Annotated in this window: 14 protein-coding genes and 2 pseudogenes (1 of these 16 only partly in view); 13 read left to right on the forward strand and 3 right to left on the reverse strand. The window is 74.6% G+C overall.

Features of this window, described 5'->3' with window-relative positions:
* From ACZ7D7_RS10395 to ACZ7D7_RS10450, 12 genes and pseudogenes are all read left to right on the forward strand, one after another.
* Positions 1-623, forward strand: the 3' portion of a protein-coding gene (locus tag ACZ7D7_RS10395; protein WP_470823589.1) for an alpha/beta fold hydrolase. 175 nt of this gene lie to the left of the window's left edge; only the last 623 of its 798 coding nucleotides appear in the window; its start codon lies off the left edge, out of view; it ends in the stop codon at positions 621-623.
* Positions 624-871: 248 nt separating this feature from the next.
* Complete coding sequence (locus ACZ7D7_RS10400; protein ID WP_470823590.1) at positions 872-1237, forward strand: nuclear transport factor 2 family protein; 366 nt, start codon at positions 872-874, stop codon at positions 1235-1237.
* Positions 1238-1707: 470 nt separating this feature from the next.
* Positions 1708-2262 (forward strand): NuoB/complex I 20 kDa subunit family protein, encoded by a 555-nt coding sequence (locus ACZ7D7_RS10405; protein ID WP_470822235.1) that lies wholly within the window; start codon positions 1708-1710, stop codon positions 2260-2262.
* A 112-nt stretch (positions 2263-2374) separates the two neighbouring features.
* Positions 2375-3715, forward strand: coding sequence for an NADH-quinone oxidoreductase subunit D (locus ACZ7D7_RS10410; protein WP_470823591.1), 1341 nt, complete (start codon positions 2375-2377; stop codon positions 3713-3715).
* A 459-nt stretch (positions 3716-4174) separates the two neighbouring features.
* Positions 4175-5473: a cytochrome P450 gene (locus ACZ7D7_RS10415; RefSeq protein WP_470823592.1), complete on the forward strand. Its 1299-nt coding sequence runs from the start codon at positions 4175-4177 to the stop codon at positions 5471-5473.
* 345 nt (positions 5474-5818) lie between these two features.
* Entirely contained in the window at positions 5819-18742 is a 12924-nt protein-coding gene (locus ACZ7D7_RS10420; protein ID WP_470823593.1) for an SDR family NAD(P)-dependent oxidoreductase, read from the forward strand.
* A 13-nt stretch (positions 18743-18755) separates the two neighbouring features.
* Positions 18756-29153 (forward strand): SDR family NAD(P)-dependent oxidoreductase, encoded by a 10398-nt coding sequence (locus ACZ7D7_RS10425; protein ID WP_470823594.1) that lies wholly within the window; start codon positions 18756-18758, stop codon positions 29151-29153.
* 39 nt (positions 29154-29192) lie between these two features.
* Positions 29193-45182: pseudogene (locus tag ACZ7D7_RS10430) on the forward strand (type I polyketide synthase); the annotation flags it as partial.
* A gap of 2 nt (positions 45183-45184) precedes the next feature.
* Positions 45185-50581, forward strand: a pseudogene (locus tag ACZ7D7_RS10435) (type I polyketide synthase); the annotation flags it as partial.
* Positions 50582-50604: 23 nt separating this feature from the next.
* Positions 50605-52095 (forward strand): FAD-dependent oxidoreductase, encoded by a 1491-nt coding sequence (locus tag ACZ7D7_RS10440; protein WP_470823595.1) that lies wholly within the window; start codon positions 50605-50607, stop codon positions 52093-52095.
* 49 nt (positions 52096-52144) lie between these two features.
* Positions 52145-53380 (forward strand): cytochrome P450 family protein, encoded by a 1236-nt coding sequence (locus ACZ7D7_RS10445; protein WP_470823596.1) that lies wholly within the window; start codon positions 52145-52147, stop codon positions 53378-53380.
* 107 nt (positions 53381-53487) lie between these two features.
* Positions 53488-54720 (forward strand): cytochrome P450, encoded by a 1233-nt coding sequence (locus tag ACZ7D7_RS10450; protein WP_470823597.1) that lies wholly within the window; start codon positions 53488-53490, stop codon positions 54718-54720.
* Between the two features lie 206 nt (positions 54721-54926).
* Here ACZ7D7_RS10450 and ACZ7D7_RS10455 read toward each other — a convergent pair whose 3' ends face one another.
* From ACZ7D7_RS10455 to ACZ7D7_RS10465, 3 genes are all read right to left on the reverse strand, one after another.
* On the reverse strand, positions 54927-55808 hold the full coding sequence (locus ACZ7D7_RS10455) for an alpha/beta fold hydrolase (RefSeq protein ID WP_470823598.1): 882 nt from the start codon (positions 55806-55808) through the stop codon (positions 54927-54929).
* 170 nt (positions 55809-55978) lie between these two features.
* Positions 55979-56620, reverse strand: a complete 642-nt coding sequence (locus ACZ7D7_RS10460) for a PAS and ANTAR domain-containing protein (RefSeq protein WP_470823599.1) — start codon at positions 56618-56620, stop codon at positions 55979-55981.
* A gap of 198 nt (positions 56621-56818) precedes the next feature.
* Positions 56819-56995, reverse strand: coding sequence for a hypothetical protein (locus ACZ7D7_RS10465; RefSeq protein WP_470823600.1), 177 nt, complete (start codon positions 56993-56995; stop codon positions 56819-56821).
* Positions 56996-57196: 201 nt separating this feature from the next.
* Between ACZ7D7_RS10465 and ACZ7D7_RS10470 the strand changes: the two genes are divergently transcribed.
* Positions 57197-57550, forward strand: coding sequence for an SCO0607 family lipoprotein (locus ACZ7D7_RS10470; protein WP_470823601.1), 354 nt, complete (start codon positions 57197-57199; stop codon positions 57548-57550).
* The last annotated feature ends 121 nt before the right edge of the window (positions 57551-57671 follow it).

Below are 57671 nucleotides of genomic sequence, written 5' to 3' on the forward strand. Positions count from 1 at the left end.
GTCCCGCGGACAGCGGGCCGACACGGCTGGAGGGCATCGCCGACCGGGTCCACCGCCTGCTGCGGTCACTGGACGTCGACAAGCCGGTCGTCGTGGGTCACTCGGCGTCCGCCGGGATCGCCTGCCTGTACGCGGCCACATATCCGGCGCGCGGCGTCGTCATGGTCGACCAGACGACGGAGATCCTGCCGGTCGCGCAGATGGTGCACCAGATGGCGCCGATGCTGCGCGGCCCGTCGTTCGACCAGGTGTGGCCGAGGATCGAGTCGAGCCTCGGGCTCGACCTCGTCCCGGAACCCACCCGCACCCTGGTCCTGGACACGCACAGGGTCGAGCAGGACGTGGTACTCGACTACTGGGACCAGGTGTTGAGCACGGACCCGGCCGAACTGCAGGCGTGGATCGACGCGAGGGCGGCGGCCGTCGACGTGCCCTGCCTGGCGGTTCTCGGGCGGCCGGCCACCGACGGGGAGCGGGACGGCTTCCGCCGGATGCGGGACGTGCAGCTCGAACAGTGGGTGGGCGACGGGCACTTCGTGCACCTCGTCGACCCCGAACGGTTCGCGGCCAGGCTCCGCGCCTTCCTCCAGTACTGCACCGCGCACCGGGAACGGCGGGCCTGACAACGGCAGTTCGGCGCGGCGGGCGCCGTTGGTAGATTCACACGTCATGCGATCCCGCGAGTTCGACCGCGACTTCCGTGACCGGGCCACCCGGACCCGGAACCGGGGCATCGGCCTCCTGGCCGTGGCCGGGCCGTCCTCTTCACGAGCGGCACCCTCAGCCGGCGGATGAGTGCCCACGGCGAGGCGATGCGCGAACTGGACCGCATCGCCGACGAACGCGAAGGATCACGGTGAGGGAGATCGGCATGGCAGGCGAGGTCGAGTCGGCCGTCCGGGCGGCCGTCGACGCGGAGTTGCGGCTGCTCGACCCAGAGGTACGTGCCTCGCCGGACCGGGTCCGGGAGCTGCTGCACCCGGAGTTCACCGAGATCGGAGCCTCCGGACGCCGGTGGGACGCGGAGTCGATCCTCACCGTGACGAGCGGCGGCGCCGTCTCCGCGGAGGCCCCGGTCGAGGTGAGCGACATGTCCGGCGTCCTCCTCGCGCCCGGCCTCGTGCACCTGACGTACTTCACCGACCACCAGGGCCGCCACGCATGGCGCAGCTCCCTGTGGCGGCTGACGGACACGGGCTGGCGGCTGTACTTCCACCAGGGCACCCTGGCCCCGTGAACCAGCCCTGATCACCGAGGCCCGCTGCGTATGAACTGGGCTTTTTCTCCGCTTACATGATCCATTTTCGCGTGGCGAAGATCACAAACTGGCTGCTGTATCGTATGTCGCAGATCACAGATCCTCGGGCATAGGATGCACCCAGTCGCGCATGTGAGCCGATTCACATACTCGCGATCCTTGCGGGCGCCTGTGCGTGCGATCCATCGGTCGAGGACGACTGGAAGGAGCTGAGGGGCGTGAACACCTACGCACCCGTGCTCGTGCTCGGCGCCCGCGGGCGGCGATCGCCGTCCTCCCCGTGCGCGTCCCCGCGCACGTCGCGCCGAACAGCCCGACCAGGCAGAACGTAGCGCCCACGAGCACGGCACCGAGCGCTTCTCCCCGAACCCCGATCCCGGGCCCGGTGCCGCCGAGCCAGTGGGAGACCGGAACGGGACCAGAGGACTACGAGGGCTGAGGGGCACCCAATGGGACTCGAAGAAAAGCTGCCGAGCGGCTTCCTGCTGACCACCGTCGAACAGGCCGCGGGCTGGGTGCGCAAGGCGTCCGTCTTCCCCGCGACCTTCGGCCTCGCCTGCTGCGCCTTCGAGATGATGACGGCGGGCGCCGGCCGGTACGACCTCGCGCGCTTCGGCATGGAGGTCTTCCGCGGCTCACCCCGCCAGGCGGACCTGATGATCGTCGCGGGCCGGGTGAGCCAGAAGATGGCCCCGGTCGTGCGGCAGGTCTACGACCAGATGCCCAACCCCAAGTGGGTCATCTCCATGGGCGTTTGCGCCTCCTCGGGCGGCATGTTCAACAACTACGCGATCGTCCAGGGCGTCGACCACATCGTCCCGGTCGACATCTACCTGCCCGGCTGCCCGCCGCGCCCCGAGATGCTGATGGACGCCATCCTCAAGCTCCACGAGAAGATCCGGACCTCCAAGCTCGGGGTCAACGCCGAGGAAGCGGCCCGCGAGGCGGAGGAAGCGGCACTCAAGGCGCTGCCCACGATCGAGATGAAGGGGCTTCTGCGATGAGCGGCGACGACACACTCCCCGCCGCGCGGGAGGCGGCCGGTTCCCGGCCGCACGCCGGCACCCACACAATCACCCGGATTCCGGCTTCGGACCAGCGGAGGTCGTACAGCTGATGACTGCTCCCCACGTGCACGCCACGCCCCCGTCCGGTCCTCGCGAGACGACCGAGGGCACCGTCTACACGGTCACCGGCGGGGACTGGGACGAGGTCGTCCAGTCCGCGTCCCGCGCCGACGACGAGCGCATCGTCGTCAACATGGGCCCCCAGCACCCCTCCACCCACGGCGTGCTCCGGCTGATCCTGGAGATCGACGGCGAGACCGTCACCGAGGCCCGCTGCGGCATCGGCTACCTCCACACCGGCATCGAGAAGAGCGCCGAGTACCGGACGTGGACCCAGGGCACCACCCTGGTGACGCGGATGGACTACCTGTCGTCGTTCTTCAACGAGGCGGTGTACTGCCTCGGCGTGGAGAAGCTGCTGGGCATCGAGGACGACGTCCCCGACCGGGCCTCCGTCATCCGGGTCCTGCTCATGGAGCTCAACCGCATCTCCTCCCACCTCGTGGCCATCGCCACCGGCGGCATGGAGCTCGGCGCGACAACCGTCATGATCTACGGCTTCCGCGACCGCGAAATGATCCTGGACGCCTTCGAGCTGATCACCGGCCTGCGGATGAACCATGCCTTCATCCGGCCCGGCGGACTCGCCCAGGACCTCCCGGCCGGCGCCGTCGACCAGCTGCGCGACCTGGTCAAGACGCTCAAGAAGAACTTCCCGGAGTACGACAAACTCGCCACCGGCAACCCGATCTTCAAGGGCCGCATGCAGGACATCGGCTACCTCGACCTCGCCGGCTGCATGGCCCTCGGCGTCACGGGCCCCATCCTGCGCTCCACCGGCCTGCCCTTCGACCTGCGCAAGAGCGACCCGTACTGCGGCTACGAGACGTACGACTTCGACATCGCGACCGTCGACACCTGCGACGCCTACGGCCGCTTCCTGATCCGGCTGGAGGAGATGCGCCAGTCGCTGCGGATCATCGAGCAGTGCCTCGACCGGCTGGAGCCCGGGCCCGTGATGGTCGGCGACAAGAAGATCGCCTGGCCCGCTCAGCTCGCCCTGGGGCCCGACGGACTCGGCAACTCCCTCGACCACATCAGGGAGATCATGGGCACCTCGATGGAGTCCCTGATCCACCACTTCAAGCTGGTCACCGAGGGCTTCCGGGTCCCGCCGGGGCAGGCGTACACGACGGTCGAGTCGCCCAAGGGCGAACTCGGCGCGCACATCGTCTCCGACGGCGGCACCCGCCCCTACCGGGTCCACTTCCGTGACCCGTCCTTCACCAACTTGCAGGCCCTCGCGGCGATGTGCGAAGGCGGCCAGCTGGCCGACGTCATCGTCGTCGTCGCGTCCATCGACCCCGTACTGGGTGGCGTCGACCGATAACGACCGGATCCTGACGCGCGAGAGGCCGGCCGGCCCGGGCACACCGGGCCGGCCGGCCTCTTTTCGTGCCCCGATCCCCTCGCACCGCCCGTCTTTGCATGTTGCTGCACGGGGCGAGATTTGGCCGGATGTTGTTCCTACAGTCCTGACCTGTCGGGCTGAATCCAAGCAACCCCCACACCCTATTTGGCGTCCTCTCCTTCGTAGAGCGGTGGAAATCCGGAGTTCATCCGGCACGGCCTCCCGCCGTGTCGGGCGGCTGCGGTCAACTGGCGTGAAATGGGCGGAAGTTGGCGCCGTGAGGGCTTCGGTGGTCAGCACTGCCCGGGGCAACATCGGGTATCGGGTTCGGGCGTTGAATCGGCCAGGCAATCGCTTGACGGGTTTTCCGCGGTCGGGCGACACTACTGCTGTTCTTGGCGTCCTCGGTGCGTCGTTGCAAAAAGGAGAGATATGTCGTTGGAGCAACCAGCCGTCCCGACATTGCGAAGCGCCGCCGAGGTTTCCCCAAGCGACCTGCCCGACGTTCTCGGCGGGTTCGACCTCAGTGATCAGGACCGGTTCGGCGACGGATTCCCGCACGAGGTCTTCGCCAGACTCCGGAAGGAAGCGCCCGTCCTGCTGCACCCCCCGGGCCGCACCCGCGACGGCGAGAACTTCTGGGTGCTCTCCCGCTACGCCGACGTGCTGGAGGCCGCGGCCCACCCGCTGCTGTCCTCCCAGGGCGGCGGCGACCGCGAGGGCGGCGGCACCCACCTCGACGATCTGCCCGCCGGCACCTACTCCGGCGCGATGCTCAACATGATGGACGACCCGCGGCACCGCCTGCTGAAGGAACTGGTCACCCCCTCGGTCACCGGTCCGGTCCTCCAGGCGCTGACCCCGACCATCACCGAGCGGGCCGAGGCGATCGTGTCCGAGGTCGTGGAGCGGGGCTCCTGCGACTTCCAGAACGAGGTCGCCGGCCGCTTCTCCGTCGAGGTCGTGGCCGCGCTGATGGGCGTTCCGCGCGAGGACTGGCCCCAGTTCGTCGACTGGACCGAAGTGGTCATGGGCTACGAGGACCGCGAGTCCGGCGAGACGTCCTCGCGCAGCCAGGAAGCGCTGCTGGCCATGTACCAGTACGGAGTGAAACTCCTCGCCGAGAAGCGGGCCGACCCGGCGCAGGACTTCCTCTCCGTCATCGCCACCAGCGACCTGCCCGAGGGCCACGGTGTGGCCCCGCTGCGCGAGTACGAGCGCGAGGTGTTCGTCAACCTGCTGTCCCTGGCCGGCAGCGAACCCACCCGCAACGTCATCGCCGTGGGCCTGCTCGCCCTGGCCGAGCGGCCGGACCAGTGGCAGGCGCTGCGCGCCGACCGGTCCCTGCTGGACAGCGCCATCGAGGAAATGATGCGCTGGTCCACGCCGACGCCGTACAACCGGCGCACCGCCACCGAGGACTTCACGTTCCGGGACACCCAGTTCCGCCGCGGCGACAAGGTGACGCTGTGGTGGGCGTCCGCCAACCGGGACGAGAGCGTCTTCCCGGACGCCATGTCCTTCGACGTGCGCCGCGACCCCAACCCGCACCTCGCCTTCGGCTCGGGGCCGCACAGCTGCCTAGCCGTGGACCTGGCACGCGTCGAACTGCGCGCCCTGTTCAGCGCGTTGCTCGACCGGGTGGCCGAGGTGCGGCTGACCGGGCCCGTGCCGTGGGCCAACAACAGCAAGCACACGGTCGCGCTGAAGGTGCCGGTGGAGTTCGTCCGGGCCTGAACCGGCCCGGTGCGCCGCCGTTCGCGGCGGACGCCGTGCACACGACCGCCGTACGGGGTTCGAGGGACGGCGGTCACCGGGGGGTCGGTGGTCATGGGCAGTGACCACAACAAGCCGCGGTGGGCGGGGTGTTCGCGGGCCGACGCGTGACCGGCCCGCAATCCGCTCCGCCCCCCGGATCTCAGGGCGGGCCGGTGGCGTGCGCCGTCGGCCGGACACGTCGGGTGCGCGCGAGGGCGCGCCCGGCGTCCTGCCCTCGACGGCGCGTGAATCGTCCGTCCGGAGTGCCGGACGGACAGACCTGACGTGCCCTCACCAGTGGGGCGACGTGGAGGGGGAATCCAAGTGGGCAACGCTGCCAACCATGAGCCGGTCGCGGTCGTCGGCCTGGCGTGCCGCCTGCCGGGGGCGGCGAACCCGGCCGCGTACTGGCAGTTGCTCCGCGACGGACGGGACGCCCTGGGCGAACCCGGACCGCGGCGCTGCCACCCCGAAGGCCCCACCGTGCCCCTGCTGCCCTCGGGCGAGCCGGTGCGCGCGGGCTTCCTCGACCAGGTCGACTCGTTCGACGCCGGGTTCTTCGGCATCTCACCGGGCGAGGCCGCCGTACTCGACCCGCAGCAGCGACTGGTGCTCGAACTGGCCTGGGAGGCCTTCGAGGACGCCGGAATCGTCCCGGGCGACGGCCAGGACGGCACCGGACCCGGCACCGGCGTATACGTCGGCGCCACCTACGACGACTACGCCGCGCTGCGCGGCACACGACTGAGCCCGCACACGGCCACCGGCCGCAACCGCGCCATGATCGCCAACCGCGTGTCCTACACCCTGGGCCTGCGCGGACCGAGCCTCGTGGTGGACACCGCCCAGTCCTCCGCGCTGGTCGCCGTGCACCTGGCCTGCCGGGCGCTGGCGGCGGGGGAGTGCACCGTGGCGCTCGCCGGCGGCGTCAACCTGAACCTCACCCAGGACGGCTACGACATCACGCGGGCGCTCGGCGCGATCTCACCCGACGGCCGCTGCCACACCTTCGACGCGCGGGCCAACGGGTTCGTGCGCGGCGAGGGCGGCGCCGTGCTGGTCCTCAAGCCGCTGTCCGCCGCGCTGGCCGACGGCGACACGGTGCACGCCGTGATCCGCGGCACCGCCACCAACAACGACGGCGGCGGCGACTCCCTGACCGCACCCCGCCAGGAGGCGCAGCAGGAGGTGCTGCGGCTGGCCTGCGAGGCGGCCGGCGTCTCCCCGGCCGACCTGAGCTATGTCGAACTGCACGGCACCGGAACGCCGTTGGGCGACCCCGTCGAAGCCGCGGCGCTCGGCGCGGTGGCCCGGCGCGAACGGCCGCTGCTGGTCGGCTCCGTGAAGACGAACATCGGACACCTGGAGGGCGCGGCCGGGATCGCCGGCCTCATGAAGACCGTGCTGTGCCTGTCCCGCCGGGAACTGGTGCCCAGCCTGAACTTCACCACCCCCAATCCGCGCATCCCGCTGGACGAGCTGGGACTGCGCGTCGTCACCGAGAGCGGCCCGTGGCCCGCCGTGGACGGCCCGCTGCTGGCCGGGGTGAGCTCCTTCGGCATGGGCGGCGCCAACTGCCACGTCGTCCTCGCCGAACCCCCCGCCCCCGTGGACGCGTCCGCGCCCGCCGTCGTGGCGGCGGCGGACGGTGAGGCCGGGCAGTACGACGGACCGGTGCTGGTGCCGCTGTCCGCACGCGCCCCGAAGGCACTGACCGAACTGGCGGCCCTGCTGGGCGAGTCGATGGCCTCACCGGTGGACCTCGCCCACTCCCTGGCCACCACGCGCAGCCCCCTGGAACGCCGGGCGGTCCTGGTCGCCGACCACGCCGACGAGGTGCCGGGCCTGCTGGAGGCACTGGCCGCGGACGCGCCGAACGCGCGCGTGGTGCGCGGCACGGCCGTCGAGGGACGCACGGTGTTCCTGTTCGCCGGCCAGGGCAACCAACGGCCGGGCATGGGGCGCGAGATCTACCGCCGCCACCCGGTGTACGCCGCGGCGCTCGACGAGATCGCCGAGGAGATGCGGGCGCACCTGCCGCGGCCCCTCCTGGACGTGATGTTCGCCGAGGAGGGCTCGGCGGACGCGGCACTGCTCGACGACTCGGCGTACACGCAGCCCGCGCTGTTCGCCGTCCAGGTCGCGCTGTTCCGGCTCGTGGAGAGCTGGGGCATCACCCCGGACGCGGTGCTCGGCCACTCCTTCGGCGAACTGGCCGCCCTGCACGTCGCCGGGGCGATGCCGCTCGCCGACGCCTGCGCCCTGGTCGCCACCCGCGGCCGCCTCATGAGCGACCTCCCGCCCGGCGGGGCGATGGTGGTCGTCGAGGCGTCCGAGGCGGAACTGCTGCCGGACGTCGAGGCGTCCGGCGGCCTCGTGTCGATCGCCGCCCTCAACGGCCCCACCACCACGGTGCTTTCCGGAGACGTCGACGCCACGCAGGCGCTCGCCGCCCGCTGGGCCGAACAGGGCCGGCGCACCCGGCACATGCCGATCCCGCTGGCCGCGCACTCGTCGTACGTGGACGGCATCCTGAACGGGATGCGGGAGGCCGCCGACCGGGTCGACTGGCAGCAGCCGCACCTGCCGGTCCTGTCCTCGCTGACCGGCGCCGAACTGGAGTTCCCCGGTCTCGACTGGCCCGGGTTCTGGGCCCGGCACACGCGCGAGACGGTGCGCTTCGCCGACGCGATCGCCACGGCCTGCGCGCACGGCGCGCGCACCTTCCTGGAACTGGGACCCGACGGGACCCTGTCCGCCATGGGCCCGGGCAACGCACCCGAGGACGTGGCGTTCGTCCCCGCCATGACCGGCGGGGAACGCCCGGACCTGCGGTCCCTGCTCACCGCTGTGGCCCGCGTCCACGTGCGGGGCGTCCCCGTGGACTGGACACGGTTCCACGCCGGATCCGGGGCGCGGCGCGTCCCGCTGCCCACCTACCCGTTCCAGCGGCGGCGGCACTGGATCGCCGGGGTGACCGCCACCGGCGCCGCGACACCCGCCGTGGCCGACGCGCCGACGACCGAACTGCCGGCGGGCCCGGAACCGAAGCTCGCCGGGCTGCCCGCCGCCGAGCGTGAGCAGGCGGTGCGCGCACTGGTGCGCGCCGAGGTGGCCGCCGCCCTGGAACTGGACTCGCCCGACGAACTGGACGCGCGCCGCCCCTTCAAGGACCTGGGCTTCCGCTCGCTGATGGCGGTGGAACTGGGGCAGCGGCTCGCCGAGGCGACCGGGCTGCGCCTGCCCGCCACCGTCGTGCTGGACCACCCGACCCCCGAACGGCTCACCGAGCACCTCGTCGGCCGGCTGGCCACCGGCACCCCCACGGCCTCCGCGGCCACGACGGCGGCGCCCACCGCCGAACCGATCGCCATCGTCGGCATGGCCTGCCGGTTCCCCGGCGGCGTCGGCTCGCCCGAAGACCTCTGGGACCTCGTGGCGTCCGGCGGCGACGCCATCGGCGCGTTCCCCACCGACCGCGGCTGGGACCTGGACCGGCTCTTCGACGCGGACCCCGACCGGCCCGGCCGCAGCTACGCGCGCACCGGCGGCTTCCTGTACGGGGCCGCGGAGTTCGACGCCGGGCTGTTCGGCATCTCGCCCCGCGAGGCGACGGCCATGGACCCGCAGCAGCGGCTGCTGCTGGAGACCTCGTGGGAAGCCCTGGAGCGGGCCGGCATCGACCCGCTGTCCCTGCGGAACACCAGGACCGGAGTGTTCGCCGGGGTCATGGCACAGGACTACGGCCCCCGCATGCACGAGGGCGCCCCCGGCCTCGACGGGTACGTGCTGACCGGCACCACGGCCAGCGTCGCCTCCGGCCGCATCGCCTACAGCCTGGGACTGCGGGGACCCGCGGTCACCGTGGACACGGCGTGCTCCTCGTCGCTCGTGGCGCTGCACCTGGCGGCGCAGGCGCTGCGCGCGGGGGAGTGCTCCCTCGCGCTGGCCGGCGGCGTGACGGTGATGTCCACGCCCGGCATCTTCGTGGAGTTCTCCCGGCAGCGCGGGCTGTCGCCCGACGGGCGGTGCAAGTCGTTCGCCGCCGCGGCCGACGGCACCGGCTGGGCGGAGGGCGCCGCACAACTCGTCCTGGAGCGGCTGTCCGACGCGCGCGCCAACGGCCATCCGGTGCTCGCTGTGCTGCGCGGCTCGGCGGTGAACCAGGACGGCGCCTCCAACGGCCTCACCGCGCCCAACGGACCCTCCCAGGAAGAGGTCATCCGCACCGCGCTCACCGCCGCCGGCCTGACCACCTCCGACGTCGACCTCGTCGAGGCCCACGGCACCGGCACCACGCTCGGCGACCCCATCGAGGCCGAGGCCCTGCTGGCCACCTACGGCCGCGACCGCGCCGGCGAACCCGTGTGGCTGGGGTCCCTCAAGTCCAACATCGGCCACACCCAGGCGGCGGCCGGCGTCGCCGGCGTGATCAAGGTGGTGCAGGCACTGCGGCACGGGGAACTGCCGCGCACCCTGCACGTGGACGAACCCTCGCCCTACGTGGACTGGTCGGCGGGCGGGGTACGGCTGCTCACCGAGGCCCGGCCCTGGCCGGACGCCGGACGCCCGCGCCGCGCGGCGGTGTCCTCCTTCGGCATCAGCGGCACCAACGCGCACGTCGTCGTAGAACAGGCACCCGAACCGGCCGAAGCCGCGGGCGAAGCGGTGACCGTGCCCGCCGAGACCACGGGCGAGCCGGCGACGGAGCCGGACGTGGCGGACACCGGCCGCTCCTTCCGCTCCGGGCCGGTACACGTGCCGGTGCCGGTCGTGGTGTCCGGGCACTCCCCGGCCGCGCTGCGCGCGCAGGCGGAGCGCCTGGCCGCGCACCTGGAGAGGCAGCCCGCGACACCCCTGGCGGACATCGCCCGCGCGACCGCCACCACCCGTGCCGCGCTGGCACACCGCGCCGTCCTCACCGCCACGGACCACGCGGACCTCGTCCGGGGCCTGCGCACCCTGGCCGCCGACGACGAGACACCCGGCCTGGTCCGCGGCGTGGCCGATGTGGACGGCCGCACGGTGTTCGTGTTCCCCGGCCAGGGCGCGCAGTGGGCGGGCATGGCGGTGGAACTGCTCGATTCCTCGCCGGTGTTCGCGGCCCGCATGGGCGAATGCGCGGACGCGCTGGGCGAGTTCGTGGACTGGTCGCTGCTGGGTGTGCTGCGGGGTGAGGCGGGTCAGCCGTCTCTGGACCGTGTGGATGTGGTGCAGCCGGTGTCGTTCGCGGTGATGGTGTCGCTGGCGGCGCTGTGGCGGTCGTTCGGTGTCGAACCCGACGCGGTCGTCGGTCACTCGCAGGGCGAGATCGCCGCGGCGTGTGTCGCGGGGGCGCTGACCCTGCGCGACGCGGCCAAGGTGAGCGCGCTGCGCAGCGCCGCGCTGAGCGCGTTGTCCGGCGGCGGCGGAATGCTGTCGGTCGCCCTGCCCGTCACCGAACTCCGGCCGCGACTGGCCGACGTGGACGGGCAGGTGTCCGTGGCCGCCGTCAACGGGCCGGCCGCCGTGGTGCTCTCCGGCGAACCCGGACCGCTCCGGGACCTCGCCGACGAGCTGACCGCCGACGGCGTCCGCGCCCGGCTCGTCCCGGTCGACTACGCCTCGCACTCCCCGCAGGTGGAACGGATCCGCACCGACCTCCTGGACCGGCTCGCGGGCCTGCAACCCCGCACCGCCGGGATCCCGTTCTACTCCACCGTCACCGGCGAGCGGCTGGACACCGCCGTCATGGACGCCGAGTACTGGTACCGGAACCTGCGCGACACCGTCCGGTTCGAGGAGACCGTGCGCGAGTTGGACCGCGCCGGACACCGCGTGTACGTGGAGGCGAGCCCGCACCCGATCCTCACCGCCGCCGTGCAGGACACCGTCGAGTCGGCCGGCAGCACGGCCGTCGTGGTCGGCTCACTGCGCCGCGACCAGGGCGGCCCCGAACGGTTCCTGCTGTCGCTGGCCGAGGCCCACGTGCGCGGCGTCGCCGTGGACTGGACCGCCGCGCTCGGCGCCGCCGGACAGCGGGCGGAACTGCCCACCTACGCCTTCCAGCGCGAGCGCTACTGGCTGTCCACCCCCGAGGCCGGCTCGGACCCGGCCGGGCTCGGGCTCGACGCCACCGCGCACCCCCTCCTGGGCGCCGCCGCACCCGTGGCCTCCACCGGCGAACTCCTGCTGACCGGAGAGCTGTCCCGGCAGCGCCAGCCCTGGCTGGCCGACCACGCCGTCTTCGGCACCGCCGTACTGCCCGGCGCCGCCTTCGTCGAACTGGCGGTGCGCGCCGGCGACGAGGCCGGCTGCGCGGCACTGGAGGAACTCACCCTGCACGCACCGCTGTTGCTGCCCGAGCGCGGCGGCGTCGCGGTACAGGTGGTGCTCGGTGCGCCGGGCGAGGACGGCGGCCGGACCGTGGACGTGTACTCACGGCAGGGCGGCGGCAGCCCTGACTGGACGCACCACGCCACGGGAAGGCTCGGCGCGACCTCCGCGCCCGCCCCCGCGCCCGGCCCCTGGCTGCCGAGGGGCGCCGTCCCGGTCGAGCCCGCCGACCGCTACCCGGCGCTGGCCCGCCTCGGCTACGACTACGGGCCGGTGTTCCAGGGCCTCGGCCGGCTCTGGCGGCACGGCGAGGACCTGTTCGCCGAAGTCGCCCTGCCCGAACCGGCGGCGGAACAGGCGGCGGCCTTCGGCCTGCACCCGGCGCTCCTGGACGCCGCGCTGCACGCCGTCGTCCCCACCGACCCGGCCGACACGACCGTACTGCCGTTCGCCTTCAGCGGCGTCCGGCTGTACCGCTCCGGAGCAGCCGCCGCCCGCGTGCGCCTGCGCCCGGCGGCCGGTGGGGCCGTGTCGATCACCATGACCGACAGCGAGGACCAGCCCGTCCTGGTGATCGACTCGCTGGCCTTCCGCCCGGTCACCGCCGAGCACCTCGCCGCCGGCCGCCGGGACCACCTCTACCGCACCGACTGGATCCCGTCGGCGGCCCCCACGCAGGACGGCGCGTGGACCCTGCTCGCGGGCCCGGACGCCCTGGCAGGGCCGGCCGGACCGGCCGATCAGGTGCCCGCCGCGGTCGGCGTCGAGGTCGCCGGGGTGTACGACGCCCTGACGGTGGCCCAACGCTGGCTGGCCGACGAGCGGTTCGCCGACTCCACGCTGGTGGTGCTCACCCGGGGCGCGGTCGCCACCGGGCCGGAGGAGCAGCCCCCGGTGGACCCGGACGCCGCGGCCGTGTGGGGCCTCGTGCGCAGCGCGCAGACGGAGAACCCGGACCGCTTCGTGCTGGCGGACACGGACGGGCACCCGGCGTCCGAGGCACTGCTGCCCCGCCTGGCCGCGACCGGTGAGCCGCAAGTGGCCCTGCGGGCGGGCAAGGTGCTCGTGCCCCGGTTGGTGCGGGTGACGGACGCGGTGGGGGAGACGCCCTGGTCGGCTGAGGACCGGGTGCTGGTCACCGGGGCGAGTGGTGCGCTGGGTCAATTGGTGGCGCGGCACTTGGTGGAGCGTCACGGGGTGGGTGGCCTGGTGCTGGCGTCCCGTCGTGGTGACGAGGCGCCCGGTATGGCCGAGTTGGCGGGTGTGCTGCGTGAGCGGGGCGCCGAGGTGGCGGTCGTGGCGTGCGACGTGGCCGACCGGGAGGCCGTGGCCGCGCTGCTGGCCGCGCATCCCGTGACGGCCGTGGTGCACGCGGCCGGCATCCTCGACGACGGCGTGCTCGCCGCGCTCACCCCCGAACGGGTCGCCGAGGTGCTCCGCGCGAAGGCGGACGGCGCGCGCTGGCTCGACGAGCTGACCCGCGAGCGGGACCTCACCGCGTTCGTGCTGTTCTCCTCGGTGGCCGGAACCCTCGGCAACGCCGGGCAGGCCGCATACGCGGCGGCCAACGCGGCGCTCGACGCCCTGGCCGTGCGGCGCCGCTCCGACGGGCTGCCCGCCACCTCCATTGCCTGGGGCCTGTGGGCCGAGAGCAGCGGCATGACCGAGCAGATGGCCGACACCGACCGGGCCCGGCTGGCCCGCGCGGGCGTGCTGCCGCTGGACTCCGGCACCGGCCTCGACCTGCTCGACGCGGCCACCGCCCTCGACGACCCCACTCCGCTGGCCGCCCGGCTCGATCCGGCGGCGCTGCGCGAGCGGGCCGCCGAGGGCGTGCTGTCGCCGGTGCTGCGCGCACTGGTGCCGGTGGTGCGCCGCGCCGCCGCCGCGGACGGCCCGGCGACGGACGGCGCCGACGGGCTGCGCCGACGGCTGACCGAGCAGGAACCCCTGCGCGTCCTCCAGGAGTTGGTGCTCGCCCAGGCGGCCGTCGTGCTCGGCCACTCCGACCCGGGCGGGCTGTCGCCCAACCGGCCGTTCAAGGACATCGGCTTCGACTCGCTGACCGCCGTGGAACTGCGCAACCGGCTGAGCCGGGCCACCGGGGTCCGACTCCCCGCGACGCTCGTGTTCGACCACCCCACCCCGGCCGCGCTGGCCGCGTACCTGCGCGGCGAACTCGTCGGCGACACGGCCCCCGCGACCCCGGCCGCCACCCCGGCGGTCGCCTCGACCGGCGACGAACCGATCGCGATCGTCGGCATGGCCTGCCGCTTCCCGGGCGGGGTCGCCTCACCCGAGGACCTGTGGGACCTGGTGGCCTCCGGCGGCGACGCCATCGGCGGCTTCCCCACCGACCGCGGCTGGGACGTGACCGGCCTGTACGACCCCGACCCGGACCGGGCCGGCCGCTCGTACACCCGGCACGGCGGCTTCCTCTACGACGCGGGCCGGTTCGACGCCGGGCTGTTCGGGATCTCGCCCCGTGAGGCGCTCGCCATGGACCCGCAGCAGCGGCTGCTGCTGGAGACCGCCTGGGAAACATTGGAGCGGGCGGGCATCGACCCGACGTCCTTGCGCGGCAGCCAGACCGGCGTGTTCACCGGTGTGATGTACCACGACTACGCCACCACCCTGCGCGAACTGCCCGAGGGCGTCGAGGGACACCTCCTCACCGGCACCGCGGCGAGCGTCGCCTCCGGCCGGGTCGCCTACACCCTCGGTCTCCAGGGCCCCGCGGTCACGGTGGACACGGCCTGCTCCTCCTCGCTCGTGGCACTGCACCTCGCGGCGCAGGCGCTGCGCTCCGGCGAGTGCTCGCTGGCGCTGGCCGGCGGCGTGACGGTGATGGCCGAGCCGACGACGTTCACCGCGTTCTCCCGGCAGCGCGGACTCGCCCCCGACGGGCGCTGCAAGTCCTTCGCCGAGGGCGCCGACGGCACCGGCTGGGCCGAGGGCGTCGGCCTGCTGCTCCTCGAACCACTCTCCGCCGCGCGCGCCAACGGCCACCGCGTCCTCGCCGTGCTGCGCGGCTCGGCGGTCAACCAGGACGGCGCGTCCAACGGCCTGACCGCGCCCAACGGCCCCTCGCAGGAACGCGTCATCCGCTCCGCGCTGGCCGCCGCCGGGCTCTCCCCGCGTGACGTCGACGCGGTCGAGGGCCACGGCACCGGCACCCCGCTCGGCGACCCGATCGAGGCGCAGGCGCTCCTGGCCACCTACGGCCGCGACCGCGACGGCGACCCGCTGTGGCTCGGGTCGGTCAAGTCCAACATCGGGCACGCGCAGGCCGCCGCGGGCGTGGCCGGCCTGATCAAGATGGTGCAGGCCCTGCGGCACGGAACGCTGCCCCGCACCCTGCACGCCACGGAGCCGTCGACCCACGTGGACTGGGCGTCCGGCGAGGTGCGGCTCCTCACCGAGGCCCGGCCCTGGCCGGACACCGGCCGACCGCGCCGTGCCGCGGTGTCGTCGTTCGGCATCAGCGGCACCAACGCCCACGTCATCATCGAGCAGGCGGACACCGAACCCGCGACGGCCGGACCCGCGACGGCCGGACCCGAGACCGCCGTGCCCGAAGCGGCGGGGCCCGAAGCCGGGCCCGAAACGGCAGGTCCCGAGACCGGGTCCGAAACCGCCGGTGCCGGTACGCCGCAGCCCGGCACCGTGCCCCGGCCGCTGCCCGTCGCGCTGTCCGGCCAGACCGAGGACGCCCTGCGCGAGCAGGCCGCGCGACTCGCCGCGCACCTCGACGGCCGGCCCGACAGCAGGCTGCTCGACGTCGCCTGGTCCAGCGTGACGGCCCGGGCCGCACTGGAGCACCGCGCGGTCGTCCTCGCCACCGACTCGGAGGAACTGGGCGCACGACTCAGGGACTTGGCCGAGGGGCGGGAAACCCCCGGCGTCGTGCGCGGCGTCGCGGCCGACACCGCGCGCCGGGTGGCGTTCGTGTTCCCCGGACAGGGCGCCCAGTGGCCCGGCATGGCACTCGAACTCCTCGCGACCTCCCCGGTGTTCGCCGCCCGGCTCGCCGAGTGCGCCGCCGCGATCGAGACGCACGTCGACTGGTCGGTGCTCGACGTCCTGCGCGGCACCCCGGGCGCCCCCTCGCTGGAACGCGTGGACGTCGTACAGCCGGTGACCTTCGCGGTCAACGTGTCGCTGGCCGCGCTGTGGCGCGCCCACGGCGTCGAACCGGACGTCGTCATCGGCCACTCGCAGGGCGAGATCGCCGCCGCCTGCGTCGCCGGGGCGCTGACCCTGGCCGACGCCGCCGCGGTCGTGTGCCTGCGCAGCCGGGCGCTCACCGAACTGTCCGGCAAGGGCGGCATGATGTCCGTCGCGCTGCCCGCCGAAGAAGTCCGGGCCATGTTCACCGACGACCGGCTGGGCGTCGCCGCGATCAACAGCCCCACCTCCACCGTCGTCTCCGGCGACCCGACCGCCCTGGAGGAACTCCGGTCCGCCTGCGAGGCGCGCGGCGCACGGGCCCGGCTCATCGCCGTCGACTACGCCTCGCACTCCACCCACGTCACCGCCGTCAAGGACACCCTGGCCCGGCTGCTCGCCGGAATCACCCCACAGGACGCGGGGGTCGAGCTGTACTCCACGGTCACCGGGCAGCGCCTCGACACCCGCGAACTCACCGGCGACTACTGGTACACCAACCTGCGGCAGACCGTGCGGTTCGCCGACGCCGTGCGCGCCGCGCTGGACGCAGGCATCGGCACCTTCCTCGAAATCGGCCCCCACCCCGTCGTCGCCCCGGGCGTACAGGAGACCGTGGACGCGGCCGGGGCACGAGCCGACGTCCTGTCCACCCTGCGCCGCGACGACGGCGGCTGGCCCCGCTTCGCCCAGTCGCTCGCCGAGGCCCACGTCCGCGGCACCGGGGTCCGGCTGGCGGAGGTCTTCGCCGGCACCGGCGCGCGGACCGTGGACCTGCCCACGTACGCCTTCCAGCACCGCTGGTACTGGCTCGCCGAGCAGGCCGGCTCCCGCTCCGACACGTGGCGCTACCGCGTCGAGTGGCGCCCCGCGGGCACGCCGACGAGCACCCGGCCGCACGGCGAGTGGCTCGCCCTGGTGCCCGCCTCCGGCGCGGACCACGACTGGCTGAAGACCCTCACCAGCGGCCTCCCGGTACGCGTCCTCACCGTCGACACCGAGGACGCCGACCGCGCCGAACTGACCGGACGGCTCCGCCGCGCCCTCGCCGAACACACCCCGCGCGGCGTGCTGTCCCTGCTGGCCGCCGACCGCCGCCCGCACCCGAGGCACCCCGTCGTGCCCACCGGAGTGGCCGCCACCCTCGCCGTCGTCCACGCACTGGGCGACCTGGCCGCCGACCTGCCGCTGTGGCTGGTCACCTCCGGCGCGGTGAGCACCGGCACCACCGACCCGGTGCGCGAACCGGCCGCGGCACAGGTGTGGGGCCTCGGCCGCGTCGCGATGCTCGAACACCCCGCGTTCTGGGGCGGCCTGGTGGACCTGCCCGCCGAACTCGACGACACCGCGCTGGAACAGCTGCGCGGTGTGCTCGCCGGCGGCTGGGGCGACGAGGACCAACTCGCCGTACGCGGAACCGGCACCCTGCTGCGACGACTCGTGCACGCCCCGCCCACCGGCGGCGCGACCGGCGCCTGGCAGGCGAGGGACACCGCGATCGTGACCGGCGGCACCGGCGCCATCGGCCCGGAGGCCGCCCGCTGGCTGGCCGGACTCGGCGCCCGGCACGTGGTGCTGGTCAGCCGCAGCGGCGCGAACGCCGACGGCGTCGCCGAACTGGCGGCCGAACTCGACGCGCTCGGCGTACGCCTGTCCGCACGGGCCTGCGACATCGGGGACCGCGACGCGGTGGCGGCACTCCTGGCCGGACTGCGCGAGGAGGGCGAGGTGGTGCGCACCGTGCTGCACGCCGCCGCGCTCATGCGCCTGGCGCCCCTGCCCGACACCGACCTCGCCGAGTACGCCGACGTCCTCACCGCCAAGGTCGAGGGCGCCCGGCACCTCGTCGAACTCCTCGACCCCGCCGAACTGGACGCGCTGGTCTTCTACTCGTCCATCGCCGGAGTGTGGGGCAGCGGCGACCACGGCGCCTACGCAGCGGCCAACGCCGAACTGGACGCGATCGCCGAACAGGCCCGCGCGGCCGGACTGCCGGTGACCTCGGTGGCCTGGGGCGTGTGGGACGGCGCCCGCTTCCCCGACGGCGTCGACGCGGACCAACTGCGCCGCCAGGGACTGCCGTTGATCGCCCCCGGACCCGCGCTGGACGCGCTGCGCACCATCCTGGAACGCGCCGAGACCGGCATGTCGGTGGCAGACGTCGAATGGGCGAGGTTCATCCCGCTGTTCACCTCGGCCCGCAGCAGGCCGCTGTTCGCCGAGATCCCCGAGGCACGGCGCGCGCTGAGCGGCACCGGGGACACGCGGCAGGAGCAGCCGTCCGGTTCGGCCTGGGCGCAGCGGCTCGCCGGACTGTCGGACACCGAACGCCGCGGCGCCCTGCTCAAGCTGGTGCGCGAGCAGGCCGCCGTGGTGCTCGGCCACACCGGCGTGACGGAGATCGGACCCGACCGGGCGTTCCGCGACCTCGGCTACGACTCGCTGACCGGAATGGAACTGCGCAACCGGCTCGCCGCGGCCACCGGCCTGACCCTGCCGGCCGCGCTGGTCTTCGACCACCCCACCCCCGCCGCCATGGCCGAGTACCTCCGCACCCGCCTGGCCCCCGCCGAACCGCCCGTCCTCGCGGAACTGGACCGGCTCTCCGAGCGACTGGCCACGACGGACGTCGCAGCGGAGCGGGATGAGATCGAACGGCGGCTGCGGGCGATGCTGTCGCTGGTCGGCGCGGACGACGATGACTTCGACCCCACCTCCAACGAGGACATCTACGACCTCATCGACCGTGAGCTCGGGGAGAGCTGAGAGGGAATTGGACGTGTCCGAGGAAGAGAAGCTCCGGGGCTACCTGAAAAGGGTCATGGTCGACCTGCGCAAGGCCAACCGCCGCCTGCAGGAGGTCGAGCAGTCCCGCACCGAACCCATCGCCGTCGTCGGCATGGCCTGCCGCTACCCCGGCGGGGTGCGCTCCCCGGAAGACCTGTGGCGGGTCCTGGCCGAGGGCCGGGACGTCACCGGCGACCTGCCCACCGACCGCGGCTGGGACGTCGACGGACTCTACGACCCCGACCCCGACCGCTCCGGCCACAGCTACGTGCGGCGCGGCGGCTTCCTGGACGACCCGGGTGACTTCGACGCGGGCTTCTTCGGCATCTCCCCGCGCGAGGCGCTCGCCATGGACCCCCAGCAGCGGCTGCTGCTGGAGACGTCCTGGGAGGCCCTGGAGCGGGCCGGCATCGACCCCACCGGCCTGCGCGGCACCCGCACCGGCGTGTTCGTCGGCCAGAACCACCAGGAGTACGGCACCCGGCTGGCCCAGGCCCCGGCGAGCGTCGAAGGCCACCTCGTCACCGGCGTCGTGTCCAGCGTGCTGTCCGGCCGCATCTCCTACACCCTCGGCGTCGAGGGCCCCGCGATCACCGTCGACACCGCCTGCTCCACCTCACTGGTCACGCTGCACCTGGCCGTGCAGTCCCTGCGCAACGGCGAGTCCTCCCTGGCCCTCTCCGGCGGCGTCACCGTACTGGCCGGACCCGGCCCGCTCGTCGAGTTCAGCCGCCAGCGGGTCCTGGCCGCCGACGGCCGGTGCAAGGCGTTCTCCGCCTCGGCCGACGGCATGGGCATGGCCGAGGGCGTCGGCGTCCTCGTCCTGGAACGGCTGTCCGACGCGCGACGCAACAACCACCCCGTACTCGCCGTCATCCGCGGCTCGGCCGTCAACCAGGACGGCGCCTCCAACGGGCTCACCGCACCCAACGGGCCCTCCCAACAGCGCGTCATCCGCGCCGCGTTGGCAGACGTCGGCCTCACCGGCGCCGACATCGACCTGATCGAGGCGCACGGCACCGGCACCTCCCTCGGCGACCCCATCGAGGCGGGGGCGCTCCTGGCCACCTACGGCGCCGACCGCGACCGGCCGCTGTGGCTGGGCACCGTGAAGTCCAACATCGGGCACACCCTCGCCGCCGCCGGCGTCGCCGGAGTGATCAAGTCCGTGCTGGCGCTCCGCCACGAGACCGTACCGAAGACACTCCACGTGGACGCCCCGTCCCCGCACATCGACTGGTCGTCCGGCACGCTGTCCCTGGCCACCGAAGCGGTGCCCTGGCCACGCGGTGAACGCCCGCGCCGCGCCGCGGTCTCCTCGTTCGGCATCAGCGGCACCAACGCCCACGTCATCCTGGAGGAGGCCCCCGAGCCGACGGCACCGGCCGACGAGACGCCCGAGCCCGACGCCCCGCCTGCCGATCCGGCGCCGGTGCTCTCGCTGCCGGTGCCCGTGGTGGTGTCCGGCCGCGGCACGACGGGTCTCGCCGCCCAGGCGGCCCGCCTGCGCGAGTTCGTCGCCGCCGACCCCGAACTGACCGTCCCCCGCCTGGCGTTCGCCACGGCGACCACACGCGCGGCGCTGGAGCACCGGGGTGCGGTGGTCGCCGCCGATCGGGAGGAGTTGCTGGCCGGGCTGGCGGCGTTGGCGGAGGGTGCGCCGGGGGTGATCAGTGGGTCGGCCGACCGGGGTGGTCTGACGGGGTTCCTGTTCTCCGGTCAGGGTTCGCAGTGGTCGGGCATGGGTCGTGAACTGGCTGAGCGCTACTCGGTGTTCGCGGAGTCGTTCGGGGACGTCTGTGCGCGGTTGGAGTCGGTGTTGGGCCGGCCGGTGCGTGAGGTCGTCTTCGGTGGTGGTGAGCGGCTGAACGAGACGTTGTTCGCCCAGTGCGGGCTGTTCGCGTTCGAGGTGGCGCTGTTCCGGCTGTTGGAGTCGTTCGGTGTGGTGCCGGACTTCGTGGCGGGGCATTCGGTCGGTGAGGTTGCTGCCGCGCACGTGGCGGGTGTGTTGTCCCTGGACGACGCGGTGGCGCTGGTGTGTGCGCGGGCGGGGCTGATGCAGGAGTTGCCGTCGGGCGGCGCCATGCTCGCGGTGAACGCCTCGGAGGCGGAGGTCGCCGCACTCCTGTCCGGTGAGGTGGGCATCGCTGCCGTGAACGGTGCGCGGTCCGTGGTCGTTTCCGGCGCGGAGTCGGCCGTGGACGCCATCGCCGGGCAGGCGGGGGAGCGTGGTTGGCGCACCACCCGGCTGCGGGTGAGCCACGCTTTCCATTCGCCGTTGATGGAGCCGGTGTTGGAGCGGTTCCGTGCGGCGGTGGAGGGGTTGCGGTTCGCCGAGCCGAGGCTGCCGTTCGTGTCCTCGGTGGATGTGGCGGCGCGGCCGACGTCTGCGGAGTACTGGGTGCGCAACGTCCGCCAGACCGTGCGTTTCGCCGACGCGGTCGCCCACCTCCACGAGCAGGGCGTCGGCATCTTCCTGGAGGTCGGCCCGGACACCGCGCTGACCGCCGCCGGACCCGGCTGCCTGCCCGAGGACGCGACCGCCGCGTTCGTCCCGCTGATGCGCAGGGGCGAGCCGGAAACGGTGACCCTGCCCACCGGGCTGGCCCGCTTCCACGTGCACGGCGGCGGCATCGACTGGACGCGCTACCTGCCCGCCGCCGATCCGGTCGCCCTGCCCACCTACGCCTTCCAGCGCCGTCGCTACTGGCTGGAGCCCGCCGAACAGGCCGATCCGGCCGCGCTCGGCGCCCAGCCCGCCGAGCACCCGCTCCTCGGCGCGGTGGTCGCCCTGCCCGGCGCGGTCGACACCGTCCTGATCGGTCGACTGAGTCTGCGCGCGCACCCCTGGCTGGCCGACCACCGTGTCACCGACACCGCGGTGCTGCCCGGCACCGCGTTCGTCGAACTCGTACGGCACGCCGCCGAACTGCTCGGTGACACGCGGCTGGACGAGCTGACCCTCGAAGTGCCGCTGGTGCTGCCCGCCGAGGGCGGCCTCGCCCTGCGGGTCGGCATCGGCGAACCGGACCGCACCGGCTCCCGCACCGTCGAGGTGCACACCCGGCCCGAAGAGGGCCCGGCGGACGCCGTCGCCGGACTGCCCTGGACGCGGCACGCCACCGGCGTCCTCACACAGGACACCGAGCACGCCGACGACACCGACGGCAGCGGCGTCGTCGAGCCGGGCGCCGTCCAGGACTTCGTGCAGTGGCCCCCGCTCGGTGCGGAACCCGTCGCGCTGGACGACTTCTACCCGCGGCTCGCCGGGACGGGGCTCGGTTACGGTCCCGCCTTCCAAGGGCTGCGCGCGGCCTGGCGGCGCGGTGACGAGACCTTCGCCGAAGTCGTCCTGCCCGAGCAACAGCGCGGCGCGGGCGAGGAGTTCGGCCTGCACCCGGCGCTGCTGGACGCGGCGCTGCACGCCCTGGCCCTGAGCGGCGACAGGGTCCTGCGGCTGCCCTTCGCCTTCCGAGGAGTCCGCTGGCACGCCGCCGGCGCCGCCGCGCTGCGCGTGCGTCTCACCGCCGCCGGGGACGACGAGGTCCGGGTGGACCTCGCCGACGACAGCGGCGCACCGGTCGGCACCATCGAGAGCGTGGTGCTGCGCGCCCTCACCGGCGAACTGCGGGCGTCCGCGCGCCTGGACTCGATGTACCGGCTGGACTGGATGCCCGCACGGGCGGGGCATCGCGACACCGGCGGGGACGTGCTCGTCCGCGTCGCGGAAACCCCGGTGGCGGAGCGTACGGCCGCGGTGCTGGCGCGGATGCGCGACTGGCTGGCGGAGGAACCGGCGCCGGGTGCCCGGCTGGTCCTGGTCACCCGCGGCGCGGTCGCCACCACCGCCGACGAGGTGCCCGACCCGGCCGGCGCCGCCGTATGGGGACTGGTCCGCTCGGCGCAGGCCGAGTGGCCCGACCGGTTCGTGCTGCTGGACACGCCCGAAACCGCGCCCTCGGACGCGGAATTGAGCACGGCGCTGGCCGCGACCGGTGAGCCGCAAGTGGCCCTGCGGGCGGGCAAGGTGTTCGTGCCGCGGTTGGTGCGGGTGACGGGCACGGTGGGGGAGGTGCCCTGGTCGGTTGAGGACCGGGTGCTGGTCACCGGGGCGAGTGGCGCGCTGGGTCAATTGGTGGCGCGGCACTTGGTGGAGCGTCACGGGGTGGGTGGCCTGGTGCTGGCGTCCCGTCGTGGTGACGAGGCGCCCGGTATGGCCGAGTTGGCGGGTGTGCTGCGTGAGCGGGGCGCCGAGGTGGCGGTCGTGGCGTGCGACGTGGCCGACCGGGAGGCGGTGGCCGGGCTGCTGGCCGCGCATCCCGTGACGGCGGTCGTGCACGCGGCCGGGATCGTGGACGACGGTCTGGTCACCGGTCTCACCGAGGACCGGCTGCGGGCGGTCCTGGCCCCGAAGGCGGACGGTGCGCGCTGGCTCGACGAACTGACCCGCGACCGCGACCTCACCGCGTTCGTGCTGTTCTCGTCCGCCTCGGCGACGCTCGGCAACCCCGGGCAGGCCGCCTACTCGGCCGCCAACGCCCACCTCGACGCCCTGGCCCGGCAGCGCCGCGCCGCCGGGCTGCCCGCGCACTCCCTGGGCTGGGGCCTGTGGGAGCAGCGCAGCGGCATCACCGGCGCGCTCGCCGACGCCGACCTGGCCCGCATCGCCCGCAGCGGCATCGCCGCCCTGCCCACCGAGGACGCCCTGGCACTGCTGGACGCCGCCCTCGGGCTGACCGAGGCCGCCGTGCTGCCGATGCGGCTCGACACCGCCGCACTGCACCGGCTCGACCCGCTGCCCCCGCTGTTCACCGGCCTGGTCCGGGGCCGCCGCCGCGCACCGCAGCAGTCCGGCTGGGCCGACCGGGTGCGCGCACTGCCCGCGCCGGAACGCCGCCGCGCCGCCCTCGACCTCGTACGGACGCAGGCCGCCGGAGTACTGGACCTGACCGGGGCCGACCAGGTCGGCGCGGAACAGTCCTTCGCCGACCTCGGCTTCGACTCGCTGACCGCGCTGGAACTGCGCAACCGGCTCGGCGCCGCCACCGGCCTGCGGCTGCCCACCACCCTGGTGTTCGACCACCCCACCCCGTCGGAACTGGCCGCCCACGTGCTCGCCGAGGCCGGGGGCCAGGAGACCGGAACGGAGCCCGTCGCAGCCGTGGCGGCGTCCGCGACGGACGAACCGATCGCCATCGTCGGCATGGCCTGCCGCTACCCCGGCGGCGTCACCACCCCTGAACAACTGTGGGACCTGGTCGCCACCGGCCGGGACGGCATCTCCGGCTTCCCCGCCGACCGCGGCTGGGACCTGGAGGCACTGCCCGTCGGCCTGGGCGGCTTCCTGGCCGACGCCGGTGACTTCGACCCCGGCTTCTTCGGCATCTCCCCGCGTGAGGCCCTGGCGATGGACCCGCAGCAACGCCTGCTGCTGGAGCTGTCCTGGGAGGCGTTCGAACGCGCCGGCATCGACCCGCTGACCGTGCGCGGCAGCCGCACCGGCGTCTTCGCCGGGCTCATGTACCACGACTACGCGACCCGGCTGACGCACGTGCCCGAGGAACTGGAGGGCTACCTGGGCAACGGCAACCTCGGCAGCGTCGCCACCGGCCGCGTCGCCTACACCTTCGGGTTCACCGGCCCGGCGGTCACGGTGGACACGGCATGCTCCTCCTCCCTGGTGGCCCTGCACCTCGCCGCCCAGTCGCTGCGTTCGGGCGAGTCCACCCTGGCGCTGGCCGGTGGCGTGACGGTCATGTCCAGCCCCACCCCGTTCCGCGAGTTCGACCGGCAGCGCGGCCTGGCCGCCGACGGCCGCTGCAAGTCCTTCTCCGCCGCGGCCGACGGCACCGGCTGGTCCGAGGGCATCGGCATGCTCGTGCTGGAACGGCTCTCCGACGCCCGCGCCAACGGCCACCAGGTGCTCGCCGTGCTGCGTGGCTCCGCCGTCAACTCCGACGGCGCGTCCAACGGGCTCACCGCGCCCAACGGCCCCTCGCAGGAGCGGGTCATCCGCGCCGCGCTGAACGCCGCCGGACTGTCGCCCTCGGACGTCGACGTCGTGGAGGCGCACGGCACCGGCACCACCCTCGGCGACCCCATCGAGGCGCAGGCCCTGCTGGCCACGTACGGCGCCGACCGCGACCGGCCACTGTGGCTGGGGTCGGTCAAGTCCAACATCGGCCACACGCAGGCCGCCGCCGGTGTCGCGGGCGTGATCAAGGTCGTGCAGGCGATGCGGCACGGCGTCCTGCCCCGGACCCTGCACGTCGACGAACCCAGCCCGCACGTGGACTGGTCGGCGGGACCGGTGCAGCTGCTCACCGAAGCGGTCGAGTGGCCGGAGACCGAGGTCCGCCGGGCCGCCGTGTCGGCGTTCGGCGTGAGCGGCACCAACGCCCATGTCGTCATCGAGCAGCCGCCCGCCGACGAGGCGGCCGCGCCCGAGGTCCTCCCGGAGGCCGTGCCGGGGCCGGTGCCCGTGGTGGTCTCGGCCCGCAGCGCGGAGGCGTTGCGCGGTCAGGCCGCGCGGCTGCGTGAGCACCTGGTGTCCCAGCCGGAGGTCGCGGTCGCGGAGGTTGCGCGGGCGGCGGCGTTGTCGCGTGCCGCGCTGGAGCACCGGGGTGCGGTGGTCGCCGCCGATCGGGAGGAGTTGCTGGCCGGGCTGGCGGCGTTGGCGGAGGGTGCGCCGGGGGTGATCAGTGGGTCGGCCGATCGGGGTGGTCTGACGGGGTTCTTGTTCTCCGGTCAGGGTTCGCAGTGGTCGGGCATGGGTCGTGAACTGGCTGAGCGCTATTCGGTGTTCGCGGAGTCGTTCGGGGACGTCTGTGCGCGGTTGGAGTCGGTGTTGGGCCGGCCGGTGCGTGAGGTCGTCTTCGGTGGTGGTGAGCGGCTGAACGAGACGTTGTTCGCCCAGTGCGGGCTGTTCGCGTTCGAGGTGGCGCTGTTCCGGCTGTTGGAGTCGTTCGGTGTGGTGCCGGACTTCGTGGCGGGGCATTCGGTCGGTGAGGTCGCTGCTGCTCATGCGGCGGGTGTGTTGTCCCTGGACGACGCGGTGACGCTGGTGTGTGCGCGGGCCGGGTTGATGCAGGAGTTGCCGGCGGGTGGCGCCATGCTCGCGGTGAACGCCTCCGAGGCCGAGGTCACCGCACTCCTGTCCGACGAAGTGGGCATCGCCGCCGTGAACGGCGCGCGGTCCGTGGTCGTTTCCGGCGCGGAGTCGGCCGTGGACGCCATTGCCGAGCAGGCGGGGGAGCGTGGTTGGCGTACGAGTCGGCTGCGGGTGAGCCATGCTTTCCATTCGCCGTTGATGGAGCCGGTGTTGGAGCGGTTCCGTGCGGCGGTGGAGGGGTTGCGGTTCGCCGAGCCGAGGCTGCCGTTCGTGTCCTCGGTGGATGTGGCGGCGCGGCCGACGTCTGCGGAGTACTGGGTGCGCAACGTCCGCCAGACCGTGCGTTTCGCCGACGCGGTCACTCATCTCCATGCCCAAGGCGTGCGGACCTTCGTGGAAGTGGGCCCGGACACCGCGCTCACCGCCGCCGGACCGGACTGTCTGCCCGCGGACACCACCGCCGCGTTCGTCCCGCTGCTGCGCCGGGAGCAGCCCGAAGTGCGGGCCCTGGCAACGGGGCTGGCCCGGTTGCAGGTGCACGGCGGCACGGTGGACTGGGCGGCGTGCCTGCCCGCCGCCGCCCGGGTCGAGCTGCCCACGTACGCCTTCCAGCGCCGCCGCTACTGGCTGGACAACGCCGGACCGGCCCACCGGGACGGACACCCGCTGCTGGACGCGGTGGTCGAGCTCGCCGAGGAGAACGCGCTCCTGCTGTCGGGCCGACTGTCCACCGGGGCGCAGGCCTGGCTGGGGGAGCACACCGTGCTGGGCGCGACCGTCGTGCCCGGCAGCGTGTTCGCCGAACTGGCCCTGCGCGCCGCTGCGGACGCCGGCGCCGGTGCGGTCGCCGAGCTGACCCTCCAGGCGCCCCTGGTGCTGCCCGAGCCCGGCGTGGTCGAGGTGCAGATGAGAGTCGGCGCGCCCGGCGTGGCGGGAGACCGGCCGCTCACCGTGCACGCGCGCCCCGCCGGTGACGGTGCCCCGTGGACCTGCTACGCCCGCGCCGTGCTCGGCCCCGACGTGGCCTCACCGCAGGCCGAGCTGGTCACGTGGCCGCCGCGCGACGCCACCGCGCTGGACGTCGGCCCGGCCTACGCGGAGTTCGCCGCGACCGGCCTGGAGTACGGGCCGGCGTTCCAGGGACTGCGGGCGGCGTGGCGGCGCGGCGACGAGGTGTTCGCCGAGATCGACCTGCCCGACCTCACCGACACCGGCCGCTTCGGGCTGCACCCCGCGCTGCTCGACGCGTCGTTGCACGCCATGCGGTACGTGCATGAGGGCCAGGGTGCCCGCACGCTGCTGCCGTTCGCGTGGAACGGCATCGCGCTGCGCCGTACCGGGGTGTCCGCGCTGCGGGTGAGGATCGCCCCGGTCGCCGCCGACGCCGTCCGCATCGAGCTGGCCGACTCGGCGGGTGCGCCGGTCGGCGTGGTGGAATCCCTCGCCGTACGGCCGATCTCGGCCGAACAGCTCGGTCACCACGAGTCGTTGTACGTCGAGGACCTGGCCCCCGTCACCCTGCCGGCCGCCCCGGAGCCGAGCGTGCTCACCTGCGCCGACGTCGCCGACCTCGCCGAGTTGCCCGACCGGGACCTGCCCGCCGTGGTGGTGCTGCCGGCCGGTACCGAGGCCGAGCCCGTCGCCGCGGCGGGCCGTGCGCTGGAAGCCGTACGCACCTGGCTGGCCGAGGACCGCTTCGCCGGCACCAAGCTCGCGCTGTGCACCCGGAACGCGCGCACGGACCCCGCTGCCGCCGCCGTATGGGGCCTGCTGCGCTCGGTGCAGCAGGAGCACCCGGACCGCTTCCTGCTGGCCGACATCGAGCACACGGACGGCGACAGCCGCGACAACGGCGCGGACGGCCCCCGCATCCCCGCCGCGGCGTGGAACGTCCCCGGCGGCCAACTGGTGCTGCGCGACGGTGAAGTTCACGTGCCGCGTCTGGCTCCCGTCCCGCTGTCCAGGGTCACCGGACGGGACGGCACCGCCTGGAATGCGGACGCCACGGTGCTGATCACCGGCGGGCTCGGCGGGCTCGGCGCGGCGCTGGCCCGGCACCTGGCCGCCGACTGCGGGGTGCGCGCACTGGTGCTCACCGGCCGCCGCGGCCCGGACACCCCGGGTGCGGCCGAACTGGCCGCCGAACTCGCCGAACTCGGCGCCACCGCACGGATCGTGGCGTGCGACGTGACCGACCGCGAGGCGGTGGCCGGGCTGCTGGCCGCGCATCCCGTGACGGCGGTCGTGCACGCGGCCGGGATCGTGGACGACGGTCTGGTCACCGGTCTCACCGAGGACCGGCTGCGGGCGGTCCTGGCCCCGAAGGTGGACGGCGCGCGGTGGCTCGACGAGCTGACCCGCGACCGCGAGCTGACGGACTTCGTGCTGTTCTCCTCCGCGGCCGGCGTGCTCGGTGCGGCCGGGCAGAGCGCGTACGCGGCGGCCAACGCCGCACTGGACGCCCTGGCCCGTGCCAGGCACGCCGCCGGGCTCCCCGCCAAGTCCCTGACCTGGGGCCTGTGGGAGCAGCGCAGCGGCATCACCGGCGCGCTCGCCGACGCCGACCTGGCCCGTATCGCCCGCGCCGGACTGCTGCCGCTGGCGACCGGCGAGGCGCTCGACCTGTTCGGCCTGGCCCGCGCCGTCGACGCGCCGGTGCTCGCGCCGATGCGGCTGGACCGGGCGGCCGTCCGGACCGGCGGGCCCGTCCCGGCGGTGCTGCGCGGCCTGGTCCGGGAGACACCACACCCGGCCCGGGCCGACCGGGCCACGCCCGCCGCCTCCCTGACCGGCCTGTCCGGGCCCGAGAGGGAGAAGGCGCTGCTGGCGCTGGTCCGCGCCGAAGCGGCCGGAGTGCTGGCCCACGAGTCGGCGAACGCCGTGGACGAGCACCGCACGTTCACCGAACTCGGCGTCGACTCGCTCGCCGCCGTGGAACTGCGCAACCGGCTCTCCGAGGCGACCGGTGTCCGGCTGCCCGCGGCGGTGGTGTTCGAGTTCGCCACCCCGCTCGCACTCGCCGCGCACCTGCACGAGTCCATGCCCGACGCGGACGGCACGCGGGCCGCCCCGGTGTCGGCCGAGCTCGACCGGCTCGAGTCGGCACTGGCAGGCGCCGAACCCGGCGCCGTGGACCGGACCAGGCTGCGCATGCGGCTCACCGCTCTGCTGGCCAAGTACGGCGGCGACGAGCGGACCGGCAGCGAGCCGGAGCAAGACCTGTCGTCGGCCTCCGACGACGAACTGTTCGACCTCGTCGACGACCTCGGCGCCAGCTAGGGGCAGGGAAGGAACATCCGCGTGGCTAACGAGGACAAGCTCCGGGACTATCTCCGGCGCGCACTGGCCGAGGCGCAGAACGCGCAGCGCAGGCTGGCCGAGATCGAGCAGGCACAGCGCGAGCCTGTCGCGATCGTCGGCATGGCCTGCCGCTTCCCCGGCGGGGTCAGCACGCCCGAACAGCTGTGGGACATGCTGGCGGCGGGCCGGGACGGCATCTCCGGATTCCCCACCGACCGCGGCTGGGACCTGTCCGGACTGCCGGTCGGGCTCGGCGGGTTCGTCGCCGACGCCGGTGACTTCGACCCCGGCTTCTTCGGCATCTCCCCGCGCGAGGCGCTCGCCATGGACCCGCAGCAGCGGCTGCTGCTGGAAACGTCCTGGGAAGCGTTCGAACGGGCCGGCATCGACCCGCTGACCATGCGCGGCAGCCGCACCGGCGTCTTCGCCGGCGTGATGTACCACGACTACGCGACACTGATGGACAGCGTGCCGGAGGAGCTCGCGGGCTTCATCGGCAACGGGAACGCCGCCAGCATCGCCACCGGCCGGGTCGCCTACACCTTCGGCTTCGAAGGACCCGCCGTCACCGTCGACACCGCCTGCTCGTCCTCGCTCGTCAGCCTGCACCTGGCGGTGCAGTCCCTGCGGTCCGGCGAGACGTCGATGGCGCTGGCCGGCGGCGTCACCGTCATGGCCACCCCCGGCACCTACGTCGAGTTCGACCGGCTCGGCGGCCTGGCCGCCGACGGCCGCTGCAAGGCCTTCTCCGCCGACGCCGACGGCACCGGCTGGTCCGAGGGCGTCGGCATGCTGCTGCTGGAGCGGCTGTCCGACGCTCAGCGCAACAACCACCCGGTCCTCGCCGTCATCCGCGGCTCCGCCGTCAACCAGGACGGCGCCTCCAACGGCCTGACCGCGCCCAACGGTCAGGCGCAGCGCCGCGTCATCGTCGAGGCCCTGGCCAACGCGGCACTGACCCCGCGCGACGTCGACATGGTCGAGGCGCACGGCACCGGCACCACCCTCGGCGACCCCATCGAGGCGCAGGCCCTGCTGGCCACGTACGGCGCCGACCGCGACCGGCCACTGTGGCTGGGGTCGGTCAAGTCCAACATCGGCCACACGCAGGCCGCCGCCGGTGTCGCGGGCGTGATCAAGGTCGTGCAGGCGATGCGCAACGGGACGCTGCCCCGCACGCTGCACGCCGACACCCCGACCACACACGTCGACTGGGCCGGGGGCCCGCTGGCACTGCTCACCGAGTCGCGGCCCTGGCCGGAGACCGAGGTCCGCCGGGCCGCCGTGTCGGCGTTCGGCGTGAGCGGCACCAACGCCCATGTCGTCATCGAGCAGCCGCCCGCCGACGAGGGGGCCGCGCCCGAGGTCCGCCTGGAGGCCGTGCCGGGGCCGGTGCCCGTGGTGGTCTCGGCCCGCAGCGCGGAGGCGTTGCGGGGTCAGGCCGCGCGGCTGCGTGAGCACCTGGTGTCCCAGCCGGAGGTCGCGGTCGTGGAGGTCGCGCGGGCGGCGGCGTTGTCGCGTGCCGCGCTGGAGCACCGGGGTGCGGTGGTCGCCGCCGATCGGGAGGAGTTGCTGGCCGGGCTGGCGGCGTTGGCGGAGGGCGCGAGCGGGACGATCAGCGGTGTCGCCGGCCGCGTCGGCGGCACCGGCTTCCTCTTCTCCGGTCAGGGTTCGCAGTGGTCCGGGATGGGCCGTGAACTGGCTGAGTGCTACCCGGTGTTCGCGGAGGCGTTCGACGCCATCTGCGTCCGCCTGGAAGCGGCCCTCGGCCGGCCGGTGCGTGAGGTCGTCCGGGACGGTGGTGAGCGGCTGAACGAGACGTTGTTCGCCCAGTGCGGGCTGTTCGCGTTCGAGGTGGCGCTGTTCCGGCTGCTCGAATCCTTCGGCGTGGCACCGGACTTCGTGGCCGGGCATTCGGTCGGCGAGGTCGCCGCCGCGCACGTGGCCGGGGTGTTGTCCCTGGACGACGCGGTGGCGCTGGTGTGTGCGCGGGCGGGGCTGATGCAGGAGCTGCCGTCGGGCGGCGCCATGCTCGCCGTCAACGCCTCGGAGGCGGAGGTCGCCGCACTCCTGTCCGACGAGGTGGGCATCGCCGCCGTGAACGGTGCGCGGTCCGTGGTCGTTTCCGGCGCGGAGTCGGCCGTGGACGCCATCGCCGGGCAGGCGGGGGAGCGTGGTTGGCGCACCACCCGGCTGCGGGTGAGCCACGCCTTCCACTCCCCGCTGATGGAGCCGGTGCTGGACCGGTTCCGCGACGCCGTCGCCGGTCTCGCCTTCGCCGCCCCGAGCATCCCGTTCGTGTCCACCGTGGACGTGACGGCACCTCCCACCACCGCGGACTACTGGGTGCGCAACGTCCGCGAGACCGTACGCTTCGCCGACGCGGTCGCCCACCTGCACGCCGAGGGCGTCGGACTCTTCGTCGAGGTCGGCCCGGACACCGCGCTCACCGCCGCCGGACCGGACTGTCTGCCCGGCGACACCACCGCCGTGTTCGTCCCGCTGCTGCGCCGGGAGCAGCCCGAAGTGCGGGCCCTGGCAACGGGGCTGGCCCGGTTCCAGGTGCACGGCGGCACGGTGGACTGGGCGGCGTACCTGCCCGCCGCCGCCCGGGTCGAGCTGCCCACGTACGCCTTCCAGCGCCGCCGCTACTGGCTCGAATCGGCCCCCGGACGCGACCTCGGTGCCGTCGGACTGCTCCCGGCGGGCAATCCGCTGCTCGGCGCCGCCACGGCGCTGGCCGGGTCCGACGCCTACCTGCTCACCGGCAGGCTGTCGGTCGCGTCGCAGCCCTGGCTGGCCGACCACCGGGTCTCCGGAGCCGTCGTACTGCCCGGCGCGGCGTTCGTGGAGCTGGCCGTGCAGGCCGCCGACCGGGTCGGGTGCGACCGGGTCGAGGAACTCGTCCTCCAGGCGCCGCTGGTGCTCACCGGCACCGGCGCGGTCCGGCTGCAGCTGACCGTCCGCGAGGCCCAGGAATCCGGCCGTCGCGCCGTCGACATCCACTCCCTGCCCGAGGACGCGTCCGAGGACGAGCCGTGGACGCTGCACGCCACCGGCACCCTCGCCGGCGGCCCGGCCGAACCCGTCACCGGGGAAGAGATCTGGCCGCCGCGTGACGCCACCCCGCTGGACGTGACCACCGTCCACGCCGACCTCGCCGCCCGAGGGCTGGAGTACGGCCCGGCGTTCCAGGGCCTGCGCGCCGCCTGGCGGCGCGGAGACGACGTGTTCGCCGAGGTCACCCTGCCCGACGAACAGCGCACCCGCGCAACCGAGTTCGGCCTGCACCCCGCGCTGCTGGACGCCGCCCTGCACGCGCTCGCGCTCACCGACGACACCGGCACCGCCCGACTGCCCTTCGCGTGGGCCGGCATCCGGCTGCACGCCGCCGGTGCCTCCGTCGCGCGGGTCCGGCTCGCCCCGACCGGCGACGGCACCGTCGCCCTGGACCTGTTCGACGCCACCGGCGCACCGGTCGCCTCCGTCGCCACGCTCACCCTGCGCGCCGCGGCCGCCGTGGGCCGGTCCGCCGACCGGACGCCGCACGACTCGCTGTTCCGCCACGCCTGGGACGTCACCCAGGCCCCCACCGAGCCGGCCACCGGCCGCTGGGCGGTGCGCGGCGCGCTGCCCGACGCCCTGGCGGCCGACCTGCGTACCGCCCGAGTCGACCTCACCGGCGACGACTCGGCCGAGGTCACCGTCCTGGCCGTCCCGGCGGGGCAGCCCGCCGAACAGGTCACCCGCGACGTGCTGCGGCAGGTGCAGGACTGGCTCGCCGCCACCACCGCGCCCCCCGTGGCCGCCCCGCCCGCCCGGCTGCTGGTGGTCACCACCGGTGCCGTCGCCACCGAGCACACCGACCGCCCCGCCGACCCGGGTGGCGCCGCGGTGTGGGGGCTGCTGCGCGCCGCGCAGGCCGAACAGCCCGACCGGATCGTCCTGGCCGACATCGACGACACCCCGGCATCCCGCCGCGCGCTGCCCGCAGCGCCCGCCACCGGCCACCCCGAAGTCGCCCTGCGCGACGGCGCGCTGCTCACCCCCCGGCTCGTCAAGCCCGAGCTGGTGCCGCCCGCGGACCCGCACTGGCGGCTGGCCGTCACCCGCCCGGGCACCCTCGACAACCTCGCCCTCGTGCCCGCCCCGGCCGCGGCCGCCCCGCTGGAACCGGGCCAGGTCCGCATCGCCGTGCGCGCCGCCGGACTCAACTTCCGCGACGTGCTCATCGCCCTGGGCATGTACCCCGGCGCAGTGGCCCTCGGCGGCGAGGGCGCCGGCGTGGTCACCGAGGTCGCCGCCGACGTCACCGACCTCGCGCCCGGAACCCCGGTCACCGGACTGTTCGGCGACGCGTTCGCCCCCGTCGCGGTGGCCGAACGGGACGCCGTGGCGCCCATCCCGGACGGCTGGACCTTCGAGCAGGCCGCCGCCGTGCCGATCGCCCACCTCACCGCCCACCTGGGACTGGTCGAGCTCGCCGCCCTGCGGCCCGGCGAGTCCGTGCTGATCCACTCCGCGGCCGGCGGCGTCGGCACCGCCGCCGTCCAACTCGCCCGGCACCTCGGCGCCGAGGTCTACGGCACCGCGAGCCCCGACAAGTGGCCCGTGCTGCGCGAACTCGGCCTGGACGACGCCCACATCGCCTCGTCCCGCGACACCGGCTTCGCCACGAGGTTCCCCGCGGTCGACGTCGTCCTCAACTCGCTGTCCGGCGAGTTCGTCGACGCGTCGGCCCGACTGCTGCGCCCCGGCGGCAGGTTCCTGGAAATGGGCAAGACCGACCTGCGCGACCCGGCCGACTTCCCGGACATCGACTACCGGCCGTTCGACCTGATGCAGTCGCCGCCGCACGAGATGCGGCGCATGCTGGCCGCGGTGCTGGAACTGTTCGCCGCGGGCGCCCTGGCCGCGCCCCGGCCGTCGGTGTGGCCGATGGCCCGCGCCACCGACGCGTTCCGGTTCCTCAGCCAGGCCCGGCACACCGGCAAACTCGTCCTCACCCTGCCCCGCCCGCTCGACCCCCGAGGCACCGTTCTCGTCACCGGCGGCACCGGCACCCTCGGCGGGCTCGTCGCCCGGCACCTGGTGCGCGAGCACGGCATCCGGCACCTGCTGCTCACCAGCCGGCGCGGCAGCGCACCCGAACTCGCCGCCGAACTCGCCGAACTCGGCGCCGAGGTGCGCGTCGCGGCCTGCGACGCCGCCGACCGGGACGCCCTCGCCGCACTGCTGGCCGGCATCCCCGCCGAACACCCGCTCACCGCCGTCGTCCACGCGGCCGGCGTCGCCGACGACGGGCTGTTCACCGACCTGACGCCCGAGCGGCTGGCCGCCGTCCTCCGGCCCAAGGTCGTCGCCGCGGCCCACCTGGACGAACTCACGCGCGGACACGACCTCGCCGCGTTCGTGCTGTTCTCCTCGGCCACCGGCACCCTCGGCGGCCCCGGCCAGGCCAACTACGCCGCCGCCAACGCCTGCCTCGACGCGCTCGCCGCCCGGCGGCGCGCCGCCGGGCGGCCCGCCCAGTCCCTCGCCTGGGGCCTGTGGGCACCGCCCAGCGGCATCACCGGCGACCTGTCCACCTCGGACCTGGCCCGCATGGCCCGCGCCGGAGTGCAGGCGCTCTCCGCCGACGAGGCGCTGGCCCTGTTCGACACGGCGCTCGCCGTGGACGAGCCGGTGCTGCTGCCGGCCAAGATCCGGGTCCGCACCGCCGACCCCGCGCTGCTGCCGCCGCTGCTGCGCGGCCTCGCCCGCACCCCGCAGCGCCGGGCCGCCACCGCCACCGGGCCCGCCGCGGCCACCCGGCCGGGCCGGCCGACCGCCGAGGAACTGCTGACGCTGGTGTGCGCGGAGACCGCCGCCGTCCTCGGCCACGCCGACGCCGACGCCGTCGACCCGCAGGCCGAGTTCCGCGCCCTGGGCGTGGACTCGCTGTCCGCCGTCGAACTGCGCAACCGGCTCACCGCCGCCACCGGCACCACCCTGCCCGCCACCCTGGTGTTCGACTACCCGACCCCGGCCGCGCTCGCCGCGTACCTGCGCCAGGACGGCCCCGAGGACACCGCCCCGGCCGCCCGGCCCCCGGCCCGCACCGGGGTCGCCGACGACGAGCCCCTCGCGATCGTCGGCATGGCCTGCCGCTTCCCCTCCGACATCCGCACCCCGGAACAGCTGTGGCGGTTCCTGCTCGACGGCGGCGACGGCATCACCGAGTTCCCCGCCGACCGCGGCTGGGACCTCGCCTCCCTGTTCGACCCCGACCCCGACCGGCCCGGCACCTCCTACACCCGGCACGGCGGATTCCTGCGCGGCGCCGCCGACTTCGACGCCGAGTTCTTCGGCATCAACCCGCGCGAGGCACTCGCCACCGACCCGCAGCAGCGCCTGCTGCTGGAAACCTCGTGGGAGACCTTCGAACGCGCCGGGATCGACCCGACGACCGTGCGCGGCAGCCGCACCGGCGTGTTCGTGGGCGTGATGCGCCAGGACTACGGGCCGATGCTGCACCACGCCGCCGAAGGCGTGGAGGGCTACCGCCTCACCGGCAGCGCCGCCAGCGTCGCCTCCGGCCGGCTCGCCTACACGTTCGGCCTGGAAGGGCCCGCGCTCACCGTCGACACCGCCTGCTCGTCCTCCCTGGTCGCGCTGCACCTGGCCGCCCAGGCCCTGCGCCGCGGCGAATGCGACCTGGCGCTCGCCGGCGGCGCCACCGTGATGGCCACGCCCGGCCTGTTCGTGGAGTTCTCCCGGCAGCGCGGACTGGCCGCCGACGGCCGCTGCAAGTCGTTCTCCGCCGACGCCGACGGCACCTCCTGGTCGGAGGGCGCCGGCATGCTGCTCGTGGAGCGGCTGTCCGACGCGCGCGCCAACGGCCACCCGGTGCTCGCCGTCGTACGCGGCTCCGCCGTCAACTCCGACGGCGCCTCCAACGGGCTCACCGCACCCAACGGCCCCTCCCAGCAGCGGGTCATCCACGCCGCGCTCGCCGCGGCCGGACTGACCCCGCGGGACGTCGACGCGGTGGAGGCCCACGGCACCGGCACCACCCTGGGCGACCCCATCGAGGCGCAGGCCCTCCTCGCCACCTACGGCCGCGACCGGGACGGCGAACCCCTGTGGCTCGGCTCCGTCAAGTCCAACATCGGCCACACCCAGGCCGCGTCCGGCGTCGCCGGGATCATCAAGATGGTGCTGGCCCTGCGCGCCGGTCTGCTGCCCTCCACGCTGCACGTCGGCGCACCCAGCCCGCACGTCGACTGGGCCTCCGGAGCGGTGTCCCTGCTCACCGAGCAGCGCCCCTGGCCCGAGACCGGCCGGCCCCGTCGCGCCGCGGTGTCCTCGTTCGGCGTCAGCGGCACCAACGCGCACATCGTCATCGAACAGGCCCCCGCCGAGACACCCGTCGCGGCGCCCGCCCGGACGCCCCTGCCGCTGCCGCTCGTGGTCTCCGCGCGCACCGCACCGGCCCTGCGCGACCAGGCCGCCCGACTCCTCACCCACCTCCGTGAACACCCCGACGCCGAACCGGCGGCGGTGGCGCACGCGCTGCTCACCACCCGCGCCGCCCACCCGCACCGGGCCGCCGTCCTCGCCGACCCGCGCACGGGACCGGTCGACCCGCGCACCGCACTGGCCGCACTCGCCGACGGCGTACCCGACGCCGACGTCGTCACCGGCTTCGCACCCGACGCCGGGAAACTGGCCTTCCTGTTCCCCGGCCAGGGCTCCCAGCGCCTCGGCGCCGGACGCCGGCTCGCCGAGGAGTTCCCCGCCTACGCCACCGCCCTCGACGAGGTGTGCGCCGAACTCGACAAGCACCTGCCGAGGCCGCTGCGCGAAGTGCTGTTCGCCGCCGACGGCGGCCCCGAGGCCGAGCTGCTCGACCGCACCGACTTCACGCAGGCCGCGCTGTTCGCCGTGGAGGTCGCACTCGTCCGGCTCATGGACAGCTGGGGCGTGCGCCCCGACCTGGTGGCCGGTCACTCCGTCGGCGAGATCGTCGCCGCCCACGTCGCCGGCGCCCTCACCCTGCCCGACGCCGCCGCCCTGGTCGCCGCACGTGGCCGGCTCATGGCGGGGGCCACCCCCGGCGGCGCGATGGTCGCCGTCCAGGCCACCGAGGCCGAACTCGCCCCGATGCTCGCCGACCACGCCGGACAGGTGCGGCTGGCCGCGGTCAACGGACCCGACTCGGTCGTGGTGTCCGGCGACGCCGGCACGGTCGCCGCGATCGACGCCCACTGGCGCGAACAGGGCCGCCGCACCCGGCGGTTGAGGGTCACCATGGCCCCGCACTCCCCGCACGTGGACGGCATCCTGGCCGAGTACCGGGACATCGTCGCCACCCTTCCGATCAGCGCCCCGCGGCTGCCGCTCGTCTCCACCGTCACCGGGAAACCGCTGACGGAACGGGAGATCACCGCCCCGGAGCACTGGGTCGCCAACGTCCGCGACAGCGTGCGGTTCCTGCCCGCCGTACGCGCCCTGGCCGACGCCGGGGCCACCGCCTACGTCGAGATCGGCCCCGCCTCGGCGCTGACCGCGATGACCCGCGACTGCCTGCCCGACCCGGAACCCGGCACCGAGCCCGCCGCCGACCGCGTCGTCCTGCCCACCCTGCGCGACGGCCGGGACGAGATCCCGGCCCTGCTGGACACCCTGACCCGGCTGCACGTGCACGGCGTCTCCCCGGACTGGGACGCGGTCACCGAAGGCCGCGCACCGGCGCCCGTTCCGCTGCCCACCTACGCGTTCCAGCACCGCCGGTTCTGGATGACCGGCGAGACGGCCACCGCCGACGCCGCCGGCCTCGACCGGGTCGGGCACCCCCTGCTCGGCGCGGCCGTCGCCCTGGCCGACGGCGCCGGGGTCCTGTTCACCGGACACCTCTCCACCGCCACCCAGCCCTGGCTCGCCGACCACGTCGTCAACGGCCGCGTCGTCCTGCCCGGCACCGCGTACGCCGAACTCGTCGCCCGCGCCGGGGACGAACTGGGCTGCGGCCGGATCACCGAACTCACCCTCGACGCGCCCCTGGTCCTGACCGAGCGGACCGCCTCCGTCCAACTGGTGCTCGGCGCGCCCGACGAACAGGGCCGCCGCACGGTCACCGTGTACTCCCGGCCCGAGACCGGCGGCACCGAGGAACCGTGGACGCGGCACGCCACCGGCACCGTCGAACCACCGGCCGGCGCCCCACCCGTACAGGCGGAGTGGCCCCCGGCCGACGCGGCCGGCATCGAGGCGGACGACCTCTACGAGCTGCTCGCCGACCGGGGACTCGCCTATGGACCGGCGTTCCGCGGGCTGCGCGCGGCCTGGCGGCGGGACACCGCCACCGGCGCCGAGGTGTTCGCCGAGGTGGAACTGCCCGCCCCGGCCGAACCGGACGGCTTCGCAGTGCACCCGGCACTGCTGGACGCCGCGCTGCACGCCCTGGCCGCCGACCCCGACGCCGGCACCGCCGCCGTGCCGTTCGCCTGGACCGGCGTGACCGTCTGGCAGCGCGGCACCGGCACCCTCCGGGTGCGGCTCGCCCCGGCCGGCGACGGCATCACCATCGAGGCGTACGACAGCCACGGCACCGCCGTGCTCACCGCCGACGGCCTCGCCCTGCGCCCGATCCCCACCGGGCCGGACGCCGCGCAAGCCCTGACCGACGCGCTGTACACGCTGGACTGGACGCCGGTCAGCGCCGGCGGCGACGAGCAGCCCGCGCCCACCGCACTCGGCGCGGACCTCGACCTCGCGGCGGTGACCGATCCCGGCCCCTGGCTCCGGGCCACCCTGCCCGCCACCGAGAACGACCCGGCCCGGATCGCCGCCGCCACCCACCGGGCGCTCGCCCTGCTGCGCGGCTTCCTGGCCGACGAGCGGTTCGCCGCCACCACGCTCGTGCTGCGCACCTCCAGCGCCACCGACGGCACCGACCTGGGAGCCGCCGCCGTCTGGGGCCTGGCCCGCTCAGCCCAGTCCGAGAACCCGGGCCGGATCGTGCTGCTGGACAGCGACGGCAGCGTGCCCGACGCCGCCGCCCTGTCCACCGGCGAACCCCAACTGGCCGTCCAGGACGGCGAGATCCGCGCACCGAGGCTCGTCCGAGGAACCGCGGGTGAGCCCACCGCGTGGGATCCCGAGGGAACCGTGCTGATCACCGGTGGCGCCGGCGCGCTCGGCTCGGTGCTGGCCCGGCACTTGGCCGCCGAGCGCGGCGTGCGGCACCTGCTGCTCGTCGGCCGGCGCGGCCCCGGGACCCCGGGCGCCGCCGCACTCGTCGCCGACCTCGCTGAGTTGGGCGCCACCGCCGAAGTGGTCGCCTGTGACGTGGCCGACCGTGCCGCGCTGGCCGCCCTGCTCGACACGATCCCCGCCGAGCGGCCGCTGACCGCCGTGGTGCACGCCGCCGGCGTACTGGACGACGGCATGCTCGCCGCACAGACCCCCGAGCGCGTCGACAGGGTGTTCCGGCCCAAGGTGGACGCCGCACTGCACCTGGACGAGCTGACGCGCCGTCACACGCTCGCCGCTTTCGTGCTGTTCTCGTCCGCCGCCGCCATCCTGGGCAGCCCCGGACAGAGCAACTACGCCGCCGCCAACGCGGTCCTGGACGGCCTCGCCGCCCGGCGCCGCGCGGCCGGGCTGCCCGCCGTGTCGCTGGCCTGGGGACTGTGGGCCGGCGTCGACGGCATGGGCGACACCGCCGACGGCACCGCCCGGCAGCGCATCGAACGGCTCGGCGTCGTACCACTCGAACCGGCCGACGGAATGCGGCTGTTCGACGCCGCCGTCTCCGCCGGGACCGCCCTCGCCGTGCCCGCCCGGCTGAACCTGGCCGCGCTGCGCGAACAGGCCCGGACCGTGCCGCCGGCCCCGGTCCTGCGCGGCCTGGTCCGCGTCCCCGCGCGCCGCGCCACCGGCACGGGAGCGCTGGAGGCCGCGTTCGCCGGGCTCGACGAGGCCGCCCGCCGCAGGCTGGTCCGCGACACCGTACGCACCGCCGTCGCCGCGACCCTCGGCCACGACAGCCCGGCCGAACTCGGCGACCGGCGCGCCTTCACCGACCTCGGCTTCGACTCGCTGACCTCGGTGGAACTGCGCAACCGGCTCGCCGCCGGCACCGGCCTGACCCTGCCCGCCACACTGGCCTTCGACCACCCCAGCATCGCGGCCGTCGCCGACCACCTGATGGGCAGGCTCAGCGCTGCCGCCGCCCCGGCGCGCACCGAACCCCGCCGCGGCGCCCCCGCCGACGAACCGATCGCCATCGTCGGCATGGCCTGCCGCTACCCGGGCGGAGTGCGCTCCCCGGAAGACCTGTGGCGGCTGGTGGCCGGGGAGACCGACGCCATCTCGCCCTTCCCCACCGACCGCGGCTGGGACACCGAACGGCTCTACGACCCCGACCCCGACCGCGCCGGGCACACCTACCTGACCGCGGGCGGATTCCTCCACGACGCGGCCGAGTTCGACGCCGCGCTGTTCGGCATCTCACCGCGTGAGGCGCTCGCCATGGACCCCCAGCAGCGGCTGCTGCTGGAGACCTCCTGGGAGGCGCTGGAACGCACCGGCATCGACCCGATGTCCCTGCGGGACACCGACACCGGCGTGTTCGTCGGCGTCATGTACCACGACTACGCCACCCGGCTGCCCAGCACCCCGCAGGACGTCGAGGGCTACCTCGGCGCCGGCACCGCGGGCAGCGTCGCCTCCGGCCGGATCGCCTACACCTTCGGCCTCCAGGGCCCCGCCGTCACCGTGGACACCGCCTGCTCCTCCTCCCTGGTCACCCTGCACCTGGCGGCGCAGGCGCTGCGCGCGGGGGAGTGCTCACTGGCGCTGGCCGGCGGCGCGACCGTGATGTCCACGCCGGGCACCTTCATCGAGTTCTCCCGGCAGCGCGGCCTGGCCGCCGACGGCCGCGTGAAGGCGTTCTCCGCGGACGCCGACGGCACCGTCTGGTCCGAGGGCGTCGGCCTGCTCGTGGTGGAGCGGCTGTCCGACGCGCGGCGCAACGGCCACCGGATCCTCGGCGTGCTGCGCGGCTCGGCGGTCAACCAGGACGGCGCGTCCAACGGACTGACCGCGCCCAACGGCCCCTCGCAGGAACGCGTCATCCGCACCGCGCTCGCCGCCGCGCACCTGACGCCCTCGGACATCGACGTGGTGGAGGCCCACGGCACCGGCACCGCCCTCGGCGACCCCATCGAGGCACAGGCACTGCTCGCGACGTACGGCCAGGGCCGCGAGGACGACCCGCTGCTGCTCGGCTCGGTCAAGTCCAACATCGGGCACACGCAGGCCGCCGCCGGCGTCGCCGGAGTGATCAAGGTCGTCGAGGCGATGCGCCACGGAATGCTGCCGCGCACCCTGCACCTCGACGAACCCACCCCGCACGTGGACTGGTCGGCGGGGGGCGTACGGCTGCTCACCGAGGCGCGGCCCTGGCCGGAACGCGACCGGCCGCGCCGTGCCGCGGTCTCCTCGTTCGGCATCAGCGGCACCAACGCGCACGTCGTCATCGAGCAGGCCCCGCGGCTCCCGGCACCGGAGCCGGCGCCCCAACAGGTGGTGCCGGTACCGCTGTCCGGCAACACCGAGGCCGCGCTGCGCGCCCAAGCCGCGCGGTTGCGCACCTGGCTGGCCGACGCACCCGACGCCGGCCTGGTCGAGGTGGCCGCCGCCCTCTCCACCGGGCGCGCCGCGCTGACCCACCGGGCCGTCGTCGTCGCCGCAGACCGCGACGAACTGCTCGCCGGACTCGCCGCCCTGACCACCGGCGAGGCCACACCGCACGTGGCCACCGGAACCGCCCGGACCGCCGACCGCACGGTGTTCGTGTTCCCCGGCCAGGGCGCGCAGTGGGCGGGCATGGCGGTGGAACTGTTGGACTCCTCGCCTGTGTTCGCGGCCCGCATGGGCGAATGCGCGGATGCGCTGGGCGAGTTCGTGGACTGGTCGCTGCCGGGTGTGCTGCGGGGTGAGGCGGGTCAGCCGTCTCTGGACCGTGTGGATGTGGTGCAGCCGGTGTCGTTCGCGGTGATGGTGTCGCTGGCGGCGCTGTGGCGGTCGTTCGGTGTCGAACCCGACGCGGTCGTCGGTCACTCGCAGGGCGAGATCGCCGCGGCCTGTGTCGCGGGGGCGCTGACCCTGCGCGACGCGGCCCGGGTCGTGTGCGTGCGCAGCGGCCTGATCGCCCGCGAACTCGCCGGACACGGCGGCATGGCGTCCGTGGCACTGCCCGCCGACGAGGTGGCCCAACTGCTGCCCGCCGACGGCGCGATCACCGTCGCCGCGATCAACGGCTCCGCCTCCACCGTCGTCGCCGGCGACCCCGAGGCCCTCGACCGGCTGCTCGCCGAGTGCGCCGAACGCGGGACACGCGTCCGCCGCATCGCCGTGGACTACGCCTCGCACTCCGCACACGTCGAACGCATCGAGACACAGCTGATCGAGGCCCTCGCCGACGTACGGCCCCGGACGGCGAACGTCCCCATGTTCTCCACGGTCACCGCCGACTGGGCCGACCCCACCGCACTGGACGCGGGCTACTGGTACCGCAACCTGCGGCAGACCGTGCGCTTCGAACAGTCCGTGCGCGCCCTGGCCGACCAGGGACACCACGGCTTCGTCGAGGTCAGCCCCCACCCGGTGCTGACCCCCGGCATCGACCAGACGCTCGACGAGGCCACCGTCGTCGGCTCCCTGCGCCGCGACGAGGGCGGCCTGGGCCGGTTCCTGCTCTCCGTCGCCGAGGCACACGTCGCCGGACTGCCCGTACGGCTCGCCGCCGCCTTCACCGAGCGGACCGCCCCGCTCGACCTGCCCACCTACCCCTTCCAGCGGCAGCGCTACTGGCTGACCGCCCCGGAGACGAGCGGCACCGGCACGACGGCCGACGCGTTCTGGGCGGCCGTCGACGGCGCCGACCCGGTGGACCCGAAGGCACTGGCCGATCTGCTCGACGTACCTGCCGAACCCCTCGCCGAAGTGCTGCCCGGACTGACCGCGTGGCGCGCCGCCCAGCAGGTGGCCGCCGCCACCGACGGATGGCGCTACACCGTGAACTGGCGGCCGGTCGAGGCCGACGACGCGGTCCTGACGGGCACGTGGCTGGTGGTCGCCCCCGAAGGGCTGACGCTCGCCGAGGACTGCGCCGCCGCGCTCACCAGCGCCGGGGCGGACGCCCGCATCGTGGGCCCGGAGGCGGCGCCGTCCGAAGCCGGCACGGCCGCCGGGGTGATCTCCCTGCTGGGTCTCGCCGACGGCCCCCACCCGGAGCAGCCCGCCGTGCCCGCCGGACTGGCCGCCACCCTGGACCTGGTCCGCGCCCTCGCCGGCACCGGAACCGGAACCGACAACGGAACCGGAACCGAGAACGGAACCGGAACCGACATCGGCACCGGCACTGGCACCGGCACGGTGCTGTGGCTGGTCACCTCCGGGGCGGTCGCCGCCACCCCGGCCGACCGGCTGCCGCACCCCGAACAGGCCATGCTCTGGGGCCTGGGCCGCACTCTCGCCCTGGAACACCCGAGACTGTACGGCGGCATCGTCGACCTGCCCGACGACCCGGCCCGCGGCCTCACCCGGCTCGCCGCGCTGCTGACCGGCACCGAGGACCAGGCCGCCGTACGCGACACCGGAGTCCTCGTACCGCGACTCGCGCACGCCCCGCTCGCCGGACGCACCCCCGCCCGGGCGTGGCGGCCCGACGGCACCGTGCTGGTCACCGACGGCCTCGGCCCCATGGGCCTGCCGGTGGCCCGCTGGCTGGCCGACAACGGCGCGCAGGCCCTCGTGCTGACCACCGGCGACCCGGACGCCACCGCGCCGGACGACCTCGGCGTCCCGGTCACGGTGAGCACCTGCGACCCCGCCGACGAGACCGCCCTGGCCGAACTCCTCGCCGGAATACCGTCGGACACGCCGCTGACCGCCGTCGTGCACACCGCCGGCGAACTGCGCTCCGGGCCCCTGGCCGGCACCGGCCTCGCCGAGGTCGCCGCCACCATCGACACCAAGGTGCGCGGCGCGGCCAACCTGCACCGGCTCACCGACGGACTGGAGGCGTTCGTCCTGTTCTCCTCCGTCGCCGCCACCTGGGGCGGCAGCGAACAGGGCGCGTTCGCCGCGGCCAACGCCTACCTCGACGCGCTCGCCCGGCACCGGCACGCCCGCGGCCTGCCCGCCACCGCCATCGCCTGGGGCCCGTGGGAGGGCGCCGGACTGGGCGCCGAGGACGCCGACGCCGAGGCACGGCGCCGCGAACAACTGCGCCGCCGCGGCGTCCTGGCCCTGGACCGGCGGCAGGCGCTCACGGCGCTGGCGGACGCGGTACGGCACGCCGACACCGCCGTGACCGTGGCCGACGTGGACTGGGCCGGATTCGCGCCCGCGTTCACCGCGGCCCGGCCCAGCCCGCTGCTCGGCGAACTGCCCGAGGTGCGCGCCGGCCTCACCACCGGCACCCCCGAACCGGCCGCGGCCGATGCGGGGCCCGCCGTCCGGCTCGCCGGGCTGCCCGAGGACGAACAGCGCCGCGAACTCGTCGAACTGGTACGCCGGGAGGTCGCCGTCGTCCTCGGCCACGACGACCCGGAGGCACTGCCCACCGACCGGCCGTTCACTGAGCTGGGGTTCGACTCGCTGGCCGCGGTCAACCTGCGCAACCGGCTCGGCGCGGCCACCGGCGTCCGGCTGGCGGCCACCGCGGTCTTCGACCACCCCACCCTCGCCGGACTCGCCGACCACCTGCGCAAACAACTGGTGGCACCCACCGCGGCGGCCGTCGGCACGCTCGACGAGGAACTCGACCGGCTGGCCGGCGTGCTCGCCGACGTGTCCGACGAGGACGACCGCCGCCGCGCCCTGGCCCGCCTGCAAGGGCTGGTCGGCCGGCTGGCCCCGCGCCCGGACGGCGACCGCGCATCGGTCACCGAGCAGCTCGGGACCGCCAGCGACGAAGAGATCTTCCGGTTCATCGACTCGGAGTTGAGCTGATCATGAGTGACGTCGACCGTCTCCGCGACTACCTGCGCAAGGTCACCGTCGACCTGCACGAGACCAAGCAGCGGTTGCGCGAGTACGAGCAGCGCGACGCCGAGCCGATGGCCGTCGTCGGCATGGCCTGCCGCTACCCGGGCGGCATCGCCTCGCCCGAGGACCTGTGGGAGGTCGTCGCCTCCGGCCGCGACGTGATGTCGGGCTTCCCCGGCAACCGCGGCTGGCCCCTGGACCGCATCTTCGACCCCGACCCGGACCGGCCCGGCACCACCTACGTCAAGGAAGGCGGGTTCCTGCACGACGTCGCCGACTTCGACGCCCCGTTCTTCGGCATCTCCCCGCGTGAGGCGCTGGCCATGGACCCGCAGCAGCGGCTCCTGCTGGAGACCTCCTGGGAGGCGCTGGAACGCGCCGGCATCGACCCGCTGTCGCTGCGTGGCAGCCGGACCGGCGTCTTCGTCGGCAGCGGCGCGCAGGACTACGCGATGGTCGCCGCGCAGGCCGCCGACGACTTGGAGGGCTACCTGCTCACCGGCAACGCGATCAGCGTGCTGTCCGGGCGGATCTCCTACACCCTCGGCCTGGAGGGACCCGCGCTGTCCGTCGACACCGCCTGCTCGGCCTCCCTCGTCGCCCTGCACCTCGCCTGCCAGTCGCTGGCACGCGGCGAATGCTCGCTCGCCCTGGCCGGCGGGGCGTCGGTGCTGTCCACGCCGGCCGGGTTCGTCGAGCTGTCCCGGCAGCGCGGCCTGGCACCCGACGGCCGCGCCAAGGCGTTCGCCGAGGCCGCCGACGGCACGGCCTGGTCCGAGGGCGCCGGCGTGATCGTCGTGGAACGGCTGTCCGACGCGCGGCGCAACGGCCACCGCGTCCTGGCCGTCGTACGCGGCTCCGCCGTGAACCAGGACGGCGCGTCCAACGGCCTCACCGCCCCCAACGGCCCCTCGCAGGAAGGCGTCATCCGCGCGGCGCTGGCCAACGCGGGCCTGGCCGCCGCCGACATCGACGCCGTCGAGGCCCACGGCACCGGCACCGCGCTGGGCGACCCCATCGAGGCGGGCGCGCTCCTCGCCACGTACGGCCGCAACCGGCCCGCCGGCCGGCCCCTGTGGCTGGGCTCCCTGAAGTCCAACCTGGGCCACTCCGGTGCCGCCGCGGGCGTCGGCGGCGTGATCAAGATGGTGATGGCGCTGCGCGGCGACCACCTGCCGCGCACCCTGCACGTCGACGCGCCCACCTCCAAGGTGGACTTCTCCTCCGGCGCCGTGGCGCTGCTGACCGAGCCGCAGCCCTGGCCCGAGACCGGCCGCCCGCGCCGCGCGGGAGTGTCGGCCTTCGGCATCAGCGGCACCAACGCGCACGTACTGCTGGAACAGGCCGACGAGTTCGCCGCACCCGAACCGGCCCAGGACGCCCCCGCCACCGGCACGGCCGACCGGGCGGGCACCAACGGCCCGGCCGCCCCCGTACCCGTCGCGCTGTCCGGCCGCACCCGCGAGGCGCTGCGCGCCCAGGCCGAGAGGCTGCTGCCCCTGGTGCGGAGCGGCACGCCCCTGCCCGACCTCGCCGCCGCCCTGCTGCGCACCCGGCCCTCCTTCGAGCACCGCGCGGTGGTCGTCGCGGCGGACCCGGACACCGCCACCGAGGGCCTGCGGGCCCTGGCCGAGGGCAAGCCGCACGACGCCCTGGCCGGCGGCACCGCCGCGCCCGTCGACCGGGTGGTGTTCGTCTTCCCCGGCCAGGGCTCGCAGTGGCCCGGCATGGCCGCCGAACTGCTGGACTCCGCCCCCGTCTTCGCCGCGCACATCGCCGAGTGCGACAAGGCCGCCCGCGACTTCGTGGACTGGTCCGTCGTGGACGTGCTGCGCGGCGCGCCCGGCGCCCCCTCCCTGGAACGCATCGAGATCCTCCAGCCCGCCCTGTTCGCGGTGATGGTGTCGCTGGCCGAACTGTGGCGCTCCCACGGCCTCACCCCGGCCGCCGTGGTCGGCAGCAGCCAGGGCGAGATCGCCGCCGCGTACACCGCGGGCGCGTTGACCCTGCGCGACGCGATGAAGATCGTGGTGCTGCGCAGCCGGCTGTTCGCCGACGAACTGCGCGGCAACGGCGCCGTGGTGTCGGTCGCCGCGCCGGAGGAACTGGTCCGCGCCCGGCTGGCCGCACAGGGCGACGACACCCTGCACATCGGCGGCGTCAACGGCCCCAACGCCGTCACCGTCGTCGGCCCGCTGGACGCCCTTGAACGGTTCGTCACCGACGCCACCAGCGACGGGCTGCGCGCCCGGCTGGTCGGCTCCACCGTCGCCTCGCACTGCGACCAGGTCGACCCGCTGCGCGAGCGCCTGCTCGACAGCTTCGCCGACGTACGGCCCACCGCCGCCGGGCCGCAGTTCTGCTCCACCGTCACCGGCACGTTCACCGACACCACCACCCTGGGCCCGCACTACTGGTTCGAGAACGCCCGCCGGCCCGTGGCCTTCGACACGGCCGTGCGCACCCTGCTCGACGCCGGCCTGCGGTTCTTCGTGGAAGTCAGCCCGCATCCGGTGCTCGTCACCGCCGTGCAGGAGATCGCCGAGGACGCCGGGACGGACGCCGTCGCGGTCGGCTCCCTGCGGCGTGACCAGGGCGGCCCCGACCGGTTCCTGCGCTCGGTGTCCGAGGCGTACACCCGCGGCGCCCCGGTCGACCTCGGCGCCGCCCTCGCCGGCCGCGACACCGCCTGGGTCGACCTGCCCACCTACCCCTTCCAGCGGCAGCGCTACTGGCCCGACCCCGACCCCGACCCCGCCGCCGTGACGGCCACGGCCGACCCGGTCGAGTCCGGCTTCTGGGAAGCGGTGGAGAACGCCGACCTGGCCGGGCTCACCGAATCCCTGGACGTGGACGCCGAACCCCTCGCCGCGGTGCTTCCCGCGCTGTCGGCCTGGCGGCGCAGGCACCGCGAGCAGTCCACCGTCAACTCCTGGCGCTACAAGCTGGACTGGCTGCCGGTGTCCGACCCGGCGAGCGCCCGGCTGTCCGGCGACTGGCTGGTCGCCGTGCCACCCGGCCACGCCGGACCCGAAGCCGACGCCCTCGCCCGGCACGGCGCCCGCGTGATCAGGGCCGAGATCACCGCCGACGAGCCGCCCCTGGACACCCTGCGCACCGCACTGGACGGGGCACGACCGGCCGGCGTGCTCGCCGTGCTGGACTGGCCGACCGCCGTGTCCCTGGTCGGCGCCCTCGTCGAACTCGGCGTGGAGACCCCGCTGTGGTTCACCACCAGGGCGGCGGTGGCGTTCGACGCCGAACCCGACGGCGACCCGGACCGGGCCGCGCTGTGGGGCCTGGCCCCCACCGTGTCCCTGGAACACCCCGGCCTCACCGGCGGCGTCGTCGACCTGCCCGCCCGGCCCGACGACCGCGCGCTGACCCGCCTGTGCGCGGCACTGTCCGGCCGCACCGGCGAGGAACAGCTCGCCGTCCGCCCGGCCGGCCTGTTCGCCCGCCGCCTGGTGCGCAGCCCGCTGACCGCCCTGACCGGCACCGCCTGGCGGCCCACCGGCACCACCCTGGTCACCGGAGCCGACACCGCCGTGGGCGCGGCCGTGGCCCGCTCCCTGGCCGCCGCGGGCGCCCCCGCGCTGCTGCTCGCCGTCGACCCCTCCAGCGCCGTGGCCGACGACGTCCTGACGGAACTGCGCGACCTCGGCAGCGACATCCGCATCGCCGCCTGCGACCTGACGGACCGTGAGGCGGTGGCCGAACTGCTTGCCGGGCAGGAGCTCACCGCGGTGGTGCACACCGCCGTGCCGCTCACCGAGGCGCCCCTGAGCACCCTCGACGGCACCGCCGCCGCGGCCGGACTGCGCGCCGGCGTCGCCGCCGCACGGCACCTGCACGACCTCACCAAGAACACCCCGCTCACCGCGTTCGTGCTGTTCTCCTCCGTCTCCGGCACCTTCGGCGGCGTCGGCCAGGCCACCTACGCGGCGACCGCAGCCGCACTGGACGCGCTCGCCGAACACCGCGCCGCGGCCGGGCTGCCCGCCCTGTCGGTGGCCTGGGCACCCTGGGCCGACCCGGCCGACACCACCGGCGTGGCGGCCACCCGACGCGAACGACTGGCCTCGCGCGGCATCCCGGTGCTGGACCAGGACCGCGCCCTCGCCGCCCTCGGCGACGCCCTCACCGCCGGCGACACCCGCCTGCTGGTGGCCGACGTGGACTGGCCGCGGTTCAGCGCCGCCTACACCGTCACCGGACCGCGCCCGCTGATCGCCGAGTTCACCCCCGACCACGGCCGTCGCGACACCGACGGTCCGGCCGGCCTGGACGCCGGCGGGCTGGCCGCACTGCCCCCCGCCGAGCGGCACGGCGCGCTGCTGGCCGCGATCACCGGGCAGGCCGCGGCCGTCCTGGGCTTCGCGGACGGCACCGCGATCGACCCGTCCCGCCGGTTCCTGGAACACGGCTTCGACTCGCTCACCACCCTCGAACTGCGCAACCGGCTGTCCGCGGCCGTCGGCGTGCGGCTGACCGCCGCCACCCTCTTCGAACACGACACCCCCGACGCGCTGGCCCGGTACCTGCTGGGCGAACTCGCCCCGGACGAGACCACCACCACGGCCGCGCCCGGCCTCTTCGGCACGCTGTACGAGCAGGCGGCCGAGGCCCAGAAGACCGGCGAGTTCGTCGAACTGCTCGGCGCCGCGGCCGGACTGCGCCCCGCCTTCGGCACCGCCGCCGACGCCGGCCCGCTGCCCGACCCGGTGGAGCTGACCACCCATGACGAAGGCCCCGTCCTGGTCTGCCTGCCCACCGTGCTGGCCACCTCCGGGCCGCACCAGTACGCCCGCTTCGCCGCCGGACTGCGCGACCGGCGCGCCGTGTCCGCCGTCGCACTGCCCGGCTACCTCGACGGCGAACCGCTGCCCGCCGACAAGGCCGCCGCGATCGACGCCGCCACCCGCCAGGTGCAGGCCGCGGCGGGGGAGCGGCCGGTGGTGCTCGTCGGCTACTCCTCGGGCGGCCTGCTGGCCAACGGCGTCGCCGCCCGGCTGGCCGAACTGGGCCGCCCGGCCGCCGGACTCGTCCTGATCGACACGTTCGTGTTCGGCCCCGAACTGACCACGACCGGCGCCGCCCTGTTCGCGCAGATGTTCGCGCGACTGGCCGACAGCGGCGCCGTCACCGACGCCCGGCTCACCGCGATGGGCCGATACCTGCGTCTGCTCACCGACTGGCGGCCCGTCGACTCCGCGACGCCGATCCTGGTCGCCCGCACCACCGAGCCGCTGCCCGGCTTCGACCGCCCGCCGGCCACCTGGGCGTACCCGCACGACACGGTGGAGGTGGCCGGCGACCACTTCACCGTCCTTGAACAGCACGCCGACCGAACGGCTCAGGCGGTGCACGAGTGGTTGGAGAAGCGATGACACGACACACCACCGTTCTGGTCGTCGGCGCGGGCCCCTGCGGCCTCGCCATGGCGGCACAACTGCGCCGGCTCGGCGTCGACGTCACCCTCGTCGACGCGGCGGAGCAGGCACACACCGGATCCCGGGCGATCCTGCTGTGGCCGCCCGTCCTGGAGGTGCTCGGGGAACTCGGCCTCGCCGACGAGGCCGCCCGGGACGGCGTGCGGCCCGCCGCGCTGAACTACCACCTGCCCTCCGGCGGCAGCGTGCGCGTGAAACTCGGCCAGGACAACGCCCCGCTGGTCCTGCCCCAGGAACGCACCGGGCGACTGCTCGCCAAGGCGCTGGCCGACCGCGGCGTCCACGTCGAATGGGGCACCCACGTCACCAAGGTCGTCCCGGACGAGCACAAGGTCACCGTCACCACCACCCGCGCCGACGGCACCACCACCGACATCGAGGCGGACTGGGTGGTCGGCGCGGACGGGTTGCGCAGCCAGGTCCGCACCCAACTGGGCGTCGACTTCTCCGGCGCCCGCTTCCCGGCCACCTTCCTCCTCGCCGAGGGCCGCATCGACGGCGAGATCAGCACCGAGGACATCCACTACTTCCTCGCCGACACCGGCGTGGCCCTCGTCGCCCCGATGCCCGGCGGCGCGTTCCGCGTCTCCGGCGCCGTCCCGCCGGGCACCGAGGCCACCGCCGAGCAGGCCCAGGCCCTGCTGGACGAGCGCGGCCCCGGCGGCCTCCGCCTCACCGAGGTCCGCAGCGTCACCCTGTTCTCCAGCGACGAACGCGTCGCCGGCACCCTGCGGTCCGGCCGCTGCTTCCTCGTCGGCGACGCCGCACACGTCCACAGCCCCATCGGCGGACAGGGCCTCAACCTCGGCATCCCCGACACGCGCAACCTCGCCTGGAAGCTCGCCGGCGTGGTGCAGGGCCGGCTGCACGAGTCGATCCTGGACACCTACGACCCCGAGCGGCGGGCCGTCATCGACCAGACCCTCAAGGCCACCGGCCGCATGGCCCGCCAGGCCGTCGCCGGCCCCACGGCCCGCCGCATCCGCGACCTCACCTGGCGCCTGCTCCAGGTCTCCGGCCTGCTCGCCCGCGGCTACGCGCCGATGCTGGCCGGCTGGCGCAGCCACTACCCCGACGTGCTGTTCGGCGCCGGGGCCGACGGCAAGCGGCGCTCCCGGCCCCGGCCCGGCACCCGCCACCCCGGCTGGCGGCCCGTCACCTCCGACGACGTGGCCGGCCGCTTCCAGCTCATCACCTACGGCGACCCGGCCGGCCAACTGCGCACCGCCGCCGCCGAACTGGCCGACCGCATGCCCGAACTGGTCGCGCACTTCCCGCTGGACGGCCGCACACAGCGCTTCGTGCTGCTCCGCCCCGACGGCTACGTGGCCGCCTCCGGCGGCGCCGACCGGTTCGCCGACGCCGCCGGGAAGCTCGCCGCACTGGCCCCCACCCCCTCGTCCCCGGCGCCAACCGCTCAGTGAGACCCAGGGGCCGCCGCGCAAGCCCGGCCCCACGATGAAAGGACACGACATGCCGAACCCCGACGCCGAAGTCGCCACCGGCTGTCCCATGCACGCCGACACCGCGGCGGGCCCCCGCCCGTGGACGCCCGGGATGCCCAAGCCCGGCCCCGTGGAGCAACTGCTGCTCCCGGACGGCAACCCCGTATGGATGGTCACCAGATACGAGGACGCGCTCGCCGCGCTGAACAGCCGTCAACTCAGCAAGAACTTCCACAACGCGCTGCCCGAGCTGTGGCCCTCCCTGGGCTTCGACGGCACCAAGTCGATCCTCAACCAGCACATGAACCTCGCCGACCCGCCCGAGCACACCCGGCTGCGCGGCCTGGTGTCCAAGGCGTTCACCCCGCGCCGGGTGGCCGACCTCGGCGAGCGCATCCAGCAGATCACCGACGAACTCCTCGACGCGGTCGCCGACGCGGGCCGGGCCGACCTGAAGGACGCGCTCATCTCGCCCCTCATTTCGACGGTGCTGTACGAGATGCTCGGCGTGCCGCTCGACGACCGCGCCGAGTTCGAACGCAACACCTACATCTTCGTCGGCCTCGGCAACTCCTCCAGCCCGGAGGAGGTCATCGCCTCGGTCGGCTGGTTCGAGCAGTACCTGACCCGGCTGACCGCGGAGCGCCGCGCCAACCCCGGCGACGACCTCATCTCCGGTCTGGTGCTCGCCAACGAGGACGGCGACGCCCTCGCCGACCTGGAGATCCGCTCCACGGTCATGCTGCTGCTCCTCGCCGGCGCGGAAACCACCATCAACCTGCTCACCAACGGCATCCTCGCGCTCCTGCGCAACCCGGGGCAGCTGGCCGAGGTCAAGAACGACCCCGAGCTGCTCGGCCCGGCCGTCGAGGAACTGCTGCGCCTGACCAGCCCCGTGTTCACCGTGGTGTACCGCTTCGCCAAGGAGGACATGGAACTGGGCGGGGCGAAGATCAAGGCCGGCGAACACGTGATGATCTCGCTGGTGGCCGCCAACCACGACGCCGACCGGTTCGGCGACCCGGAGCGCCTGGACATCCACCGCGACGCCTCCAAGCACCTGGCGCTCGGCCACGGCACGCACTTCTGCATCGGCGCCCCGCTGGCCCGGCTCAAGGCCCGCATCGCCCTGCGCACCCTCTTCGACCGGTTCGACGACCTGCGGCTGGCGGTCCCGGAGGAGGAACTCACCTGGACGCCCAGCCTGGTGGCCAACAGCCTGGACCGCCTGCCGGTGACCTACACGGCGACCACCGCGGGCTGAGACCCGCGCGGCGCCGGCTCCGCCACGGGCGCCCGACCGACCCAGAACCGACACCACGCCATCCGCGCGACGGCCGAACGCCCGCGCGGAGTTGGGAACCACTCACCATGACCGAAGCACCCATGCTGGACCCGGACTTCATCACCCAGCTGCTGCCCTTCAACCCCTTCGACCCGGCGTTCCTGGCCGACCCCTACCCGATCTACGCGCAGATCCGCGAGAAGGGCCCGGTGACCCGCACTCCGCTGGGGCTGTGGGCCGTGACCGGGCACGAGGCGTGCTCCGCCGTGCTGCGCGACCAGCGGTTCGGCTGGGGCGACGGCGCCACGGTCGCCGACCACTTCCGCACCGAGGCCGACGGTTCGGTGATCCGGCCGTTCATCTTCGCCGACCCGCCCGAGCACACCCGGATCCGCGCCCTGGTCTCCAAGGCGTTCGCCGCCCGCCAGGTGGACCGGATGCGCGCCACGGCCGAGCGGGTCGTGCGCGAACTCATCGAGACCGCCCGCGCCGAGGCCGGCGACGGCCCGATCGACCTCATGAGCGCGGTGGCACACCCGCTGCCCGGCCGCATGCAGAACGCCCTGCTGGACGTCCCCGCCGAACACGCCGCACGCTTCGACGAGTTGTCCGCCGACATCGCCCGAGGCCTGGACCCGAGCTTCCTGCTCGCCCCCGAGGAGGTCGCCAAGCGCGACAGCGCCCGCGCCGAGCTCTACGAGTACATCGGCGAGCTGGCCGAGCAGCGCCGCGCCAAGCCCGGCACCGACCTGATCAGCGAGCTGGTGGCGGTCGAGGAGGGCGGCGAGAAGCTGACCCCGCACGAACTGGAGGTCACCTGCACGCTGTTGCTGTCGGCCGGCTACGCCACCACGGTCAACCTGATCGGCAACGGCATGTTCGCCCTGCTCGGCCGCCCCGACCAGCGGGACTGGCTGCGTGCCCACCCGGACCAGGTCCCCGGCGCCGTCGAGGAGATGCTGCGCTTCGACGCGCCGGTCCAGATGATCTCCCGGGTCGCCGTCGCCGAGGCCGAGATCGCCGGGCAGACCGTCCAGCCGGGCGAACAGGTCATGCTGATGATCGGCGCCGCCAGCCACGACCCGGACGTCTACGACGACCCCGACGAGCTGAAGCTGAACCGCCCGACCGGCCGCAACCTCGGCTTCGGCCTCGGCATCCACTTCTGCGTCGGCGCCCCCCTGGCCCGCCTCACGGCCCAGGCCGCGGTCTCCGCCCTCTCCTCCCTGAACCTGACCCTCACCACCGACACCCCGTCCCGAGTCCCCAACATCATCATGCGCGGCCTGGCCGAACTCCCGGTCCGCATCGGGGACTGACGCCGCGAACACGGCGCCACGCAACACCGACGCGCCAGGACACGTGCCCACGGACACTCCGGCAGGTCACGCGTCCTGGCGCGGGCCGACGCCCCGCAGGGCGTTGGCCTCGGCCGGCCGGCGTGCCCGAAGACCTCACGCCGAGCCACTGCTCCGCGCCGTACTCCTCGAAGCGGTCCACCTCCACGAACCCAGCTGACGGAGACCTACCGTGCCAGCCAGTCCCGCAACGCCGACGTGACCTGAGCGGGGCGCTCCTCCATGACCCAGTGGCCCGCGTCGTCGAGCATCGTCAGCTCGGCGCCGGGGACGTGCCGGGCCAGTTCGACGGCGATCCGCGGGCTGAGGTACGTGTCGGTGCGCCCCCACACGACCGCCGTCGGGCAGGCGATCTCGCCGAGGCGGCGCCGCAGTTCGGGCCGGGCGGCGACGCGGTAGTGCGAGAAGTAGTGCAACAGCCAGCGGCGGCCCTCGACGGTGTCCATCCAGCCGATGTAGCTGTTCAGCAGGCCGGCGTCGAGGCAGCCGCGTCGGACCAGGGGCCTGAAGGCCCGGCGGTGCACCTCGGCCAGCGGCAGCCGCGCGGCCACCGACCGCACACCAGGCGTCCGCCCGGCGAGGGTGACCAACCCGAACACGGCCTTCCAGCGCGGGGTGAAGGTGGAGTGGGCGCGGCTGTTGAGGAGGGCGAGCCGGCGGACCCGGCCGGGTCGGCGCTGGGCGAGACCGAGGGCGAGGAAACCGCCGTAGTCGTGCCCGGCCAGGTTCACGGCCGGGCAGTCCAGCGCGTCGAGCAGCCGGCCCAGCCGGGCCACCTCGGTGTCGTAGTCGAAGGGCAGGCCGAGCGGCCGGTCGGAGCGGCCCCAGCCGAGCAGGTCCGGCGCGATCACCCGGTGCGTGCGCGACAACTCCGGGATCTGGTGGCGCCAGCAGTCGTGCGTGACGGGGTAGCCGTGCAGCAGCACGACCGGTTCCCCGTCCGACGGACCGGACTCCCAGCAGGCGACCCGCGCGCCGTCCACCACGACGTCGCGGGCGCGCTCCGCCCGCGTCCCCTGACCCTGCGTGCCGCCGCCGAAGGTGCTCATCGTCTCGCCTCTCCTCGCCGCGCGTGGCTCGGGCCCGTCCGTCACGGGTCCGCGGGTACAACGAAGACGCGCGTGCTCCGTACCGATCGGGTACCCAGGCGGGTGAACGCGACCGGGGAGACGGGGACGGTCCTTGCCGGAACGCCCTCCAGACGCCCTTCAGGCCCCCGTCAGACGGTCTCACCCGGGTGCAGGACGGCGCTGATCCGGTACCAGAGATCGTGCTGCGGCTCGCCGGCCGCGGTGGGCGCCGCCGCGGTCAGGGCGTGCGCCAGGTCCCGCAACTTCCGGTTGGTGTGCTGCGACTGACGTCTCAGGATCCGCAGGGCCACGTCGGCGTCGACACCGTAGTGGGCCATCAGAATGCCCCGCGCCAGGTCGATGTCCTGTTGCCCGGCGCGCGCCCTGGCGACGTCGTCGTCGGCGAGGTCGCGGGCGAACTCGGCGACGGGCCCGGTGATGTCGATGACGAATCCGCGCAGCGCCACCACCGTGCCCGAGTCGTCCACACGGCCGTCGGCCACGAGGACGACGGTGTGCTGCCGTCCCAGGGTGTCCTGGACACGGTGGTAGCAGCTGAACGGTTTGCCGTCCCGCAGCCCGGACGCCAGCGCCCTCTGCACCCGCTCACGGTCCTCGGGGAGCTGGTGCTCGCGGAACAGCCGGTTCGTCGGCACGACCGAGTCCGGCGCGTAGCCGTACAGGCGGTGCATGTCGTCCGACCACCACCAGAGATCTTCGTTCACCCGGTAGATGAACACCCCGGTCAGGTCGGCCACCTCGTCGGTGGTCCGTATGGTCTCGTCCTGCACGGCCGTGTCTCCCGTCCGGGATGTGCGCTGATGGGTCGCGGTTCCTGGGCCGCCACGTGAGTGTCCGGAGCCTACCCGGCGGGGCGGGATCCCGGGCACGGGGCGCACGGCGGAGGGGAGACAGCCCGCTTCGCGGCAAGGGCGCCGTGATCCTCGTACAGGCGCCGTGATCCTCGTACAGCGGCCGGAACGCCCCTCTCAGCGCCTGCGTCCCCGCGCCGGCAGGCTGCCGCCGACGCCGCCGAGGTGGAGCGCCAGGACGACAAGTCCGAGGAGCATCACGTTCGTTGAGGTGAACGCGTCGTTGGTCGAGATCTCTGCCGCGTTGATCAGGAAGGCGATGAAGAACAGCACCGCCGAGATGATGGCCAGCATGCCGCACGTCCCTTCGGTTGAGGTGACGTCCGTCGACGTCGTGCAGTCCGGATGCCCAGAACCCGCTGACGTATGGCCACGTGGCCTGCTGATCAGGGGACGGGTCTTCAGGGGAGGGGCGTTCCTGAGTACGCGTACTCAGGGCACCGCGCTCCGCACCGGCCACACTGGAGCGCAGACCGATGGACAGAGGAGACCGCCGTGCCCGCGCCCCGGACCGCCGCCCGACCCGCCGCCGCCCGACCCGTCACCGCCCGACGCCGCCGCCGCGTACGGACCTTCACCGCCGCCGCTCTCGCGGGCGCCGCAGCGGTCGTGGCACTCACCGCATGCTCCTACCAGGAGGACATCTGCGGCAGCGGCGAGTATCCCGTTCTGGCCGTGGGCAACACCGGCTCCGCGTGCGTCCCGAACGACGAGCAGCCGCCCAAGGGGTACGCGCGCTACCCCGAGGGCAAGGTGCCCCAGCAGGTCGGCGACAAGTGGGACGTGTACTGGAACACCCACACGCTCGACGAGGACGGCCACATCATCAAGGCGCCCGAGGTGAGCTGAGTGGGTCCGTCCGGGGCAGGCCGCCGTGGCCCCGCTCCCGGACGGACCCGACCTCGGCCCCACAACCCGGCCCGACGGTGCGGATCGGCTCAACCGCCGGAGCACACCGCGCCGTTGAGCC

The organism is Streptomyces sp. NPDC037054, assembly GCF_055606745.1.

Bases quoted from the DNA above. Each gene is read 5' to 3' on its own strand.
- ACZ7D7_RS10465 (WP_470823600.1), bottom strand. From the start codon at position 56,995: ATGCTGGCCATCATCTCGGCGGTGCTGTTCTTCATCGCCTTCCTGATC.
- ACZ7D7_RS10450 (WP_470823597.1), top strand. From the start codon at position 53,488: ATGACCGAAGCACCCATGCTGGACCCGGACTTCATCACCCAGCTGCTG.
- ACZ7D7_RS10400 (WP_470823590.1), top strand. From the start codon at position 872: ATGGCAGGCGAGGTCGAGTCGGCCGTCCGGGCGGCCGTCGACGCGGAG.
- ACZ7D7_RS10445 (WP_470823596.1), top strand. From the start codon at position 52,145: ATGCCGAACCCCGACGCCGAAGTCGCCACCGGCTGTCCCATGCACGCC.
- ACZ7D7_RS10440 (WP_470823595.1), top strand. From the start codon at position 50,605: ATGACACGACACACCACCGTTCTGGTCGTCGGCGCGGGCCCCTGCGGC.
- ACZ7D7_RS10455 (WP_470823598.1), bottom strand. From the start codon at position 55,808: ATGAGCACCTTCGGCGGCGGCACGCAGGGTCAGGGGACGCGGGCGGAG.
- ACZ7D7_RS10410 (WP_470823591.1), top strand. From the start codon at position 2,375: ATGACTGCTCCCCACGTGCACGCCACGCCCCCGTCCGGTCCTCGCGAG.
- ACZ7D7_RS10405 (WP_470822235.1), top strand. From the start codon at position 1,708: ATGGGACTCGAAGAAAAGCTGCCGAGCGGCTTCCTGCTGACCACCGTC.